Source organism: Fodinibius roseus (assembly GCF_900129315.1).
GTDB classification, from domain to species: Bacteria; Bacteroidota; Rhodothermia; order Balneolales; family Balneolaceae; genus Fodinibius; species Fodinibius roseus.
The window spans coordinates 1-57,671 of sequence record NZ_FQUS01000002.1 but is presented as its reverse complement, the minus strand read 5'-3'; the positions used below and the strand labels follow the sequence as shown (position 1 = coordinate 57,671).

The following is a 57,671-nucleotide window of genomic DNA, read 5'->3' as shown; positions in this document are numbered from 1 at the left end:
CTGGGGGCATCTTTGCTGATCTGGCAGTCGCCGGAACGTCAAAGCCGGATTGATAACTACATCGAACAGGTCGTGCAAATCAAAAGCAATGAGTTTAATGTCGAAGAAGGATACCAGGCCCAGCAGGCTCACATCGCTATCGCCCAGGGGGAACTGTTCGGGGTGGGCATCGGCAAAAGCACCCAGCGCGATTTTCTCCCGGCTCCCTATAATGATTTTATTTTTGCCATTATCGCCGAAGAATACGGGTTGGTAGGGGCAGTCCTGCTCTTACTGCTTTTTACCGTCATCCTGTTCCGCGGTATCGGCAAAATTGCTAAGAACGCGCCGGATACCCTCGGAATGCTGATGGCGGTGGGCTGTACCCTGGCGATCGTCCTCTACGGTTTTGTAAATGCCGGTGTTGCCAGCGGACTGCTTCCGGTCACGGGACTACCGATGCCGTTTGTAAGCTATGGCGGGACCAGTACGCTGTTTTCAGGAATAATGATCGGAATACTCATGAATATCTCCAAATACAGTAACGGTAAGAATAGCGTGTTTTATGCATAAGAATACAGCTGACATAGCAGATTCAACTGCTGCCTCCGGGGGTACGCTGAAGTTTCTTATAGCGGCCGGGGGCACCGGGGGACACGTATACCCGGCCATAGCCATTGCTGATGCGCTCGGGAAAGCGTATGCCGACTCGGAGTTTCTTTTTGTCGGCACCAAAAATCATATGGAATGGGAAGCGGTCCCGCGGGCCGGCTACGACATCACCAGTATCTGGATCAGCGGCTTTCACCGGCGGTTAACCGTCAAGAACCTGCTATTCCCGGTCAAGCTGGGCACCAGCCTGGTTCAAAGCCTGCGCATTGTCCATACCTTCAAGCCGGATGTTGTCATCTCCTGCGGGGGGTATGTTGCGGGACCCGTGGGCTGGGTTGCTGCAAAAAGCGGCTATCCCCTGGTTATACAGGAGCAAAATAGTTTTCCGGGCGTCACGAACCGGCTGCTGGGTAAAAGCGCAGAACTCATTTTTACGGCTTTTAAAGATGCGGAACAGTTTTTCCCGGAGGATCGTGTTGTGCCGGCCGGCAACCCGACGAGAAAATCACTGACCAGTGCCGATACGAAACAAGCCTACGAGCACTTCCGTTTTGATCCGGATAAGTCCACCCTGCTGATTCTCGGCGGAAGCGGCGGCGCCCGGAGTATTAATGAAGCAATGGCAACCCATGTTTCGACGCTGCACGATGATATGCAGCTGCAGATTATCTGGCAGTGCGGCAAACGGTATTACGACCGGCTGCGGGAAGATATAAAGCCGGCCCGTTTTGACAACCTGCTGCTTACGGACTTCCTGCATGAAATGCCGGAAGCCTACGCGGTGGCCGATCTGGTGGTCAGTCGTGCCGGGGCCCTCTCCTGCTCGGAGCTGGCCCTGACCGGCAGGCCAAGCATCCTGGTACCGTCGCCCAACGTGGCCGGCGACCATCAGACCAGAAATGCCGAGTCGATGGTTCAGGAAGGGGCGGCCGAACGGGTTGCGGACGATCAACTGAGTGAAACGCTGACCGGGTTGGTCAGGCAGCTGATAACCGACCGGCAGCGGTTGAAAAGCATGCAAAAAGCAGCGCTGAAACTGGCGAAGCCCGAAGCCGCCGAAACCATTGCCGAAGAAATTATAACACTGGTAAGCAATAAACAGCCGCTATGATATCATTAGGACCCAAAGAACGGCTAAAAAAACAGAGCCCAAAACACCAAAAGAAGCTCTGCGCACCTGTTGCGTCTTTTTGGGCGGCGCTGTCGTACAACCGGATAGTCAACTGATTAAAACAAGCAAGTAATGACGAAGCAAATTCAACCACAACCCATATTCGGACGAACCCGCCATATTCACATGGTCGGGATCGGGGGAATCGGGATGAGCGGCATGGCCGAGATCCTGTTGCAGAAGAACTATATCGTTTCCGGATCGGATGCCAATATGGGCGAAACCATTGAGCGGCTGCGCGAGCTGGGGGCCGAGATCGCAATCGGTCACGATGCGGCAAATATTGAGGGCGCCGACGTGGTGGTATATACCAGCGCCGTAAAAGCGAAAGAAAATATTGAAACCAGGGCGGCCATGGAAAAAGGTCTGCCCGTCATCAAGCGAGCCGAAATGCTCGCAGAACTGATGCGGATGAAGTATGGGGTCGGAATCGCCGGGACGCACGGCAAAACGACCACCACGACCATGACCGGGCATGTGATTCAGGACGGTCATTTTGACCCGACGATCATCGTCGGCGGCAAGGTACACAGTTTTTCCGAGACCAACGCCGTTGTCGGCAAAGGCGATATCATCATTGTTGAAGCCGATGAGTTCGACCGGACGTTCCTCCGGCTGCGTCCCTCTCTGGCGGTCATCACCAATATCGAAGCAGAGCATCTTGATATTTATGACAACCTCGCGGACGTAAAGGAAGCGTTTATAGCCTTTGCCAATAAAGTACCGTTCTATGGCGCTGTGGTGCTGTGTCTCGACGATCCCAATGTGCGGAGTATCATCCCGTCCATTGATCGCCGTACCATAAGCTACGGGCTGACCCCCCAGGCAAAAGTGCGGGCCACCGACATCGAGGCCGACCATTTTAACAGTATTTTCACGGTGGTGAATGATGGAGAAAAAATGGGCAGTATTACACTCCGGGCGCCCGGCGAGCATAACGTACGCAATGCCCTGGCAGCGGTGGCGGTGGGACTTGAACTCGATATTGACTTTAAACAGATAAAATCGGGGCTGGAACGTTTTGAAGGCGTCTTCCGCCGGTTTCAGCTGAAAGCCGACCATAGTGGCGTCATGGTGATCGATGATTATGCCCACCATCCCACGGAAGTCCAGGCAACACTGAACGCGGCCCGGAAGGGTTGGAAAAACCGCCGGCTCATAGCGGTATTCCAGCCGCATCTTTATTCGAGGACGCAAGCACTCTACGAAGAGTTCGGGCTCTCCTTTTTCGATGCGGAGGTCTGCGTGATCACGGACGTCTATCCCGCGCGGGAGGATCCTATTGAAGGCGTCGATGGCAAGCTTATTGCGGATGCGGCCAGGGAGTACGGCCACCGCCAGGTGCATTATGTGGACAATAAAGAAAAGCTGCCGGAACGACTGAAGGAGATTATCGAAACCGGCGATGTGGTCATCACCATGGGAGCCGGCGACATCTATAAATACGGCGAAGCATTTGTTGAAGAATTGGAATCCGGAATACCAGCGCTAAAGCAATGAACAGCATCTTCTGAAACATCATTTTCCCGGCACCGCCGGGTACAGAAAGACAACAGTTAAGACAGTTATGGCAAAAAAAGAATCACATACCGGCACTATCAATCCGCTCCCCTGGGTCGGAGCTGCTCTTTTTGTGCTCGGGTTGGCCGTCGTAGCGGGTTTCTACTGGAGTGCACAGATGAAGGTACAGGAAGTTTATTTTGAAGGCCATCATTTTGTCTCCCGGGAACAGCTTCGCGAAGTCGATATCCCCACGGGTATCCACCCGGATAGCCTGAATTCGCTGGATATCATCAGCCGTTTTGAACAGATGCCTTACGTGAAACGGGCGGCCGTGGATGTGAAACCCAGCGGCAATATTACCATACATATTACCGAACGGCAGCCCGTCGCGATGCTAACCGGCGAAGGCAGTGAAATGTATATCGACCGCGACGGTATCCTGCTGCCGATGGTCCTGGGCAAAACCGTAAATGTACCTCTTTTATACGGCTTTGATGCCCGTTCCCCCGGCGATACGCTGAGCGGACGGCAGGCGGGACCGGTCACCGATTTTTTGGGTCGGCTCCGGGAGAAACCGGTCAGCAACGCAACCATCAGCGAAGTAGCATGGACGGAGAATGGTATTGTTGCTCTGACGAATGACCATGGCGTAAAGCTCATCTTCGGGAAAGAAGATTTTGGCACCCGGCTGCGAAACTGGGAAGCTTTTTACGCAGAAATCATCAAACAAAAAGGAATTGAAACCATGCAATCGATCGATCTGAGATTTCAGGAACAGATCGTAACGCGCGAACAATGAAATGATAATTTTAAAACTGCAGTGTGTATTGCACCGAACTCGCTTCAGCGTCATAGCGCACGATCAGGACGACACATAAGAACATTGAGATTAAATAATCATATAACCGTACGTGGATAACATTATGGAAGAGCAAGAAGACAGAATTGTAGTTGGACTGGATATCGGAACGACTAAGGTGTGTGCCGTCGTTGCTTCAATCGATCCACAGGATCGAATCCACATTTTAGGGGTGGGGAAGGCCTCGAACGAAGGACTCAACCGCGGGGTGGTCGTCAACATCGACAAAACCGTAAATGCCATCAAAACGGCCGTCGAACAGGCCCAGCTGGCATCGGGTATCGAGGTAAACTCCGTAAATGTGGGAATCGCCGGCGATCATATCCGCAGCATGCGCAGCAAGGGGGTCATCACGATCAATAACAAAGACAACGAAATTACGGTGGATGACGTGGAGCGTCTCCTGGAGGACTGCCAGCGCATTATGCTGCCGACCGATCAGCAAATTCTTCATGTTATCCCCCAGGAATTTGTGGTCGACGGACAGGATGGAATCAGTGATCCGGTCGGCATGAGCGGCATGCGGATGGAGGCGGAGGTGCATATTATCACGGGACTCGTCTCGGCCGCCAAAAACATCTACCGATGCGTGGAACGCGCCGGATACCAGGTGGCCGATATCATTCTGGAGCCGCTGGCCTCCTCCTATTCCGTGCTCGACGACGAAGAAAAGGAAGCCGGAGTCGTACTCGTGGATATCGGCGGGGGAACCACCGATGTGGCTATCTTCCAGGATAATACCATCCGCCATACCGCCGTCATTGCCATTGCGGGTAAAAAAGTGACCGATGACATCCGCATGGGTCTCAGCGTGCTGGACGACCAGGCCGAAAAGCTGAAGTGCAACCACGGGGAAGCCTATATCGACCTGATTGAAGAGGATGAAGCGATCACAGTACCGGGCATCGCCGGACGTCCCCCTAAAGAGATCACCAAAAGTATTTTAGGCAAAATCATCCAGGCGCGCATGGAAGAGATCCTGGAGATCGTTGCCATCGAAACAAAACGAAGCGGATATGCCGATGCCCTCAGCGCAGGGGTTGTGCTGAGCGGCGGCGGATCGCTCATCAAGAACATATGTCCCCTCGCCAACGAAGTGCTCGGCATGGACGCCAAAGTCGGGAAACCGATGGGACTCAGCGGGGGCTTAACCGAGGAAGTGAACAATCCCATTTTTGCCACCGGCGTGGGGCTGGTCATGCACGCCATCAAAACAGGAAGCGGTCCACAGAACCAGGCCATCGTACCATCCTCCACCAAGGGATCCAGTGTGGAAAAAGTGATGGAACGGCTGGCGGACCGGATGAAAAGCTGGTTCAAAGAACTTTAAAAATAAATAATAGCATAGCAATCAAGTAAAAAAACAAAAAGCAATCTAAACAAGGAGTCAATTATGAGCAACTTAAATTCTCGTTTTAGTTTTGACATCGACAGTCAGGACAACGCAAAAATAAAAGTCGTGGGCGTTGGCGGCGGCGGAGGCAATGCCGTCAACAACATGATCCATAAAGGTCTCACCAGTGTAGAGTATATCGCACTGAACACCGACGCCCAGGCGCTTAAAAACAGCACAGCCGATATCACCATCCAGGTAGGCGCAAACCTTACCAACGGACTGGGTGCCGGTGCACGTCCCGAAATCGGGCGTGAAGCCGTAGAAGAAAATCGACATGAAATAGAAGAGGCGATCGAAGGAGCCGACATGGTCTTCGTGACCGCCGGAATGGGAGGCGGAACCGGTACCGGGGGCGCTCCCGTGGTGTCCGGTATTGCCAAACGGAAAGGCATCCTCACGGTAGGCATTATTACCACTCCTTTTGAATGCGAGGGACCCAAGCGGATGAAATACGCACGCGAGGGGATTACCGAACTTAAAAAGAACAGCGACACCGTTATCGTTATTCCCAATGAACGGCTCATGAATATCGCGGATGAAGATACCACCCTGCTTGAAGCCTTCGAGCATGCCAACCAGGTGCTTTATAATGCGACCCGTGGTATCTCGGATCTTATCCTGATGCCCGGACTCATTAATCTCGACTTCGCCGATGTGCGCACGACCATGCTCGACGGGGGGGCGGCCATCATGGGTGCCGCCAATGCCACCGGCGAAGACCGTGCGGAAATAGCTGCGCGCGAAGCCATTAACTCGCCCCTGCTCGACGGCGTAAGCATCCGCGGGGCCCGTAATGTGCTGGTCAACATTTCCTCCGGTGCCAACCTGGGTATGAAGGAAACAACCACCGCTACCAGCATCATCCAGCAGGAGGCCGGCGAAGACGCCGAGATCATCCTGGGGACCGTTCTCGATGAGAGTTTTGATGACGAGCTTCGGGTGACGGTCATCGCCACGGGATTTGACCTGGCGGATAACCGCAACGAGGCCCGTGTCGCTCCCAACAAAAAGGAGAGCAGCAGTTCAACCAAGCAGTCGTCATCAGACGATCTGAAGATGCCCACCACCAGTGAGGTGACGGGACAAACCCGCTATTCCAAATCTGCTGACCAGCCTTTTTACAAGGGGGAGAAAAACCTTAAGCATATGGACCAGCCGGCCATTCACCGCCGGGGACTCAAGAACATTCACTCACTGGATAAAAAGGAGGAAAAACAGCAAGATGAGCAATCCAAAAAGCAGCAAAAAGGTGATAAATTACTTAATAACCGACGCGAGCGAATAGATAAATCGGATTCCGACCAGCCGGCTTTCCTCCGCAAAATAATGGATTAGGACGAGCTGATGACGGATATACTTAGATTGCTTTGCTCTGATGAAATAAGCTGATACACATATATCAGTTTACCTTCCCGCTATATGCGGGATTGATTGCTAAACTATAAAGGGAGTCTTTTGAACGGGACTCCCTTTTTTTATTTCAATACCGCTATTATCCTCACCCGCTTTGCCCTTCCCGATGGTCAAAGCCTGCCTCCCCTACCAAAGCGGAAGGGAACTTGAGGATCTCAACCAACCGGCTCTTGGAAATAAGTCAATATCATGGTATAAATGCCGTGGTGGAAACCGTTTTAAAAAACTTCGCTCAGTAACTTAACCGCCATTGCCACCGCTAACACGGCAAAGCCGTATTGCAGGTAGCGGCGCTTAATCTTCAGGTTAAACAGCGCGCCCCCGAAACCGCCCAGCAATCCCCCGGCAGCAAGCGGGAAAGCGGCCCCAAAATCCACGTAACCGGCGGAAAATGAGCTCAGTGTTGCGGTCTCCCCGTTGAAGAAGGCCAGCTGTCCCCACCCTGAGAGCGAAATCAGGACAATCGCCAGGGATGATACGCTCACGGATTTCACAAAATCCTTCTTGTACCAGAGATTCATCAGCGGCACCATCACGCCCCCGCCCCCGATGCCCGCCAGGGCCGCCACAAAGCCTCCCAGTCCGCCGGTAACGGTCGACTCCCGCAGGGAGAGGGGACTGCTGCTACGCAGCATCTCTTTAGGCAGTCGGGCGCCACGGCGATAAAACATATACGCGACATAGATCAGAAGTACGCTGAAAAAAATTACGAACTCCTGCTGGCTGTAATACTCCGAGGTAATAACGAGCTTGCCCGCATAAACGCCCACAGCCCCCAACAGGCCCACTCTGAGGCCTTCCCCCCAATAAAAATTGCGCTGCTGATACTGCCGAACAGAGCTTCCCAGAGCGGCAATGAAAGTACAGAAAAGGGAACTGCCGATCGTCAATACCACGGGTTGGGCAATCCCCGCATCGTTAAAAACCACAAACAGGATAGGCGTAAACAGGATACCGCCGCCCAAACCGAACAGCCCGGCTACGATCCCGGCCAGAATCCCCAGCAAAAAAAGAAGCAGCAGTTCCATCATATTCTGTATGCGCTATATTCTGATCGTTTCTTTCATATTGGTATACGCCTTACCGGCCCGGGTCACCCGGCTGCCCTTTTTCTTACATAACACCGTCCCCCATCGTTTCGATATCTGCCGCCCGGTTCATGCTTGCCCGGTCGCGTACTCCAGTAGGGCGTCAACATGGTATGGGCCGACCCGGTAACGGGATCTTCAGTAATACCGGCTGCAGGAGCAAACAAGAGGGATACGAAATCGGCTTCTTCTCCCTCTTCAGCCGCGATGTTCTGCATCATATCGTATGACAACCGCTCATGGAGCGGGCATACCGCAGCGGGATCGCCTTGGAAAGCCTCGGGTGCAAAGGCATCAACCTGGCAGACCGGTATCTCCATGGTTAGTGAGCTGGATATAAATTCTTGATTTTATTGGAATAGAACTTGCTCAAAGATAGGGAAAGTTGTAAGAAATCCCATTCATCATTCCGCTCAAATAAGCTTATATTTGAGGCAAACAACCCATGATACTGACAGATAGTGTTAAGCAGATAGTTTTTAGGGTGTCATCCCATAGGTCCCTGCTGTTGAACCGAATCATTCATGTCCATGCATCTATTCCCGGAACAACTGAGTAAAAAAATCGGATTCGAAACCGTCAGAACGGCGACCTTGAAAAACACTCGCTCCGTTATGGCTCGTGAGCAACTTGCCAGGATGCAACCCTTCTCGGATCCACAGGTAATCAAGCGGCGGCTCGGCCAAACCCGGGAGATGATGGACCTGCTTCAAAATGACGCGGCCTTTCCCCTGTATAACCTCCACGATATCAGGGAGCAGCTCAAAAAATCACGTACCGAAAACCGGATCCTTCCCCTGCCCGCTTTTATTGACATCCTGGAGGTCTGTATTACGTCCCGGCGCATCAAATCGTACCTGGATGACCGGGAGGAGCGCTACCCTGAGCTCAAAGAGATTGCCATCGGACTCATCCCCCTGCCGCAGCTGGAAGAGACCCTGCAGGATGTGCTTACCGAAAACGGGGAACTTCGCAGTGATGCCAGTCCCCGGCTGCAATCCATCCGGAAACGATTGAACAACAAGCGTCATGACCTGCGCAATACCATCAACCGGGTAATGGGACGCCTTTCCAAGCGGGGCCGTACTTCCGACGAAGGTCCCACGATTCGCAACGGGCGTATGGTCATTCCGGTCCTGGCCGAGTATAAGCGCAAGGTCAGGGGATTTGTACATGACGTTTCATCGTCGGGACAAACGGTCTATCTCGAGCCGGTCGAGGCGTTGAATATCAACAATGAAATCCGTCAGATGGAGTCGGAGGAACAGAGTGAAATCGAGCGGATCCTGCGCGCACTGACCGCCGAAGTCGGTCAGAACCGGGAGGCGATCCGTCAAAACCTCGACGTCCTGACGACCCTCGATGTCATCGCTTCAAAAGCCCGGCTCAGCATTGACCTGGAGGGATTCGTGCCCGTTATTTCCGAAACCTCGCATCTCTACCTCAAGGAGGCCTATAACCCGCTGCTCCTGCTCAAAAACAGGGACATTCCGGAGGCCGGGCGGGAACAGGTTGTTCCGCTGGATATGGAACTCTCCGAAGAGGAACGATGCCTGGTGATTACGGGTCCCAACGCCGGCGGCAAGTCAGTAGCTCTCAAGACCCTGGGGCTTTGCTGCCTGATGATCCAGTCCGGCTACGCCATTCCCGCCCGCGATAGTTCCGAGCTGCCGGTCTACAACAGCATATTTGTCGATATGGGCGACGACCAATCCATTGAAAATGACCTGAGCACCTTCTCCTCGCGTCTTGAATGGATGAAGCACACCATCAGGCATGCCGATAAACACAGCCTGGTACTCATTGACGAGGCGGCCGCCGGGACCGATCCCGAGGAAGGCGGGGCTCTGTTTCAATCCCTGATTGAACTGCTGATGGCGCGGGAAGCCAAGGTACTGGTGACCACACACCACGGATCGCTGAAGGTTTTTGCCCACGAGCACGATTTTGCCGTCAATGGATCCATGGAATTTGACCAGGATACGCTCTCCCCCACCTATCGCTTCAAAAAGGGGGTTCCGGGCAGTAGTTACGCTTTTGAAATTGCCGGGCGAATGCAGCTGCAGCATCAGCTCCTGGACAAAGCGCGCCGGATGCTGGGCGAAGGCAAAAGAGATATGGAGACCTTAATTTCCGAGCTTGAAGCCAAAACCCAGGAAGCCGAACAGCTTAAAAAGAAATATGACGCGTTAAAATCCGGCACGGAAAAAGCACGCCACCGCTATGAGGAGAAACGATCTGCTATTGAGAAAGAAGAAAAGAAGATCCGGGAGAAGGCCCTGGAAGAGGCGAAATCAATTATTGATTCCGCCAACCAAAAGATTGAACAGGCAGTTGAACGCATTGTCCAACAGGGTGAAAAAGATGAGGAAGTCATCAGGCAGGCCCGCCGCGAGGTGGAGGAGTTTCGCGAGCAGGTGGATAGCGGACTCGAAGAAATGGAGGACGAGGAACCCGCTGTTCGGGATACTGCTGACGAGCCGGAAGTGGGCGACCGCGTACGCCTCAGGGATGCCCGGACCACCGGCGAGCTCAAGGAGATCAACGGCCGGAGAGCAGTCGTTATGGCCGGGGGACTTCGCCTCAAAACCAAGTATGACAATCTGATTAAAGTGGAAGATGCTCCCCGGAAAAAGGAGAAACAGCAGATCAACGTAACTATTGAGGGCGGCAACCGGTATAAGATGGTGCAGCCTCAGATCGAAATTCGGGGCATGCGGGGACGCGAGGCGATGAAGGAAGTACAGAACTACCTGGATGACGCCATAGCGGCGGGACGAGAGCAGGTTCATATCATCCACGGCAAGGGGGAGGGAATTCTGAAAGGGTTGGTGCACGAATATCTGGATAAACGCAAAGAGGTGAAGAGTTACGGGATGGCTCCCATACAGCAAGGTGGAGCGGGCTGTACGGTCGTGGAGTTTAAATAAAAATATTACAGGCCGAAGATTTATACGGATTAAAAAATAGTTTGGAATCTCGACCCATACAGCTTGCATTTAATTTTTTTAATTGCCAAATCTAAGCAAAAAAACCATATTAGTGTTATAAAGAGAATTAAATGAACGGGAAAACGCAATGGTTCATCAATCTGCAATCAAAAAGTTTCGAGAAAAATTACACGGATCTTTACTTTTCCCGAGAGATTCGGGATACCATGAAGCCCGTTCAGTCTGGAACGGAAGAATTGACCGCAAGCCGATGGCCATTGCTCGGTGCAAGGACACAAGCGATGTAATAGCCTCCATTAATTTTGCACGAGATCATCAACTGCTCGTTTCCATTCGCGGCGGCGGTCATCACGCGGCAGGCCACGCTGTAAGCGATGGCGGACTAATGATCGACCTTTCCCTGATGAATGAGATCTACGTAGATCCCACTATTAAAATAGCAAAGGCAGGACCCGGCACCAGCGTTCGCGATCTTGATCATGAAACCCAAAAGTTTGGACTGGTTATCACCGGTGCTCCGGTTTCAACCGTCGGAATTGCCGGTTATACACTCGGCGGCGGCCTTGGATGGACCTCCCGCAAACACGGCCTTGCCTGCGATAACCTTATCTCGGTCGATGTTGTTACCGCCGAAGGAGAATTGATTCATGCAAGCGAAGATAAATACCCCAACCTATTCTGGGGCATACGGGGCGGAAGCGGTAACTTTGGTGTTGTGACTTCGTTTGAATTTCAGCTTCACGAGATGGGACCTGACGTACTGGCCGGCCCCATAGTTCACCCAATAGAGGAAGCCCCGAGACTTCTTCGTTTCTGGCGGGACTACATGCTCGATGCCCCTGACGAGCTCCAGTGTATGCCCGTTATGTTTAATACACCAGAAAGTGAAACCGTTTTTTGCCTCTATCCACTTTATGCCGGCAACCCTGCTGAGGGAGAAAGCGTGATTAAACCTTTTAGAGAAATAGGAACCCCCCTCTCGGATGGCATCGAAGCTACCTCCTACGCGGATCTTCTTTCAGAGCTTGACGAGATGTACCGGTCCGGTGATCGCAATTACTATCGATCGGCGTTCTTTGATTCAATACCCGATGAAGCGATTGACACTTTTGTTGAAAAAGCGGCACCTATTCCTTCACCGTTTTCAAGCATCTTTTTGGAGCCGCTGGGTGGAGCTATTGCCCGAAGAGATACGCATGCTACGGCCTTTCCTCACCGGGAACGAAAATTCTGTATCACCGCTGTGCCCAAATGGGACGATGAAAATCGAGATGAAGAAATGATGGCCTGGGCGGATGAACTATTCAACGCTCTAAAACCCTATGCGGCTGACGGCGTGTATGTAAACTATCTGGACGAGGTTGGAGATGAACCGGCACGGGATGCATACGGACAGCACTGGAATCGCCTGACTGAGTTGAAGAAAAAATGGGACCCGGAAAACCTGTTCCGGATGAACCACAACGTTCCGCCGGCCGGCTGATCTGACCGCAGCCTGCGGTCAAGGGCCGCCTCCTACGCCCGCGGCATCCATGAGGCATCACATCCAGTCGCTGCCCGGGTCTCAGACAGATGGCGGCGGGGCTGACCTCGACCCTCGGCGTACGTTCTCGCGCCTCCGCGACCCTCCGGCTCCACCGTAGCAACAGCCCGCTGCTGGTTGCCGTGCTTGAAGTGCGCTTCGAACTCGATAGTGAAGCGGCTCCGGCAGCGTCTCAGACAACGGCACCTTGAAAGCGCACGGGTTGGACGTATTGTGCAGGAAGCGCCGGCCTGCCATTCGACGACCTCCCAGTTGCCGTTAACAAATTCGAGTCTCCGCGTCCGCGGCGTCAAAGCTACGCTCAACCCTCTCCTCGGGAGCGCCTTTGGCGCAGTATTAACCAGTGTTTTTGTCTTATACATAAGTAATTGTTTATTGAAGGTTAAAAATTATTCCACGGTAAACGTTTTGAGCATGCCCTTTTCGGCGGGGTTGGGAACTTCAGCAATCCAGGCATATTCACCCGGTTCAAGATTTACTTTAACGTAAGCGGTACCACCCATAGGCATTTCCTGAGCGCCACCTAAAAACTCTACCGGTGCAATTGTAGTAAGCCCATTTGGCGTACTCCAGTTCATCCATGCGCCCAACTCATCCATGTCGGTATCGTCTTCCAAGCGCGCCAGGTGCACGTCAAAACCGAGGAAATGCTCCTGTGCTTTTTGATCATCATAAATGACGCTTACAATATTTTCGCCTGCTGTCAGATTCCCGTCTACCTCAATGCCGTTGGTGCTGGAAAGTGTCATTTCCACATTGGGATCCGGCGGATCGATATCGGAGATCTCTTCTGTGACCTCTAATCCTTTAATCATTCCCTCCGTTGAATGGAATGTGCCGTCGGGCATCTTCACATAACACTCAATCACATATGTTCCAGGTGATAAACGAATCGTGGTCTCAGCGGTCCCGTTAGGGCCGATCAAACCGGGGCCGCCCACAAACAGCACGTTTGGATACCATTCGGGAAGCTCGAAACCAGCATCCGGGAAGCTTGGATCTTTTCCGTTGATATCATCCATGATGTTCTGGAAAACCGGTACTATCTCTTCTTTGCTGTCTTCGACCGTCTTTTGGTCGCCTTCAAACTCTGGCATCTTTTCGATTACGAAAAAGTGGGTAATATCCGTCTTGTTTTGATAGCGAAACGTCGTCCAACCCGAAGGAATCTGACCAGGCAGATCGAAATTCATGCCGGTGGATGTCACCACTATCGCCTTGGCTGGTTCAGGGTTCCGCTGTTTGGATGTTGTTGAATCCGTACAGGCTATAATGACGATTGACGCTGCCAATATGGAAAAAAATAGTCCATACAGCTTTTGGGGATTTGTTGTGTTTAGATATCTCATAATGCACCTCATTGGGGGATTTATATTTTATCTGTTAAACCGAATCATTGATGGATAGAAATATATTCTGTCCGTAATCTGCTGCAATGTATAAATCAACTCTTTCCCCACTCCGTGTTCTTTCTTAGATTACCATCTAAGAGTAGAACTTGTTTTCAAATCAATCCAAGACGATGGTTGAGTTTCACCTGCTTGGTCCCGCTGAGCTCCGCGATGAGAGCGGGGAATTGGTACAATCTTTCCTTTCCGGCCCCAAGAGGCTGGCCCTGCTTGTATACCTGACGCTGGACCGTCCCCGTGGTTTCAAACGCCGCGATAGTCTGCTGCCGTTATTCTGGCCGAACCTCGGACAGAAAAGTGCCCGCAATGCTCTCAGTAATATGCTTTATCAGATACGTAAGGCGTTAGGCAACGAAATCATCATAAACCGCGGGAAAGAAGAGATCGAAGTCGGCTCAATCTGGTGTGATGTAACGGCCTTTGAAGAAGCACGAAAAAAAGAAGAGTACAAAAGAGCATTGGAATTATACCGGAGCAACCTGCTTGAGGGATTCCACGTACCGGATGCGTCTCCGGAGTTCGGTCAATGGCTCGATCTCGAACGCCGTCGGGTGCAACGCGGCTATCGGGAAGTGCTAGAGAAGCTGGCTCAACAAGCAGAAAAAAGGGGAGATCCTGAAGCCGCTGCAAAATGGTGGTATAAATATATCGCTGAAGATCCTTATGATTCGCGTGCCACACGACGCCTGATGGAGGCGCTGGTCGCCGCAGACAAACGGCCTGAAGCCATCCGCATAGCAGAAAATCATGCCGGGCTTTTAAAGAAGGAGTTCGGGGCCAGTGCGACAGAAAAAACCGAAAAACTAACCGGCGGACTTGAAAAGGCGGCTGCAAAATTCAAGGACAGGCGGGAAACGTCTCAACCAGGCGATCTGAATACCCGCACGATCGCCGTTCTTCCTTTTGAGACCCTGGACAGCAACGGTGAAATCAAACCGCTGGCAACCGGCATCCACAACGATCTGCTTACTAAACTCTCCAACATATCAGCACTGACGGTCATTGCCCGCAATTCCGTACTTCGCTACCGTGGTACAGAGGCATCTGTTGCGAAAGTGGCACGCGAACTGGTCGTCGGAACCATTGTGGAAGGTACGGTGCAGCAAGCCAGAAACCGGGTACGGCTCAACGTACAACTTACCGATACCAGGAACGAACAACTCCTTTGGGCCGAAACCTACGAACGTGAGCTAACGGCAGAAAATCTTTTCCAAATACAGAGTGAGCTGGCAGAAAAAGTTACAGACACGCTTCAGGCACAACTCACCCCAGAAGAGAAAAAAAGGATTCAAGAGAAACCCACTGAAAATCTTGAGGCTTATCATATGTACGTTCAGGGACAAACACATCTCGCTCACCGTACCGAGCGTGGCATCAATCGTGCACTCAAATACTTTCAACGCGCTGTCGAAATAGATTCAAGCTATGCACTGGCATGGGCCGGAATAGCCGAATCTCTCGTGTTGCTCAAATTCTACGAGTACCCTTTGCCGGAAAACACACCTGATGCTATGGAGGCAGTTCGGCATGCTCTGGAACTTGATCCGGAGCTGGGAGAAGCACATGCCTCTCTGGGTATTCTACATGCGAGCCTCCAAGAGGGACCAGAAGCTATTAGGGAATTAGAACAAGCTATCAAATTTCAGCCCGGCTACGCAGAAGCCCACGCCTGGCTGGGCTGGACATATATGATAACAGGAAGACTAAAAGAAGCACTAAAACCTGCAGAACGTGCAGCGGAGCTTGACCCCAGGGCTCCCTATACACGAGTATATTTGGGAAAAACATACCTGGCAGACGGGCAATATGAAAAGGGACTTTACGAGGCAAAAAGTGCCCGGCAGATGCAGCCCGAATTTACTTTAAATCATTATATGGAGGGACTTGCACTTTATCATCTGGACAGATTCTCTGAAGCCCTGTTAGCTATGAAAGAAGCACAATCTTTGGTACGTTCAAAAGGCACCCCTGCTGAAACAGAAATCCTGGCCATTCTTGCGTTAAATTATATTGCTTCTGACAACCCAACCAAAGCAGAGAAACTACTGCCTAAAATAAACAAGATGGAGGATTGGTTTTCTTCCGGCCTGGTGCATGCCGCTCTCGGTGAAGATAAAGATACATTTAAGGCTTTCAACAAAATCAAAAACTGGGGATACTTTTCTACAGCCCTGTTCAGGTATTTTTTTCCTAAGCTGCTGGAACCCATTCGAGACGATGCACGCAGCAGACAAATTATACAACAGATCAACGAAGACTGGGGATTAAATTGCTAAATATCCTGTCTGAAAGCTCATCCCGATTCAGCCATTTCTTCCAAAATAGAATTCCAGTTTCCGGTGGCCTGGCGATCGGTCTCAATATCCTCCCTTTTCAGCTTATCGGTAACGGCCTGATCACCCGAAATAACTTGAACCTTGCCGTAATTCAGGCTTGGAAAGGCTGCCAGCGTACGATTCACGGACCGGCGGGAATGAAAGATCACAATCTCCGGTTCGTGGGCGGACAGATCCTTGCGGTAGGCCTGCAGGTCCTCTTCTTTGGGGCCTTCGAGCGTAAATAACACCAACTCTTCCACCGGCACATCCAGCTCTTTCAGTAACCCGGGAAGGTCTTCGGCTGTTTTATCGCCGCACGGGTACAGGGTCTCCCCGATCCGGCGGATACGCAACATAAACTCCATCAAATCAATGGAATTACCATCCGAATGGGGGTGTACGGCCGGGATACCCTCTCCTTCAAGATAATCGGCCGTATGCTGATCTGCCGCCAGGTTCAGCTGCTCACGGACCTCCTCCAGCTTGTCATACGCTTTGACTTTTTCTACAAAAAACCGGGCGTTTCGCTTGCTCCCGTATACGATATTCTCAAACTCACCCACCAGCTCCAATGTCTCGACAGTATCCTTATCCGCTTCCACGGCTTCGTATCGCTCAAGCGGGTAATGCAAGGGCGTTATTTTTAGCTTTTTAAGCTCCGACCGCACCACTTCCGTGTCCTCAACGGCGGCCGTGAGCAAAACAGATTGACTCATAATTACTGTCCTGATACCAGCGATTCTCATTTTAATGACAGGAGCCTGCCGGACTTGGCAAAGCCTGCTTCGAGTCCCTCGAAATTAACCAAATTCCGAGCTTCTCTTCGTTAAACAGGCCCGCTACTCGCTTCAAAAGCCCCAAAACGGGACTCAAATCATCTGATTCTCCCTGTGCCCCAAGTCCAACCAGCTCCTAACCGGAAGGTACGGAAAATTATCTTCAGGGACTAACAACCGATTCCCATGTGCTTCCGGCAGCGGGACAAACGTCCGTGGTTTCCTTCTGAAATGTCATTCCCCCGCATCGGTGCGATTGATGCTTTCTTTTTTATATTACAGATACCGCGCCTGTCCCTGCGTGGCAGGCGGAGGCACACGTATAAAGAGGCGCATCTTATTTAAAATACGCATCAAAAGAGATAACCGACCCCCACATAAATACGGCTTACCTCTTCTGAAAAGCCGATTTCTCCCCGTAAAATAAAGTCGGGACTGATAACGGACATCGCTCCGCCGATGCCGATTGTCTGCTTGTAGCCCTCAAACAGATCCTGAATATCATCGCCTGGGGTGAATACGCGACCCGTATCCGTAAAAAGCTGCATTCCCAACTTTAACCTGTAAAACTGGGGAAATTCAAACAGCCAGCTCCGTAGTTCGAGGGTATAGGCAACCGATGAATTCCCCTGAAAACGATTTCGCGGATAGCCCCGAAGGGTATTTTCATCCGCCAACGTAGACAGCTCCCAGTACGGTATATCGCCCTCAACGTGACGGGCCTCAAAAAAATTGGCTACCGTAATGCTGTTGAACAACTGAAAATACTGGCGCAGCTCCAGCCGGGCTGTTCCCAACCCATAGCGGCTGACCAGCTCCGGGGCATACCGCAATTCCAGCGCAAATCGATTGCCCCGGCGGGGATCAAATTCCCGATCCCGGTTTTCCCAAATCAGGCCGGTCTTTACAAAATTCAACCATCCCCCCTCCCGGCCCAGAGGTCTTCGCTGTTCAAAAGAAGAAGGAGTTTTCCGGATGTACGGGATCTGGTATTCTGTTTCTATGCCCCCCATCAGATCCAGGTGGCTGTTTTGATTCCGGTAGACCGGCTTGCGCAGGTCATAGCCTACCCCGAACCCGACGGATTCAAAATAGTAGTATTCATTTTCCCATTGCTGCTGGTCAAACGGTACGTCATTCCCGATTCCAAAAAAGTTATTAGTCGTAAATCGATTAAAATAGGCATTCAGCGTCGACCGAATGGGGCGTCCAAAATTCTGTGTCCGCTCATAATCTGCTCTCACCTTTACATAGCCATTGGTTGATACCATGGCAGAGGACTTGAGGTGGCTTGTAAAAGGCTCCACATCGCCGGAATTATCATACCGGCTGTAAATGAGTCCCCCTACCAATCCCTCATTTGAACTATAGCCCAAAGCCGGTACGAAGGCGCTGGTCAGTGAATCAGTATTTGCCTCCCCGCTGTTATCCTGCGCCGAAGCTCCCGTTGAAGATATACAAGCAATACTCAACAATAAAAGTAGCGTTCTTATCATCATCAGTATCTACAATTCTATAAGGCTTTAATGAAAAAGAAAGTCAAGCGAGATACCTCTTCCGTGGCCTTTGCAAAGCGGTCTTTTTCCAATTTATTCGTTATCGGAATGTTCAAACCCTCACACATACTCATTATGCCGGGTTTTTAAAATCGCTGTGGCCCTGACCAAAAGTTCTTGTTTTGCAAAACCTTCTTCTATGATAATACGGTCCTGCCCGGACCAGTAAAATATTTTCCGGCCATAACATTATAGTGGATAACAAGGAATCCGACCGATTACTTTCTATTTTGGCCATCAATTTGGTACATTCAGGTTGCAAAGATCCGTATCAAGATACTATATATTCTCAGGAACTCTAACAAGGAATCCAAAATTGATTCAGGCATTCCGGGATCGTGAACAATAAATCTCAGCCCAAACATAAGCTGGCCGTTATCGGGGACAGCCTTAGCCAGGGGTTTAATAATGGCGGAATTTACCGGACCGACCTCAATTTCCCCGCCCTGTTGGCCGATTGCTGGGAGCCGGCTCCCCCGTTCGACCAGCCGCGCTTCACCGCACAGGCAGGCATCCCCCTGAACCTTGAAGTGCTGCTTCGCGGTTTATCCGACCGGTATGGAGAAAGCATCGAATGGGATGAATACCTGCCCGCCCTTTCGCACCTTTACTCGACCCTTCGGCGGGTAAAACGCTATTGGGAGGGAGGACTGAAACCGCTGGACCAGCCGGACCAAACCACGCCCTATCACAATCAATCGGTCTGGGGTTTTGCGATGAATGACGCCTGGATGGTTACGGACCGCCTGAGTCGCAGGTTTATCAAAACGCAGCCGGAAACATACTCCATCTTTGATATGCTGCCCGATCACGCGATGTATGTGACCGCAAGCCTGGTGCTGAACCCCTCCTTCAACGAACAGTTTGCCCACGCTACCCAGATAGACAACATCCGGCATCTGCAGGAAAAGGGGGGCATCGAAAATCTTATTGTCACGATGGGACATAATAACATTATCGGGGCGGTGTCGGATTTGAAGTTTGTCTTTTCAAGAGAAGAAGACCTGGACGAATTTCCGTCCAGGCGCAAATATACCGTATATCGTCCCGAACATTTCGAGCAGGAATACCGGAAACTCGCCGAAAAGGTAAGCGATATCGGGGCTGAAAGAATCATCACACAAACGATTCCCTATGTTACCATTCCCCCGGTCACCCGGGGAGTAAACGCCGATAAATCACGCGAAGGACATACCGGCTATTTTGATTATTACACGCGATTCTGGGTATGGGACGACGACTTTAACCCCGACAAGCATCCGCACCTTACTAAAGATGAAGCTATTACACTCGATCAGCATGTGGACGAATACAATGTCATTATCCGGGAAATAGCAGATGAGTACGGGTGGCTGGTCGTGCCGCTGAACCGGTACCTGAGTGGTTTTGCGCGGCGCCGTCTGGGCGGAAAATTACGCATCCCGTTTCCCGACGACTTTGTGGCAGCGATGAATAAACACCCGATGACCTCCCACCTGTTTGAAGACCGCAAAAACCCCCGGTTCAGTACGGACTATCTGCGCATCAACCGCGATACCGGCAAAGTATACAAAGGGGGTATTTTCAGCCTCGACGGTATTCATCCCACCAGCATCGGCTATGGTTTGATTGCCCATGTGTACAAGCAGGCGATGGAGAAACACGGTGTCACCTTTGACAAACCCCTTAATTGGAAACGAATCATCGCCAATGATACCCTGGTCACCGATCCGCCGTACCTGCTCGTCGAACTGCGTAATTTATTACGCTTTTTGTCGCTCGGGCGCCAGGAAAAGCTATCGGTCGTCGGAAACGGACTGCTGAATCAGCTGATGAATATCTTCTCCGCCCGCTCCTCCTCCAGCTGAGCTAAACATAGTCTTTAGCTTTGCACATTTTCACACCTTATCCGGGAATGATCTGCCTGCCTTTTACTTTCGGGCCCTGCTCTCACCTCTATCACGAACGGTTTTCTACTGCCTGCTTTCGGCAGGTTGCCCTGATCAGGAAAGGCGTCCGGAAAAACAGTCGACCGGTGAAACATAGTGAAAAAAAAACCATTTCATCGCTTTACCGGGGGAACTAAAAAATACCGCCTATTATTTAGAACTAATCTACATAGTTATTATATTCCCGCCTATTAATTAGATTTAATATAAATAAGAATAAGAACTATGCTCCGAACATCAAGACCTTTTCTATTACCTGCTTTTGCTCTCGTTCTTTCCCTGATGGTTTCTGGCTGTGACATCAGTAACAGCAATGATAAAAACGATGAGAATGCTATTGAGCCGCCCGAAACTTATGAATTCACCCGCAATGGTGAGTCTACCGTCGCCTATCCCGGTCAGACCGATCGTCTGGATATGGTAGAAGCAATGAAAGCATACATTGCAACGGCGCACGACGGTGAAACGATTTCCGAACAGGCACTCCTCGATATGTTCGAAAATACAGACGGAAACGGTGGCGGGCACTTCACCTTTACCTCCGAGCGGCAGCTTAAGAACAAAACCTTTGGTCCGGATCTGGACGAAAATCTATTTGAAGACTTTTTTGCTAAAGCAGCAGCTGCCAGTGAAAACGGCGAAGCAGATGAGGGCGTTCCGGGCCTGATGCGGCGTGGAGATGGCTATATCCTGGTGGATGCCAAAGGCCGGGAATTTACCCAGCTGGTCGAAAAAGGCTTGATGGGCGCTGTCTTCTATAATCAAATTTTTAACGTCTATCTAACCAACGATCGCATCGGTCCGAATGTTGAAAATGAGGCACTCCGGGAAGGAACCAATTACACCGACAAGGAACATCACTTTGATGAAGCCTACGGCTATTTCGACGCCCCCGTGGATTTTGAGTCGGATTGGCCGGATTCACGCACCGGTGAGCTTCGCTTCTGGAGCAAATATTCCAATGGATCAGATCCCCAGCTTGGATTCAACGATACCATTATGGAAGCCTTCATTCAGGGACGTACGGCTATTATCAACGACAACCAGGGCAAACTTGAACAACAAGTTGAGGTGCTGTATGAAAACCTGGAGTTGCTGGCGGCAGCTACCGCCGTTCACTATATAAACAGTACGCTTTCACATTGGAATGAAGGGAATCAGGGGGAAGCATTTCATGCGCTTTCGGAAGCCTGGGCTTTTGTCAATGCACTGAAGTACAATCCCGATAAAACCATTACGCCCGGCCAAATCGACCAAATCCTCAATAGCGATTTCGGCGAAAATGGCAGCTTCTGGAATGTTACTTTAGACGGACTTAATAACGCCAAGTCTACGCTCGTAGATACTTATCCCGATCTTGAGCCCGTTCAAGACCAACTGTAAGATGTATTGAACCACGGACCCGAACTTTGCCGGCATACCTCCGGCACGGTTCGGTTCATTTAAAAACACGCTTCCCATGATGGCACACGCAAGAGTCACTTATTTTTCCGCTATACTGCTACTCGCGATATTGTTTGCGGCATGCAGTAACAGCACATCCTCGGATCAACAAATTAATTTTGATCGATCCGAGATGCTCAGCAACTACGGCAACAATATTATTTTGCCGTCCTTCGAGGAAATGCAAACCGCAGTTGAAGACTTACAAACTGCAGCAGAAAATTTTGAAAATGAATCGACGCCAGAGCAGCTGGAAAATGTACAGACGGCTTTAAAAGACGCTCGATTAGCCTGGCAGGAGGTCAGCCCATTTCAATTTGGCCCGGCAGAGTCTGTTCTGTTGCGATCATCTATAAACACCTATCCGGTAGATACCGATAAAGTGGATGACAATATCTCTTCCGGCGATTACTCTTTTGGTGGTATTGATAACCAAGATATAGCGGGGTTACCTGCCCTGGGTTACTTGCTCCACGGCGTAGCCGACAGCAATGAAGAGATATTGGCCCGGTACACAACCGGTGCTGAAGCCGAAAATCGCATGAAGTACCTCCTCGATAACATCGCGTTTGTAAAAGATAAGATCGACACGGCTGCCGGCGAATGGCAGCCTTCGGGCGGCGACTATATCGGGATGTTTTTGAGTGAAGAAAATGCCGGAACAGATAAGGGAAGCTCGCTGGGTAGGCTTGTCAACCACTATGTACGCCATTACGAGCGATTCCTGCGCGATGGTAAAATAGGCATTCCATCCGGTATTAAAAGTGCCGGTACCCCACGCCCTGTAGCGGTTGAGGCCTATTACGGCGGATATTCGGCAGAACTGGCGATCGCAAACCTGAATCAGATAGAGCACATTTTTACCGGGGCCGGCGGCAAAGGGCTGGACGATAACCTTTTGGCCATTAATAACAGGGTGGATTTTGATACGGAAGAGCTTACTGATGATATCAAGTCGCAGATTGACGAAGCACAGTCAGCGCTTGAACAGCTCAGCGATCCGCTTTCGCAGCAAATCGAAAATAATAATGAAGCGGTGTTAACTTCTTTTGAAGAACTTCACGCCATCGTTTCAATGCTGAAAGCCGATATGACTTCAGCACTGGGTATTACAATTACCTACCAAGACAACGACGGTGATTAACAGACCATGATCCCGGAGGCCGTAAAAAAGCATATTACATCGCAGGTTTCCATTGCTCCCCTGGCGGTTTTCCGTTTCCTCTTCGGATTCATCATGCTGGTGAGCGTCATCCGCTTTGCGCTCAAGGGGTGGATCTATGAGCTGTACGTAGAACCGGACTATTTCTTCACCTACTACGGCTTTGACTGGGTTACTCCGCCGGGTGAAACCGGGATGTACCTGCTTTTTTTGGTAATGGGACTCGCGGCCCTGTCGGTCATGCTGGGCTGCTGTTACCGCATCGGAATCATCCTTTTTTTCCTGTGCTTTACGTATGTGGAGCTCATCGACAAAACCAACTATCTCAACCACTATTATTTTGTAAGCATTATCAGCTTTCTGCTGATATGGGTTCCGGCCAACCGTAGTTTCTCGCTGGATGTGCTTCGCAAGCCCGCTATTCGCAGGGAATACGTGGCGGCCTGGACCATCAACATATTCAAACTACAGCTCGGGCTCGTTTACTTTTTTGCCGGGGCGGCCAAACTAAATCCAGACTGGCTGATCAACGCCATGCCCATGCGGATCTGGCTGCCCGCCAGGGCCGACCTCCCGATTATTGGTCCCCTGCTGGAATATACTTCCACCGCCTACATTTTCAGCTGGGCCGGTGCGGTTTATGATCTCACTATTGCCTTCTTTCTGCTCTGGAAGCCCACCCGCTTTTTTGCCTACATAACGGTTATCATCTTCCACATGATGACCTATTTCCTGTTCCAGATCGGAATGTTTCCCTTTATCATGATTTTATGCACGCTCATTTTTTTTCCTGCCGATTTTCACAAAAAGATTATTACAGCTGTATCCGGCCTGAAAAGGTATCTGCCATTATCATTTTCAGCCTCAATCCCGAGCCAGCAGAAACATTTTCAGTTCAGCAAAAGCAGTAATACCATTATAGCCGGGATTCTCGGCATTCATTTTATACTCCAGCTTTTGCTGCCGCTGCGTTTTGCCTTATATCCCGGCAACCTGTTCTGGACGGAGCAGGGATACCGTTTCTCCTGGCGCGTTATGCTGATGGAAAAAGCGGGACACATTACTTTTCACATTAAAGAACCGGAGAGTGATCGCCGCTGGCAGGTTCAAAACTATGACTACCTGACGCCCAACCAGGAAAAAATGATGTCCACCCAGCCAGATATGATTCTCCAGTTTGCCCATCATCTTGAAGAAAAGTATCGCAAGCAGGGTATTAACGATGTCAAAATAACGGCTGAAACTTATGTAACGCTCAACGGGCGTCGAAGTCAGCTTCTGATTGATCCCAAGGCAGACCTAACCAAACAGGAACGCGGATTTACTCATAAAAACTGGATTCTCCCTTTTAACGAAAATCAACAAAATTGATTCAGAAGTCAGCATTAATAATGAAGTATCGCACATTCTCCTTCCTGGTCATCCTCTTGATCTTTTTTTGTACCGATATCGATATGGCGTTAGCCCAGCAGTATACCTTGTCGGGTACCGTAACAGACCAAAGTGGAACTCCTGTTGAAAATGTCAGCATATATCTTGCGGAGGAGCAGCCGCAAAGCAGCGACCGCACCATACCGCTTAACTATGAATCCAAAACGGTGACGAACCGTAACGGTAGATATTCCATTAAAAATGTATCGGCCGGTCCCTACCAGCTCATAGCCTACTATCCGGGCAAGCGGACGCAGTCCAAACAAATTACGATTGATCACAGGGATGCCGTCCAAAATTTTAAGCTTGAGAAATTTGAAGATATGATGGATGAGGTTGTTATTGGCGGGCAAACGGAGCGTACAAGTGGTATTACCCGGTTGCGATCTGTTGAAGGTGTTACCATCAACGAGAGCAAAAAGAATGAGGTGCTCGTCATCGATGATATGACGGTCAATAAAGCGACAAACAACAGCCGTCAGGTATACGCCAAAGTGCCGGGACTTAATATCTGGCAAACCGATGATGCAGGGGTCCAAACCAGCGTAGGGGGACGTGGCCTGAGTCCCAAGCGCAATTCTAACTTCAACACCCGCCAAAATGGATACGATATTGCCGCCGATGCGCTTGGCTATCCCGAAAGCTATTACACCCCCCCAGTCCAGGCTCTTGAACGAATTGAAATCATACGCGGGGCCGCGTCGCTGCAGTACGGCACGCAGTTTGGAGGTATGCTCAATTTTGAATTTAAAGATGGTCCCGATAACACCCCTTTCCGGTTCAGCAGTAAACAGTCGTATGGCTCCTTCGGATTATTCAACTCCTTTAACAGCGTGGGCGGTACCATTGATGAGATAGGCTACTACGGGTTTTATCAATACAAAACCAGCGACGGCTGGCGGCCGAACGCCGAGCTGGATCAGCACACCGCATATCTCTCGTTCGATCTCGATCTCACACCAGATCTTACCATCACGCCAGAATATACCTACATGTATTACCTGGCGCATCAGCCCGGGGGACTGACCGACGCCCAGTTCCGGGATGATCCCAGTCAGTCGAATCGCGATCGTAATTGGTTCCGCGTTAACTGGAATCTTTTTGCGCTAAAAGCCGATTACGACTTCAGCAGCATGACCAGGCTCAATACCCGTTTTTTCGGGTTGCTCGGGGGACGTGATGCCCTCGGAAACCTCCAGCGCATCGACCGGCTCGATCATGGCGGAAAACGAAACCTGCTTAAAGATGATTTTGAGAACTGGGGCAACGAAACCCGCCTGATTCACCGTTATCACTTTATCGACGGAATTTCGGTCATCTTAGCAGGTACGCGATTCTATAACGGCTATACGCACCGGCGGCAGGGCAGCGGCGGAGATGGCAGCGATCCCACGTTTCGCTACCTGAATCCGGATAACGTAACGGGCTCTGATTTTGACTTGCCGAGTCAAAACCGGTCAGTATTCGTAGAAAATATTTTTAATATTACGCCCAAATTCAGTATTACACCCGGCGCCCGCTTCGAATATATCAGGACCGAAGCTGAAGGGTACTACCGAAATATCGTCCGTGATCTGGCTGGTAACATTTTGGTGGATGAGCGCATTGCAGAGCAGCGGAGCAGGGATCGATCTTTTCTGTTTTTTGGCATAGGATCGAGTTATCGTCCCGGCAGACAGCTCGAAATATATGGCAACTTTTCACAAAACTACCGGGCCATCAACTTCAACGACATCCGCGTTGATATAGGCAGTCTCGAAGTAGATCCCGATATTCAGGATGAGCGCGGTTTCAATGTGGATCTCGGTATTCGCGGACAGGTTGGTAAGCTGTTCAGCTATGATTTGACTGCTTTTCATCTTTCCTATGAAGATCGTATCGGCACCGTGTTGCGCACCGAACCCAACCCCAAATTCAACAATCTGGTCGAACGCACCTTTCGCTATCGAACTAACATAGCGGATGCCGGCATCTACGGGATCGAGTCCTTTGCAGAAGCGGACCTTTTTACCCTTATGGGGTATAACAGCAAAGCGAGACTTTCGCTTTTTACCAACTTGTCACTCATCGAAGCCACCTATACCAATACGGATGAACCGGGTATCGAAGGAAATGACGTAGAACTCGTTCCCCCTTTTAACTTCAAAACCGGTCTCACATTTTCACAAGGAAGCTTTGAGGCTTCTTATCAGTTCAGCTATGTGGCTGAGCATTTTTCCGACGCTACGAATGCCCGGCAAACGCCAACGGCTATTGAGGGAATAATCCCCTCCTACAAGGTGATGGATCTATCCGCAAAATACCGTTTCGATCGGTTTACCCTGGAAGGCGGAATCAATAATCTGACGAATGAAAAATACTTTACACGCCGTGCTACCGGCTATCCCGGACCGGGTATTATTCCCGCCAAAATCCGTAATTTTTATATTACCGCGGGCATTCAAATTTAGAAAGACCTATCCCCCTCGCCTAAAAGAAATCCCGCACTATAAATGCGGGATCTTGGGGGATATACTTGCTCAAATAATTCCTGCTTCACGCAAGAGATTAAGCGTCCCCTCCAGCTGCTGCAGCTGCTCGTAGTCATAATCGGGACTTAACCGTATAGCTTTTTCAGCATCCAGCATATAATCCGGAAGCGTTACATTGTCCATAACCGGATATTCATTGACGGATGTGGCCGCATACTCCTGGGCCTTTTTTGAAAGCAGGAAGTCCAGGAACCGGTGGCCTAACTCCGGATGATCAGCCGTCTGCAGCACCGAAGCCCCGGTTACCAGCGCCAAATTACCGATATCTCCCTCGGCAAAATGATAGGTCTCAATATTGGCGTCGGGATCCGGGCCTTCTTCCCCGTAGTGTTCGTGATCTTCAAAATAACCTTCTTTCCCCCCGTATTTTGTCTGAATTACATAATAATGATTTGTCAGTCCCACGTCTATTTCTCCGCCCAGGATAGCCTGTATCATTGGTGTATTTGAACTATAAGCCTTGGGATTCAGCTCCTGCATCTCATTGAGCCACTCACGTGCGTCATCTTCTCCTTCATTCAGGCGCATGGTCGTCATAAAATCATAAAAGCTGGAATAGGTGGGCGTCCATCCTATGCGTCCATCAAGCTCATTCATTTCGGGGAGGTCGAGCACCGAATCAGGCAAATCATCAGCATCTACTGCTGAAGGATTATACGCCAGCACACGAAATCGGACCGTAACCGGCACCCATTCTCCCGAGGCCGCAGTATAGGAATCAGGTTTATTGGCCAGGGTGTCGGGTAGCGTCGCCAATCTTCCCTGCTGGGAGGCATTGGCGAGGGCTCCCGTTGTATTGGCCCAGTACACATCAGCGGGACTTTGATCCCCCTCTTCACTGAGCACGGCCAGCAGCTCCGCATCATTTCCATACCGGACTTCAATGTCAACGCCGGTCTCCGCTTTAAAATCGGCCACCAGCTGCTCAACAAGCGCCTGGCTCCTCCCTGAATAGACCACCAGCTGGTCGCTGCTGGTTTCCCCGCAAGAACTCATCAGTAGAATGACGAACAGACCGGTCACTAATTTTGATAGCTCTTTTACTATGTTCATACTTGAGTCTTCATTTGACATTTATATTATATCTGTATTATGGCTTGGCTGGACATTCCACTTATAATGCTTACTTAGACCAATTCTAAGTAAGTAGGACGAAAGTATTGAATTTATTCCACAATGACCAATAAAAAAACATTTGCCGGTATATTAGGTGCCGGCATCTCCGGATTGACGACCGCCTATGCCCTGCAGAAGGAAGGGATCTCCGTTACGGTCTATGAACAAAGCGATCAAGTGGGCGGGGCGATCAAGTCGGTCCGGCAAGATGGATGGCTGGTGGAAGAAGGACCCAATACTCTGATGGTGAAATCGCAGCAGGTCTGGGATTTGCTCCGGGAGCTCAGCCTCACAGATGATACAATCCGGGCCAACCGTGAAGCCCGGCGACGCTTTATCGCCCAAAACAACACCCCGGTAGCCCTCCCCTCTTCCATCGGTACGTTTCTCAAGTCACCGTTGATTTCGGCCGGTGCCAAGCTGCGCCTGTTAAAAGAACCCTTTATTGCTCCCTCTGATGCGGATGACGAGTCCATCGCCTCTTTCATACAGCGCCGGCTGGGCCAGGAACCCCTGGATTATGGCATAAATCCCTTTGTTTCAGGCGTCTATGCCGGAGATCCCAAAAAGCTGTCCGTCAAGCATACGTTTGCTGACCTGTGGGAGATGGAACAGCGCCATGGTTCACTGCTGAAAGGACTCATCAAAAAAAAGAAAGAAAAAGAGAAATCAGCATCCCCGGCCGACAAGTCCCTGGTCTCTTTCACGGAAGGCAACCAGATGCTTCCCCGGGCGCTGGCCCGGGCACTGGACCAGCCGGTGCGGACCTCCTGCGAGGTTCAGGCCGCTACCCGTTCCAGTGCTCACTGGACGATCAGCGGAAAGCAGGAGGGGCATGCTTTCCAGGCAAAACACGAGGTCCTTATTTCAACCGTGCCGTCTCACAAGCTATCCCCAATATTTGAGTCCGACCTCTTCGACCTGCTGACCGACATACCTTATGTACCCTTAAGCGTGATCGCCCTGGGATTTACCCATGAGCAGGTGCGGCATTCCCTGAACGGATTCGGCATGCTGATACCGGAAGTTGAACACCATCATGCGCTGGGAATGCTCTTTTCCTCTACCCTCTTTCCCGGCCGCGCCCCCGACCGGCACCACCTGCTCACCTGCTTTGTAGGCGGAGCACGCCAGCCCGGCCTGGCCGGGAAATCCAGGGCCGAGCTTACGGAACTGCTGCTTCCGGAACTCAATACCCTTTTGGGGGTGGAAGGAGATCCTGTTTTCACCCATCACCGGTTTTGGAAGCACGCAATTCCCCAGTATGAAGTGGGATACCACCGGTATTTGTCCGCCATGAGCATGCTCGAAGAGCAGTACCCGGGGCTGCTGCTGTCCGGGAATTTTCGCCACGGCGTGTCTGTGCCCGACTGTATCAGGTCGGGCTTTACCGTCGCCCGGAGAGCGACCCAATGGAGAACATAACAGCCGTCCGAAGGATGGGCAGGGGGCTCTAAATTCCCCAAAAAAATTAGTACCTTTAAGAGTACCCCTGAATCTCATACACCCGAAGAACCGGGGTCAGTAGCAACTGCCCCTGCGGCTGTCGCTACCGGGGAGGGCCGACCTTTATGAAAACCGGCTCTGTGTCATCTTTGGCGCCGCGGCGTTCTTATCCCGGATTTCAGATCCGGGATGCCGGGCGATCGAAAAGCTTCCAGGTAGCACGCAGAACAACCCGGCAGCTCTGCGCTGCAGCAACAGGGATTCGGTGGAAACAGTCAGAGAAGTCTTTGAAAACCGGGAATGTTGTTCAAGGTCAAGACGAAAGGGAGGTTGCTCTCGCAGCATATCGCCCATATATGAAAATTTCAACTGACCGATAAGGCCGACATTGGCCAAAAGAACGATTTTGGAAAGACGTCTCTGTAGGATGTAAGCAACTGATACAGAATAGATATTGATATAGAAAGAACAACAGATACGATAATTGATAACAAACCGACCCAAGTATTATGGCTAACGCATTTTTTAAGATCCGCGAACCCGAGAACGAGTCCTACAATTCTTATGCTCCCGGTACGCCCGAGCGCAAGGCATTGCGTGAGGAGATTGACCACCTGAAAAACCAGGAAATTGAGATCCCCGCCATCATAGGGGGGCAGGAGGTAAAAACCGGAAATCTCCAGGATGTCGTGATGCCTCACAATCACCGGCACAAGCTGGCCGATGTCCACCTCTGCGGCGAGGAAGAAGTACAGAGGGCTATAGCGGCCTCCCAGGAAGCCCGCCGGGAGTGGGCGACCCTGCCGTGGGAGGAACGGGCTTCCATTTTTTTGAAGGCCGCTGATCTCATTACGGGTCCCTATCGCTATACAATGAATGCGTCCACGATGCTCGGACAGTCCAAAACCCCGCACCAGTCGGAAATTGAGGCAGTCGGCGAGCTGGCCGACTTCCTGCGGTTTAACGCCTACTACCTGCAGGAGCTGTATGAGAAACAACCCTACTCGCCCGGCGGCATGTGGAATCGCATGGAATACCGTCCCCTCGAAGGCTTTATCTTTGCGGTAACCCCGTTTAATTTTACCGCCATTGCCGGCAACCTGCCCCTGGCTCCTGCCCTGTGCGGGAATGTCTCGCTGTGGAAGCCGGCCACTTCCTCGATCTATTCAAGCTACTATATTATGAAGGTGCTCAAAGAAGCAGGCATGCCGGACGGCGTCATCAACTTTCTGCCGGGCAGCGGTGCGGATGTGGGAGATCCCGTTATTGAAAGCGAGCTCCTCGCCGGCCTGCACTTTACCGGCTCTACAAACACCTTCCAGTACCTGTGGAAAAGCATTGCCGAAAATATTGAACAATATAAAACATATCCCCGGATCGTCGGAGAAACGGGCGGGAAAGATTTTATTTTTGCCCATAATTCTGCGGATGTGGATGCCCTGGTGGTCGCTGCAATCCGGGCTGCTTATGAGTACCAGGGACAAAAATGCTCGGCGGCCTCGCGTATGTATATCCCGGAATCCATCTGGCCGGATTTCAGGGATGATTTCCTGAAAGAAGTTCAGGATGTTAAATATGGCGATGTAGAGGACTTTAGTAATTTTATGGGGGCGGTCATTGATCGGAAGGCCTTCGACAACATCACCTCGTACATCGACTACGTCAGGGACTCCGATGACGGGGAGGTTCTCTTCGGCGGACATTATGACGATTCCGAAGGGTATTTCGTCGAGCCTACTCTGGTGCTCGCCCATGATCCGAAATTCAAGACCATGGAAGAAGAGATCTTTGGTCCGGTACTCACGGTCTACGTCTATGAAGATGATCAGCTTGACGAGACTCTTGAGCTTTGCGATACCACCTCTCCCTATGCGCTCACCGGGGCTATTTTTGCCCGGGACCGGCATGTCCTGAAGAAGATGTCGGATTACCTGCGACAGGCGGCCGGCAATTTCTATATCAATGACAAGCCGACGGCGGCCATTGTCAACCAACAGCCGTTCGGGGGCGCTCGCAAATCGGGGACCAACGACAAAGCCGGCAGTGCCGCCAACCTGATGCGCTGGATGTCGGTCCGCTCTATCAAAGAAACGACCGTGCCGGCGAAGGATTGGACGTATCCCTATATGGAGGAAGAATAAAACAAGGCGGCATAATTATAAAATATCTGAAAGCGCTTCGGTAAGGTAGTTATACTGAAATTCGAATCCGTGCTGCTGTAGTTTTTTGGGCTGCATCCGCAAGCTTTCGGTGATAAGGGTAGCCGCTTCCCCGATGGCGATCTGAAGGGCAAATTCGGGGACCCTGAACAGAGAAGGACGATTTAGCTGGTCCCCCAGCTCATCCGCAAAGGTCCGCATCGTTACAGGGTTGGGGGCATTCAAATTAAAGGGTCCCTCCATGCTTTTTTCCCGGATGGCAAAAAGCAGCCCCCGGCACAGGTCGTGCATATGAATCCAAGGAAAGTACTGGTCCCCGCTGCCAATAGGTCCCCCTACAAACAGTTTGAACGGCGTCAGCATCTGGTCGAGAGCTCCCCCATCCTCCTGCAGTACCACGCCGATGCGTGAGATGGTCAGGCGCACACCGGCTTCGGTAACCTTCCGGGCTTCCTTTTCCCAGTCCACACACACCCGGGCGAGAAAATTTTCGCCGGCCTCAGCAGACTCATCCAGCACCTGATCTCCTTTGGCCTCGTAGTAATTAGCCCCGGAAGCCGATACCATCACTTCCGGAGGACTTTCCGCCGCCCTGATTGCCTGTACCAGCTGCCGGGTACTCTCAATGCGGCTGGAGTAGATCCGCTCTTTTACCTCTTTATTCCACCGCTGCCCAAAAATAGAAGACCCGGCCAGGTTAATCACCGCATCGGCCTGCTCCATCTCCGCAGCCAGGTCATCCTCCCAGGAGACAAACTGCTGGTTCCGGGCCGTTTCGCTTTCATACGCTTCAGGACGGCGCGTGACCACCGTCAGCAGATGTCCCTCTTGCAACAACATGATGCGCAGGTAACTGCCGATGAAACCCGTTCCGCCGGATATAAAAATTTTCATAAAATTGTTTTCTATATTGTGCTGTTCAACCATTACATTAAAAAGCAGATATTCATTCCATAGAAGGCTTTGCTAAAGAAGGTTTTTGCTCAAAATCAAGCCGGAGGGATTTTAAAACCGCAGCATATTGAGCATATGCAAGGATTTGAACCTCCCGAAACGGAAGAACTTGGGAAAAGGCCGTTTTGCAAAGCCTTCCCATAAGGTAACACTATATAATAATGAAGCCCAAACACAAGCGCATCCTGTTAACCACCCTCCGTATTTTATTGGGACTTGTTTTTCTGGCGTCGGGCATCGGCAAGCTGATCAGCGGATCCGAGGCACAGTACCTGGTGGAGCTGCTGGCAACGGAATTTTACTGGCTGATCGAGTACAGCAGTCTTATCGTTACCCTTACCTCCGTCCTCGAGCTGGCCATCGCCCTCTTTCTGCTCTGGGGACGATATCTCAAATGGGCGCTCGGTGGTGCCCTGCTTATGCTGGGGGGATTTTCTTCGGTGCTTTCCTATTTCTACTTACAGGGAATGAACGTGGAAAACTGCGGGTGCTTTGGCGCCCTGGGCTTTGCATCGGGACTCGAGTTCACGCTTCTGCGGAACGGGGTGCTGATTCTTCTGGTCATTGGCGCCTATATATTATCGAGGGGCAGCCGCCGGGAAGAAGTGGTTTAACTCACTCCCGCACAGGCGATATCCCCCGGTTGATGAGCTGATCTGCCCAACTTCAGTTGGACTCAATTTTTACCCCGTCCTCAATCTCGGAACCCGGATGCACAATCACTTCGTCCCCTTCCGAAAGCCCTTCGAGCACCTGGGCGGACAGCCCGGTCTGGCGTCCCACTTTTACCGTCCGGCGGACGGCCTCGCCATCCTGAACGGCAAACACCCCCCAGCCCTCTCCGGTCCTGAACAGTGCACTCGTAGGCACCTGTAGTACGTTCTCACCCTCCCAGACGATGAACCTGGCCAGCACGCGGTAGCCGGACCCCAGCCTGTTCCATTTTTCCGGAGGAGATTCCAGTTCGGCAATTACCTCCACGCGTTGCTCCTCCACCCCGAGGGCTGAGACCTCTACCTCACCCTGGTGCTCAACGCGGGTTACCGAAGCCTCAAGAGGGGTTTCGCCGCCCCACTGAGCAAGAACAACCCGCATGCCCGGGGCAATACGCACGGCATCCTCCGAGAGCAGATCCACACGCACTTCGAGGCTGTCGATATTCCCGATCTCGATAAGCGGTTCCCCTGCATTGACAGGCCCTTCACTCTTGCGGTGAATGGTGAGTACGCTCCCCGTTACCGGTGCCCTCAGCACATAGGATTCAGGCTGAGAACCGGACCCGTCATCAGTGGAATGGAGAGCAGCGCGGGCGGCCGCCAGCTCAGCACGGGCAGCATTGAGCGCAGCCGTAGCCCGGGTAGCCTCTGTGCGCGCATTTTCAAGCTGACGCTGCGTAGCCGATCCACCCCCGGCAAGCCGCGCTACCCGATCGCGCTCCCTCGCGGCCTGCTCAGCCCGGGTCTCGGCTTCTTCAAGCGAAGCCTCGGCGGCTTCCACCCGAGCCCTGGCTTCCGCCTGGCTGCGCGGGTCCAGCATCGTTGACCGGGGCGGCTCCAGCTGTACCACAGGGTCGCCCGCTTCTACTGTCACTCCCTCTTCAAGGTCAATGCGGCGGAGATAAGCCGTTACGGGTGAGGAGAGCCTGTAATGCTCTTTAACCTGCGTCCTCCCCTCCTCCTCGACAGTCACCTGCAGCGAATCCGGTTGAACCGTCGCCGTCTCCACCGTCACCGCTCCCGGGAAAAACCCGTACGCGACGACTGCAACGATGAGTATGCCTGCGATAATAAGAATGATTTGTTTGCGAGTTGGTGTATTCATTGTGTTATGCTCTATTCTCTGGTTTTTAAAACGGCTGTCAGATCCAGTTTGTTTAACCGGCGACGCATAAGCAGCGCCGATATGATGGCTGCTATGAGTACGATGGCCGCCGCCAGGGAAAAGGTATCGCTCCCCAGAATGACCGGGATCCGGTACATCTCGGTCTGCAGCGACTGGGCCGACCACCTGCTTAGCAGGGCCCCTATTCCCAATCCGATCGGGATGGAGAGCAGCACCAGCAGGGCCATTTCTCCCAGCAGGATATAGGCGATCTCCCCCCGTGTAAAGCCCAACACACGCATGCTGGCCAGTTCACGGTCCCGCTCCGAAAGGGAAATACGAACGCTGTTGTATACCACGCCCAAGGCAATGACCCCGGCAAAAAGACTCAGGACGAACGTCATGGTGAGCATGCTTTCGGCGGAGGTTTCCATAAACGATTCAATGGCGCGGTCCTGTGATACGATGCTGGCTACCCGCGGCCGGTCCTGGAGCGCTTGGGTCAGCTCATCTTCATACTGTTCATCGATCATGAGAAAGACGCCCGAAATGGCACTTCCTCCCCCGACCAGCCGATTGGCCGACCGCAGGTTCATATAGGCCCCCAGTCCCAGGTACTGCTCTGCGAGACTGACGACGGGAACCTCCCGCTCGTACCGCCTTCCCTCTTTTACCTCCACCGTAATCTTGTCGCCGGGACGAACCTGCAGGATTCCGGCAAGATTTTGGGTTAGCACAATACCCTCCCGGGGAATCGTAATAGGCTGAAGCTCCGTATTGATAATGCGCCGCAGGTACGGCTCCGGCGGAATACCTTCAATACCCGTATCGTAGCTGCGATGTCCGCTTTTCAGGCGAACCGGAACGGACCGGAACGGCTCCGCATGCTGTACGCCCGGCAGACTGCTGATCTCATACACGGCGGAGGCGGAGGTCGGCTCGTTAAACGTAACGGTGATATCCTCCCGCTGGGCAATGCCGTATTGCACCTGGATGATATAATCAAAGGCATCCCCCCAAAAGAGCCCCATGATCAGGATAGCACAGGAACTGGCGATCCCGATCACCGTTAACGCCGATTTCACCCACTGCCTTTCCAGGTTCCTAAGAATGATGCGGGTGGGTTGATCCAGCAGCTTTTGAAGACCGAGACGTTCAACGAGGGTCATGCGGTATGAGGGGGGCGGTTCGGGCCTCATCGCTTCGGCGGGAGGAAGCCGCAAGGCGCGGCGGATAGACATCAACGCCCCCCCGAGCGAGGCCCCGACCGTCAACAGGAAGGCTGTCAGCACCACCGGCCACTGCAGGGTGTAGTTGAGAAAGGGAAATTTGTAATATTGCAGGTACATCTCTGCCATCGCTCCGCCCATCCAGATGCCCAGTCCCGTACCGACAACGACTCCGGCCAGGGCGACGATAACCACGAGCTTTGTATAGTGCATGGCCACTGCCCAGTCACTGTAGCCGAAGGCTTTCAAGATGGCTATCTGCTCGCGCTGGAGGGCAATCAGACGGCTGACGACAATATTCAACAGGAAGGCGGCTACCCCGAGGAAGATCATGGGGAGCAAAAAAGCCATCGCCGCAAGCTGATTGAGTTCTTCACTAATTAAGTTGTGAGACGCCTGGTCCTCCCGCGGGTAGGAACCCGACCCGCCGTATGGATCCAGCAGGAGATCCATGCGGTCTGTGACATTATCGATACTGGCCCCGGGGGCGAGGGTAAAGGACAGATCGTTGAACGCCCCTTCCATGTCATAGGCTGCAGACAAAGCCCTTTGTCCCATCCACATGACCCCGTATCGCTGCGGGTCCGGGAAAAGGCTCCCCGGCTGTAACTGAAAGAGGAATTCCGGCGAAAGAGCAATGCCCACCACCGTCAGCGACCGCCGGTGCCCGTTGATAATAGCCGTCAATTCATCGCCGGGCGTCAGGCTGTGCGCTTCTGCAAATACTTCATTCAGGATAACTTCATCCCCACGACCAGACTCCACCAGTCGTCCCTCACGGATAAACAGCCGGTTCAGGCGGGGCTGGTCTCCTTCCGGGACCGACACAATCTGTCCCGTCACCGGCTCGTCAAAGCCGGGGATTTCCAGATTGACCGAGGCAGCTACCCGGGTTTCTACCTGATTGACCCCCTCAACCCTGCGGAGCCGGTCCCCCAGGCTTTCGGGGGCGCGGCGGACCGATGCAAAGCCGTCGGCAAATGTGTACTCTTCGTAATAGGTTTTCAGCGTTCCCTGCAGTGTATCCGCCACGCTCGACATGCTTACATACACAGAGACCCCGGCAATGATTACGAAACCAATGGCAATGACCTGCCCGCGCATATTCCACAGGTCGCGTATCATTTTGAGGTCAATAATTTTCATGAGTTACAGATTTCTAATAAGTTGTACCGTTAATAGATTTCCTGCAAAGAAGATTTCTTATCATCCGGCTTACCATTTCAATTCACGGGGTGCTTTCTTGTCTTCATTCCGCCGGATATCCGTTATCTGTCCATCTTTAAGCCGGATAATGCGCTCGGCCATATCGCCCTGTACGACATTATGCGTAATGATGACGGTGGTAGTCCCCAGCTCACGGTTCACCCGGTCCAGCGCCTCCAGCACGATGACCCCGGTTTCCGAGTCCAGCGCGCCGGTGGGTTCGTCGCACAGCAGCACGGCGGGACGCTTGGCAATGGCGCGGGCGATAGCCACGCGCTGCTGCTCTCCCCCGGAAAGCTGCGAAGGAAAGTGATCCGCCCGGTCCCCCATTTTTACGAGTTCGAGCGCCTCCTTCGGGTCCATCGGGTCACTTGCAATCTCCGTGACAATCTCCACATTTTCCAGCGCGGTAAGACTCGGAATCAGGTTATAAAACTGGAAGATGAAACCCACATAATGGCGGCGGTAGTCGGTCAGCTCCCGCTCGGAAGCCTTCGTAAGATCACGGTCGCGGTAAAAAACCTCTCCATCCGTCGCCGTATCGAGTCCCCCGAGAATATTGACCAGCGTCGATTTGCCGCTGCCGGAAGCGCCCAGAAGCACCACCAGTTCGCTCCTGTAGAGCTCCAGGTCAATGCCGCGCAGGGCGTGCACCTGCACTTCGCCCATATCGTATACCTTTGCCAGGCCCCGGGTCTCAAATACTACCTCAGCATCAGTTCCCTCCATCACTCCCCCATATTTGTCCCCTTGCGCTCAGTACCGCAGCCCGGGCAATCTCATAGTCAGCGACGGCTTCGGCCTGGCGGGCCTGTGCCTTCCGGTAGGCGTGTTCGGCATCCAGTACCTGCTCTGATAGCGCTACGCCCTCTTCATACTCCCGTCGGGCCGACTGAAAAGCCTCTCTCGCAGCATCTACGCTGCTGGCAGCGACCTCAATTGCTTCCGCGGCTCGTTCCAGTTCCAGGTACTGCCGCGAAATCTCCACGCGGGCCTGCGATCTCCTGTCAGCCAGCTGCGCTTCCGCCTTGCGCAGTTGCGCCCGGGCCCGGCTGGCCTCCGCGGAGCGTTGTCCCCCGGACCATATATTCCACTGCAGCCTCACGCCCGCCTCCCAGGTCCCCCTGAACTGGTCCTGCTCGGCAAAGAAATACTGGTTGGGCCGCGCATAGACATACCGTCCCACAAGACTGACCTGCGGAAACCACTCGCCCTGGACGGCATCAATCTCTGCCTCCCGAGCCTCGACCCGCTCCGAGAGCGCCTGCAGGTCCGGACGCTGGGCGGGAGCGCGTTCTTTCATCTCCCTCCTCCCGAAAGGCGACGCGCCGGGTTCATCCGGAGCGGCAGGCACAGTTTGTGCATCCCCCGGCAGGCCCAGCAGCCGGTTCAGTTCGAGCCGCGCCACTTTTACCCGGCTCCGGCTTTCCACCTGATCCAGCCGTACCTCGGATCGGCGGGTTTTCGCATTCAGCAGCTCCGTCTGCAGGGCCGCTCCCTCCTCCACCCTGTTTCGCACATTCCGAAGGTGGGTATACACCCGCTCCTGCGCTGACTTGAGAACCTCGTGGGCACCCTGCGCGCGGTATAGATTCCAGTAGGCCTCCCGGACCTGAAACGCCACTTCCACCCGCTCCTGCTTTTCCATCAGTCCCGCAGCCTCGGCCTGGTGGTCGGCGGCCTCGATCCGCTTGTTCAGACGTCCCCCGGCAAAAAGCAGCTGTTCGACGCTCAACTCCGTATAAAACCGGTCCAGTTCGACCGGGAGAAGGGTATACGTCGTATCCATTCCCGGAAGCTCATAATCCACTTCCGGGATATTGTCGCTCAGCCGCATGTAGCTGGCCTGACCCCGGATTGCGGGCAGGCGACCGGAACGGCTTTGCCGATATGCGGCCTCCGCTCCCTCCACCTCCGCCCCGGCGGCCCGCAGCCGGTAGCTGTGCTCCAATCCCATTTTTACGCTCTCTGCGACGGTTAGTCGGTTGCCGGTTTGTGCCTGTGCCGGCAGAGCAAACAGCCCGGCTCCGAACCATATAATAACAGGATAAAGGTATAAATGGCGCATAATCTTCAACTCCAATGAATGATAATTCCATTAACAGAAACGGGTATTAGTCCTGATATCCCTTTGTTTGCAGGAGGCTTTGAAAAGCGGAATGTCATCCTGACTGTGGTTAAGGGATTACTTTCAAGAGCAATAACGATATTCATAAATTTCTTCGACAGACGCAAAATCACAGCTTTACACCGTTTTTCAAAGCTTATCTTGTAAATCTATAATCCGTAAGTCGTTATGCAAAATCAACATGTTATCCGAAGGCTTTGTAAAACCATTTTTTGGCCAATCCCTGCATTTTCGTGCCTTCAAAATCCTCATTTATCTCTTATACGGGATGGTTTTGAATGCGCCCAGGGGTTGATATTGACTAAAATTCCTGGTTTTTCAAAACCTCCTATCCGTTTATTTGTAACTTTCAGGCTTAACCTAAGAAATATAGCGAGACAAAGCCTTGCGCAAACAGTATGGGATTCCTCCCTTAGGATATTATGTGCTATTTTGCCCCTCCCTATTTGGTCGAAATTGGTACATAGAGAGGCGAAATTAACAGAGATGGACTCTCCTTCGGATCACATGAAAAATAACATAGTCATTACCTGCCGTCATCCTCCGTACAAACCCTCTTCTTGAATATTATCTATCCGATACATACTATAAATATCAAGATGGATAAAATTGAGCTATATCACCTATTTAATCATTAACACAACCCGGCTACTGTGCCAGCCTTAAATAGTACACACTCAGAAAATTTTAGGAATGGAGAGCAATTGTCTTCTATTATAGCCGTAGGCTTGTTAAACCTATTGCATGCAGCCCGGCTCCAATTTATTTAACGATGGGGTATAAGCTAAAACTTCCCAATGAATTGCTGAAACTAAAATAGTAATGGTATCATCTAAGTTTTTATAATCTAAAAGTTGCAGTTTATACAAACGCTAAATTTGATAATTAAAACCCAACCATTATGTCAGCAAATAAGGGAACGCTCAGAACGTGCGCAAAAGGCCATGAGTATTACAAGAGCAGTGATTGTCCGGTATGTCCCATATGTGAACAGGAAAACAAACCTGCAGATGGCTTTTTCAGCAAAATTGGGGCGCCTGCAAGACGCGCTCTCGAACATAAGGGCATAATAACACTGCAACAACTTTCTGAATTAACGGAAGAGGAAGTCCTCGAGCTGCACGGTATGGGTCCAAGCACCCTGCCCAAATTGAACGAGGCATTAGCGTCAGAGGGATTGACTTTTAAATCATAGAGGCCTTTACATAACCATTGTTTTGTCCAAGGACTGCATTTTCGCGATTTAATATCCTCAGCTGGAGGCTTATTATATACACTACGGTCTTGAAATTGCTCAAAGATTGGTTTTAAAAAGATCCTGGTTTTCTAAGCCCTCTCATACAGGTACCAGTCTCCTGTAATCTACAGATTAAAAAAACTGAACTATACTTTTAAAAAAAATAGTATGCCGAAAAGAATTGCGGTAATCTCCGATATTCACCGCAACAACCTGGCCCTGCAAGCCGCAAAACAGGCAGAAAATAACGGGCGGTCAGACTGGGCTTATTGGATAAGAAAAGGGAAATGTTCTATGCTTACAATTTAATCTGTAGCATAATTACCATATGCTTACTGCTTTTGCGCAGTGTGGATGTACAACTTTAAAAACACTACAAATGCACAAAGACAAATCCCGGCGATACAAAGAATTCAAACAAGACGGAGAAGATGCTACTCCGGAACGTCCTGACTGGCTACTTGATGAAATGGATAGTGCCGGTCGGGAAAATCTTGATGCCGATCATGTAACAAAGTATGACAGGAAAGAGGACGCGGAGGCCACCCACGAGGTGAACCTCCTCAAAAAAAGGGGGCTGACCCAGCAGTCGCTGGTTGTGGACATGGGGGCCGGGACCGGGCAATTCACGCTGGCCGCTGCTTCCGAGTGCGACCGGGTAGTTGCAGTGGATATCTCGCCGGTGATGCTGGATGCGCTGCGGGCTAAAATGGACAATTCTGATCTGTCCAATATTGATATCGTCCGCTCCGGATTCCTCACCTACCGGCACCGGGGACGAAGGGCCGATTTCGTCTATTCCCGTTATGCCCTCCATCACCTTCCCGACTTTTGGAAGGCTGTGGCTCTCCGGCAAATCAGGAATATTTTGCAACCGGGTGGGGTGTTCCGGTTATGGGATGCGGTCTATCACTTCGAGCCCACTGAAGCAGAAGACCGCCTCGAAAGCTGGTGTTCTTCCGTCGACAGTGACGGGGAGGATGAATGGAACCGGGCCGACATCGAAGAACACATTCGTGAGGAACACTCGACATTCACCTGGCTTTTAGAGCCCATGATCGAACGGTGTAATTTCAGTATTGAGGAAGCAGCGTATTCACCGGACGGTTTCTTTGCAAAGTATATTGCCCGCGCAACCTGAATAACGTTATATCCTGATATACTTATACGGTTAAAGGACCGTTAAAAGGACTAACATCAATAGAACACGCTTTTTTTCTCTCTCCCTTTCCATTTTTGGAAGCTTCAAAAAATGCTTGACGTCTCCCACAGTGCCATGCTTTTATCCCGGTATCGCCCCTCTCCTTCCGTACACTCCTCGCTGATTATGAGGGTGGGTTCCGGCAGATCAAAGGGTTCGGCCTCCAGGTTCAGCGGACGCCAGTCGCCGGTCGTGATATCCTCATTTGTTTTACAGAGAGGAAAAGTAGTGGTAAACAGATAGGGAATCTCGTGGGACCGGATATTGGCCAAAGCCTGGCGGATATCGGCAAACGAAAGATGGACCAGGCAATCGCGGCAGAACAAGAGGTCCACTTCAGGCAGGGGGTCCGAGGTAATATCCAGCGTGGTAAACCGGCGCTGGCCACCGGCATATTTCTTCTTATTGTCAGCAATAAGCTCCGCCACGATATCCGCCCCTATATAGGATGTTTCGGGTGGTAAATCCAGATGCTTCATCCAGCTGAAGTCGCCACACGGCAGATCGAGCATCGAGTCAATATTGAATTCCCGAAGAATTTTGGGTAACCTCTTAATAAGAATGTCTGTTTGATCGCGACTCGACCCACCGCCGGACAGGGATTCCTCCCCTTTCCAATGATTCTTGTGATGTATTTCGCTGAAGGTATCCTGCATGGACAACCTTTTCCCCTCCTCTTTCTGCTTCTCAAAATAGTAGGGATCAAAGGGAACATGTCGGCGGCGCTTGCTCATAACGGCTGTGCGGTTATTCTGAATATCTCTGCTACCAATATATAAAATTGTAACAGCTGATTTATAATCCGGGGTGAATGGATGGATTTAATGGCAGTGCTGGTGCGTCACTGACCAGTTTGAACCAGGCGGGCAATCGGGTGTATCCTCACCGCCGAACAGCGTCATTCCCAGAATCAAAAGACCGATAATAACCGCGACTGCAAGTCCCGCTATCTGCAGATTTGATTTTAGCGGGGAATCGTTTTTGTCAAGGCAGCAGTTCTTATATTTTTTCCCGCTCCCGCAGTGGCAGGGGTCATTTCTGTCAGGTTGATCAGCCATAAGCTTAAATAGATTTCTATGTTAAATGAGCAATAATCCTTTCCGCTCCTCCTTTACCAAAGAAGATATAGCAAAAGACTTTTCAGATGATTCGGACCGCGATTCAAGAGTCATTCGAAGATCTGTTGGTTTTTGAATGTTTTTATGATACAAGCGCTCCAATAGCATTATTATTGAAGCCCGTCCATAATTCCATATATATTCTTCTTTGCTACAAACATGCCAAATTAAATCTCAACTGTTTCCAAAGTTGTTTTTTAACAAAACTTTTTTAGGCGAAAGTGGTAGTTGATAACGCTATTTTAATTTACCAATTTGAAGGGAGAACGCAAGCCCGGCAAAGGATCTTTCTCCGTTAAGGTTTGCAAAACCAGACAGGCCAAGACCAATGAATCTTGAAGGAAGCCAGAATAGTTGTCCCCCAATTGGAAAACCAACTTGACGAGAAACCTCTTCACGAGGGGTATCTGAAAACAATCCGCCACTGGATCGGCTTCCCCCCATGACAGCCAATCCAGCTGAAATGGAGGCATGGTAATCTTGTGCTGTCGTTGCCCTTCCATAAAGCAGGCCAATATCCCATAATTCATCACCAAAAAGTTCTCCCGTTATGGCTCCGCGTAATGACAATAAATTTGAACCCAAAAACTGGTAGGATGCACTGGCAATGCCGGCAATACCAGGCGTCCCTACCCCTATACCGGCATTGATCCAAAAACTGTTTTTATTGTTCGGGTCATTGGTATTATATGCATTCGAACTCTCGAAATTTAAATCCCTCTCATTATTTTCGATATCCATAGTAAGGGGTAAAGGATGTTGTGCCATCACAACCATGGGTAGTGTAAAGATAAATAGCAGAAACAATATTCTATCTAATTGTACCATAAATGCATTATTTAGCTGTATAAGGGTCGAGAGCTTTAAGCGATTTAACTACCGGTGAACCTCATTGTGAAGCTGGTAAAAGGGCAGGTTTTTATGTTTTTTAACCGCGGTGGTAGCGTTGATTGAGCGGTGTAGGCATTTACTTCGATAATGCTCTACTTAGAGAAAACTGCCTCGATGTCTTTGCGGCTTGCGGCCGGCGGCGGTAGTCCTCTCCGGCCGAGTGCCCAAACGATTTCAAGCCATATTACCTGGTATAACCGGCCCAAATACTTTCACAAATGTCTTCAGGTTATATTGGTAACGGATCCCATTCGCACACGTCTTACGAGTATATCTTTTTACCAATATGCAATAATTGTAGAAAAAAGAAAATAGCTGGAGCAACTTACACTGAAATAAGAAGCAGCGACTATAGCTACAAAACAAAAAAAGCTCAAACCTGCTTTACAGCGTCTTGAAGCCTTTTTACGTGGTCGGGACGACAGGATTTAAACCCCGAAGCACGGCTTCGGAACATCAGCGCTCGGGTTTATAGCTTTTTCAACACTCCATAAAGCTACCCGAATAAACTTAAAACAAGTTTCCAACAGGCCCTTAATGTTGAATTAGTTGAAAGTGATAGGTTAACTAATTAATGAAAAGTAGGCAAGGAGATAGCGAGTCCTGTCGGTTTAAAGGTAGGCTCGGTTGCTGGACTTTTGGAAGTGTAAGTAGGAATTTTTAAGTGCCTGAGATTCCATACGGCCTTTTCAATAAAGGCCCTATATATACTTAATAGTAAGTATATATAGGATAATATAGCAGCAAAATGGTATATTTATAATAGATAAAAAATCAGTCAATAATTAAAATTGAATATTTGATACTATGATTAAGCAAAACATAGAAGAAGAAATAAACAATCAGATTCAAGAAGAATTTCAGTCCGCGTACGCTTACTTGGCAATATCGGCGTGGTTTGAAGAGAAAAACCTTGGTGGCTTTGCAAGCTGGCTGAAAGCCCAGTGGCAAGAGGAAATAGAACATGGCATGAAATTCTATAATCACTTGATTCAAAGAAACGGTCGACCAATATTGCAAGATATTGAAAAACCAAAAGTGCAGTTTGATTCTCCGCGAAAAGCGTTCGAATTGGCTCTTAAACAGGAGCAGCATATCACGAAACGTATTCACAAGATGTATAATCTTGCCAGGGAGGAAGGCGATTATCCGCTCGAAAGTTTGTTACTTTGGTTTATTGATGAACAGGTAGAGGAAGAAGAGATGGTGCAAGATATTATTGACAAACTAAAATTAGTTGGAGAAGACGGCTCTGGACTGTACCTTCTGGATCGCGAGATGGGTGAAAGACAAAGCCAAGGTGGAAAAGAAACAGAATAAAGAGAAGACCAACTAATAACAAGAATATTATTAGTTGGTTATAAATGAAATCCCAGCGCCGTATCACATGATTCGTGCTTCCAGTATACAGACTATCGTCTTGCAGCGTATCATGTAGACAAGCCACGTATCCATTTAAGAGCTTATTATTAGATCTATTACGGAAACTGTGCCGGCCAGAAAATAACCAGCTTTTCCAAGGACTCATAGTTAAAAAAATTTGCCTATAAGGGAAGTAGAAATATCCCAAAAAATAAAAATTGCGATAGCTATTCAGTGATTCCCTTTCCCAATGGAGTACCCCTATTTTGTAGCTATACCCACAACAGCAGGTTTGGATAAGGTGTCGATAATTGGATATTTCCCCATACTTGGCCAGTTAGCTTTGGCCTAACAATTGAGATACCGCTTGATATACCTCTCATTGGATTATGGAATGAAGGAGAAATTAGCCGAAGCATGGCTTCGGAACATCAGCAATCAGATCAGCCTGCCCTGCCTCAAAATATCTTAAAAATAATAAAGCCCTGTAACGGCTTATACTGCCATTACAGGGCTTTTTCGTGGTCGGGACGACAGGATTTGAACCTGCGACCCCACGACCCCCAGTCGTGTGCGCTACCGGACTGCGCCACGTCCCGAAATACATCAATCACAAGCACTAAATCGCAACTCTGCGAAATTCCCCGTCGCTAAAGTTCGGAGACCTCGCCCCCCTGGTCTGATAGAGTTCCGAATTAGTGAGACCAAAGATATCATCATTCGCCACAAAACTCAACTTCAAACTACCGATTGTTATTTTTGTCTGCTTATCTGATATTGTTGCTTAACATGCAGGGCGGCCTGCGCCATTACCGGGCCGTCCGATTGATAGTCAGGTGACCTAATTCCCCGACCCATGAAATTTCCTTCGCTGGAACATATTGTAAAACAGTCTTTTTCCACGCTTAGCCGCTTTCCGTTTGCTATCGCTTCGGCCATCTCAGCGGCTCTTCTTGCGGTGTATCTAATCGCCTTGCCTCACCAGCAGCTCGAGGGAGTGAGTTTTTTGTATAACGTCCTCTTTGTTCTGGTGCTGGGTATCCCGTTGTTTACCGCCCTTCCGCTGGTCGGAGAACAGCACAGGTGGGGCGGGACAACAGTAATGATAGCCAGCACTGCGGGGGCGGCCGTGCTTCTTATCTATTACTTCCTGCTCCCCGCTGCCCTCGATGGGGCTCCATCCGAACCCCTGCTCCGGTATATCCTCTATTTTATAGCTCTGCATCTGGTGGTCGCTATTGCTCCTTTTTGGGGTAAAGGAAATATGAATGGTTTCTGGCAGTATAATAAAACGCTGTTCCTGCGGATTTTAACCGCCGTTCTCTTTTCGGGCGTGCTCTTTGTCGGACTTGCCGTCGCCCTCGGCTCCATCGATGTGCTTTTCGGGGTGGATATAGAAGGAGATCTGTACCTGCAGCTGTTCGTGCTCATTGGCGGTATTTTCAATACCTGGTTCTTTTTGGCCGGAATCCCTTCATCGCTGCAGCAGCTCGATGCCATGCATGCATATCCCAAAGGACTGAAAGTTTTTACGCAGCACATACTTTTACCGCTCGTTATCGTATACCTGGTCATCCTCTACCTCTATACGGGTAAAATCATTCTCCAATGGTCCTGGCCGGAAGGCTGGGTGGCCTACCTTGTGCTAAGCTTTTCGGTAGCGGGCATATTGGCACTCTTGTTGTTGCATCCGATCCGGGAGCAGGTGGAGAACCGGTGGATCAAACGGTTTTCACGCAGCTATTTCCGTGCCCTGATACCGCTGGTGATCCTGCTGCTGCTCGCCATCTGGGTGCGCATTAACGAATACGGCATTACGGTCAACCGGTATTTTGTTCTGGTATTGGGATTATGGCTCGCCGGCGTTGTCGGCTACTTTATCCTCAGCAAAACAGAAAACATTAAGGTTGTCCCCGCATCGCTGGCTGTGGTGGCCTTTCTCATTTCTTTCGGCCCGTGGGGTGCCTTTTCGGTAGCGGAACGGAGCCAGGTAAATCGCCTGCAGCACTTTGCCCGGGAGCATAACCTCCTGAAGGAGGGTACGATCCATCAAACTTCGGAAGCTGTCCCTTTTGAAGATCGGAGAGAGATCAGCAGTATCCTTCACTATCTTAACAGTACCCACGGACTGGAGCGTATTCAGCCGTGGTTTGAACAGGATCTGAGTTCGTTAACAACTTCGGTCGGGGAAAACGACTCCACCCGGGTGCTGGCCCGGCATGAGCGTCCCCAAAAGATAGCTGAACTGATGGGGATAGAATATACGCTCAGTCCCCGCCCGGGGGAGGGAGTGACCCCCGCCAGGTATTTTTCAGCAACGCCGAACCGCTCCCTTGCAGTCGATGAGTTTGACTGGCTGTTGCGGGATATTCACCTGCGGCCGGACACTCCCTCGGATACCCTCCAGGCAGGCAATTACAGGGTGGTGGTCCGCATAGCCCCAGATTCGCTGAATATTCTGCTTTCGCTGGAGGGACAACAAGAGAGGGCCCTCAACCTTGGAGTGGATACCCTGGCCATAAGGCTATTTCAGAATGCTCAAACGACCGATTTGCCGACTGAGCGGATGATCACAGAGACTTCAAACGATCGTTGGTCCGCCAGGGCATACTTCCACAATATTAGCCTAAAAGAAGAAGGCAGTACGGATCGGCTGATATCTGCTCAGTTCGATCTGTTACTAAAACTTACGAGATAACTCCTACGCTGACTGTCAGGAAATCTTCAGGGAATACTCGCCGCATCCGACCCCGCTTCCTTTTCCCCTTTTGGCCTCTACCTCAATCAAGCGACTCACACAGCTCCACCAGCACGCCGTGATTGTCTTTGGGATGCACGAAAGCGACCAGTTTATTATCGGCCCCGCGGCTGGGTTCTTCGGAGAGCACGCTAAAGCCTTCCCCGCGCAGCCGCTCCATCTCGCCGCGGATATCCTCCACTTCAAAAGCCACATGGTGCATGCCTTCGCCTTTTTTGGCAATATATCCGGCAATAACCGAATCGGAGCCGGTGGCTCCCAGAAGCTCTACCTTGGACTCTCCGGCACGGAAAAAGGCGGTCTCTACCTGCTGCTGATCGACCGTCTCGCGCTTGTAGCATTCCGCCCCAAGCAGCTTTTCATAGGTCTCGATCGCCTCCTCGAGGTCCGCCACCGCTATGCCGATATGATCGAGATATTTCATATCCATATCATAATATACCTTGGAGTGGCCGGGCGTCTGTAGTCATATGGAAAGCTATTATTCTTAATATAATGCCACACATCCCCGGATCCCGGATTCTGAATTCCGGATTTTTCCTTTATTTTCCGTTCGTCAGGCTGATGTACTTCAATGCGTTAACGCCGTCAATGCCGATGATCGGCTCGAGCTCTTCCTCATCCAGCGGCTTATCCACCGAAATCGCCGTAATGGCATTAGAGCCTTTACCGGTTCTTCCAAGGCTCAGGGAACCGATGTTGATGCCCTGCTCGGCCATGGTGCTGCTGACACCGGCCAGCATTCCCGGCTTATCCACATTCTGGTACATTACGATATCCCCTTCCAGGCGAAGCTCAATACCGTAGCCGTCAATTTCTACGATGCGATAGTCATTCTCCCCGAAGACAGTGGCCGAAATGTTCTGGTACTCAGCTCCTTCGCCCAGCCGGATGGTGATCAGGTCGTTAAACGTTTTGGTCTCGCCGGCCTTGGTTTCCTTGATCTTCATGCCCCGCTCATCGGCATAGTGACGGGCATTAATCAGGTTCACGGCTTCGCTTACGTGATGCGAGAGGATCCCTTTCAGGATCGAATCGGTCAGCACGTCGGAGAACCTGGAACAGGCTCCGCTGTATTCGAACGAAAACTCGTTGGCGTGCTCGGGAGCCAGCTGGATAGCCACGCTTCCCAGTCTTTGCGCCAGCTCCAGGTAGGGCTGTACTTCTTTGTTGGTTGTCAGTGAAATGGACTTGCCGTTCAGGCTTCCCTTAAAACTTTTTTGCTCCAGGGCGTCGGACATCTGATACGCAATCTGCTCGGCTACTTTTTCCTGGGCCTCTTCGGTGGAAGCTCCCAAATGCGGGGTACAGATAATGTTGGGGTGCTCCAGTATTTCATACAGCCCGGCGTTGGGCGGCTCCGTGGAATAGGCATCTACGGCGACACCGGCTACGTATCCTTCATCAATCAGCCGGGGCAAATCTTCCTCTTTATAAATACCGCCGCGGGCGCAGTTTATCAAAAATACCCCTTTCTTCAGCTTGTCAGCATTATCCATAGAGACCAGCCCTTTGGTCTTTTCGGTAAGCGGGGTATGCACGGTCAGAAAATCGGCAACGCCCAGCAGCTCATCCAGCTCCAGCAATTCTACATTGAGGCTGTCCGCTTTTTCCACGGAGGCGAACGGATCGTATGCTTTTATATTCATGCCGAACTTCTTCATCCGTTTGGCCACTTCGCCCCCTATTTTTCCCAACCCAATAATGCCGAGGGTCTTATTATGAACTTCCGTACCCATATACTTTTTTCGATCCCATCCGCCGCTTTTCACTTTCTGCACCGACTGGGGAATATTCCGGGCGATAGCTAAAATCATCCCACAGGTATGCTCCGCGGTAGAGACCGTATTGCCGTCGGGGGTATTCATCACCAGTACGCCGCGGGCGGTGGCAGCCTCGATATCAATATTGTCGACGCCTACGCCGGCCCGTCCCACTACTTTCAGCTTCTCAGCCGATTGGAGGATTTCAGGACTGACGGTCGTTGAACTGCGAACGACGATACCGTCGTATTTTTTTATTTCGCGATGCAGCTCTTCTCCGCTCAGGTTGTGATTACGTGTTACTTTAATACCGCGCTCTTCAAAAACTTTTTCGGCGAGCGGGTCAACATTATCCAGGATAAGAATGCTAAATGACATGGAGATCGATTATACGTTTAACGTTAGGTTTTATATTTATATCACGATACAAATTCAGATATCAAGTCTTTTACTTCGCTGGTACCTATATCCTCTTTTACGGAACTTATAACAATAGGTACTTCTATATTCATTTCATCTAAAATGCGCTTGACCCGTGCTTTGGACTGCTGGCGCTTATTGCGGGAAATTTTATCGCCTTTGCTCAATACGACGATGAACGGGAGACGATTGGCACCGAGCCAGTAAAAAAATTCTTCATCCAGCTTGCTGGGCTTGTGGCGGATATCCACCAGGTGGACCACCAGTCGCAGGGTAGTCCGCTCCAACAGGTATTCACGGATATCCCGGCCCCATCGCTCCCGCTCCTTTTTGGATACTTTGGCATACCCAAAGCCGGGCAGGTCCACCAGGTAGGCCTTGTCATCTACCAGGTAGTAGTTCATCTGCTGCGTCTTTCCCGGCGTGTTACTGGTCCGGGCCAGCCCCTTGTGATTGACCAGCGCGTTTATAAGCGACGATTTTCCCACATTCGAGCGTCCGGCCAAACAGATTTCAGGATAGTAGGCATCCGGGCATACGTCCAGGGAAGGAGCACCGGTTACGAAATGGGCTTTTTTAAACTCCATCAAACAATCTCATTTTCTTCTTTCCCAATTCCGAAATTGACCGGCACCGGGTAATCTTCCGTAAAGCAGGCGGTACAGTAACCGCCGGAGGAAGGATTCGATTCCCTGACCGCCTCAACCAATCCCTTCGCGGATAAATAACGAAGACTGTCAACTCCGATCTCTCTTGCCATTGCATCGATATCGCGACCGTATCGATTGGCGATCAGCTCTTTGGGATCGGGAAAATCCAGCCCGTAAAAACAGGGACCGATAACCGGCGGCGAACTCACCAGAAAGTGTACTTCGGCGGGATTCGCCTGGCGGATCATGTTCACCAGGTACCGCGAGGTCGTCCCCCGGACAATGGAATCATCGACAATAATGACCGAACGACCCTCAATAACGCCTTTGACCGTGTTAAACTTCGTCCGCACTTTCTGCTCCCGGGATTTTTGTCCGGGCGAAATAAATGTTCTGCCTACATAGTGATTGCGAATCAAGCCGATCTCAAATTTACATTCGTAGCCCAGTTTTTGGTTTTCATGCACATACCCCAATGCCGCCGTATTGCTGGAATCGGGTACCGAAATAACAATCGGCTTGGTGTCGCCGGTATCCCTGCGGACGACTTCACTGATCGGATGCTCTTTGGCCAGGTGTTTCCCGAGATTTCGGCGTACTTTATCCACATTCTCGCCAAAAATCTTGCTGTCGGGACGAGAAAAATAGACGTATTCAAAAATACACTGGCTGGTATCGGTCCCGTATTCCGGTTCGAGATGATAGGAATCCGGCTCCGAGTCGCTGCCGGCTTCCTGGTCGATCACCAGCACCTCGCCCGGGTCAATATCGCGAATATACTCGGCATCGATGATGTCAAAAGCACAGGTTTCGCTGGCTATGCAGTAACTGCCGTCTACCTTGCCGAGGGCCAGGGGACGAAATCCATTGGGATCACGAACCGCAATCAGCTTGTCATCGGTAAGCATCACCAGGCTGTACGCTCCCTCAATCTGCTCGAGCGCATCCAGTACCTGCTCAATCTGTGTGGCCTTCTGGCTGTGGGATATCAGGTGCAGAATCAGTTCGGTATCAGAGGTACTCTGAAAGAGCACGCCTTCTTGCCGAAAGCGATTGCGAAGCTGTTGGGCGTTGGCGAGGTTTCCGTTATGTCCGATGGCAATATTGCCTTTGTGATAATGCACGCGAAAGGGTTGTATGTTGGCAGGATTCCGGGCGGCTCCGGTGGTGGAATACCGGTTATGGCCGATGGCAGCGCGTCCCTTCAGCTCGTTTTTGAACATTTTCTGGTCGTCAAAGACTTTCAACACCAAGCCAAAGTCGCGATGGGCGGGCATCACCCATCGTTTTTTTTCTTCGTCAAAATAAGATGTTACTATACCAGCCGATTCCTGTCCCCTGTGCTGCAGGGCGTGTAGCCCGTAATAAGAAAGGAGGGCTGCATCAGGATGATTTTGAATCCCAAAAATACCGCAATAATCTCGTGGCTTATCGATCATTAATTTATTTGCGTGGTCATATATTTTCGATGGACATAAAGTTAATAAAATCGACGGCGAATTAGTAACAAAAATAAATGGGTAGTACACCAATTCGATATTGCGGGACACCGGGATGCCAGACATCGTGAGCCGCTCGACGGGAGCGTCCTGTGAATGCCTTTTATCATATTGATGCACTGCTTCCGACTGCCGGGTTTTCCCATGACATGGCAGGGGAGCAAAATGGATTGGTCCAAATAAACCCTATGAAACAATACCTGCCTTCTATGTAAACGCAATTATATTATACGTTGTGAGATCCCTGTGGTCTTCTTACTTTCACCAACAAAAAGCCCTCTATGTCAAAAGTTATTATTGTTACCGGAGCCAGCCGCGGAATCGGCTATGAAGTCTGTCAACAGCTCGCAAACCGGAGTCACCAGGTGGTGGCTGTGGCGCGGTCCGCGGGACCACTGAAAAGGCTACGCCAACAATACCCCGCCTTTATTTCCGATATTCCCGCGGATTTGACCGACCAGGATGCCGTGGATCAGCTTGTTCGCACTGTTTCATCAACTTTCGAGGGCGTGGATATCCTCATCAATAATGCGGGCACACTTATAAACAAGCCGTTTGAGGACCTATCATTGAAAGATTGGCGTGCTCAGATCGAAGGCAATCTGATTAGCGCCGTAAATATTACGAAACAATTGCTGCCTCACTTTAATACAAATGCACATATCATTAACATCAGCAGCATGGGCGGGTTCCAGGGAAGTGCTAAATTTCCCGGGCTTTCGGCCTACAGCGTGTCCAAAGGAGCCCTGAGTATTTTAACGGAATGTCTTTCGAGGGAGCTTGGGGGACAAGGAATCAGTGTTAATGCATTGTGCCTCGGCGCTGTACAGACCGAGATGCTGGAGCAGGCATTCCCCGGCATTAAGGCGCCCGTCTCCCCCGAAGAAATGGGGGAGTATATAGCAGACTTTTCCCTCAACGGGTCTGCTTTTTATAATGGGAAGATCTTACCGGTTGCCCTGGAAGATCCCGAATAATTTTGGAATTATACTGCATCTGCCTAAAATACGGCTAACATTAAAACCATTACCTTTCAAGACATGAAAAGATATCTACAGCTACTGTTTATTTTCGCACTATTTGTTTCCGTTCTTCCTCAACAATCAAAGGCACAGTCTATCAAGCTGGTAGGCCAAAATACCCTGAACGGAGCTATTAACGGCGTGCTGCTTGGTGGGGCCACAATGGCGCTCCAGGACAACGACAAATTCGGCCCGATACGCGTGGGGCTCGGGAGCGGGACGCTCTACGGTATTGGTGTGGGTATTCATGATGTTTCCCTGATCGACAAGGGCCAGCAGTTTTATCTTTCCGGGACCTTCAACGACGCTACCAACTCTTCTGTCATTCCACTGTTGGATACTATTTACGGAGCAGCAGGCGGGGCATTGATAGCCTCTTCCGTAGCGCTGATCATCAAAGAACCGCTGACGGATGCCCTTCAATACGGCTCCGGTATCGGGGCGTGGGCCGGATTCGGTTTTGGACTGGTTGACGCCTTTTTCCTGGCAGAGGGACCTGATTTTAGCCAGGCCTCTACGCCCAGCCCTTCGAATGTGGATGGATTCATCACCTACGAAAATGCTTCAAGGTCCGTAGAAATCGGGATGATCAGTCCCTCCATGGTTAAACAGACCACGGTTTCTGCCAATGCACTTTCAACTTCCTGGACTCCTTCTTTGACGGTGATGAATGTAAGTGTGAACCTTTAAATCCATACTATTCGCCGTGAATGCGACATAACCTTTATGTATGTCATATTATTATTAAGCTTACCTTTGAGAGAAAGACAGAAAAATACTGCGACATGTACTTGTGGGCGACGTTGTTGTCTTTTCGAAAGGCAATCGACGTATATGGTCTATATTTCTATTCCCTGGTTCAACTTCGCCTTGCACACAATCAAATTGTTTAGAGAATGATCCCGGGCTAAGCTTCTCCACCTTTGTAGTCATCGGGCGTTTCAAAACTGCTCCCCTCTTCCGGATCCCTGGCTAACGCTAAAAAGCGGATAAGTTCTTTAACGGTATTGACGTGACCCGAAAGCGAGGGATGCAGCCCGTCACTCAGGTAGTTCCAGGCCGCCGGAAGATCACTTTCGTCCCCCGCTTCCTGCTCCTGATCTCCTTCTTCTTCGTGCATGCGTTCACCAAGCGGATCGACGATATAGCCTTTTTTGCCGGAAAGAATTTCCCGGATACGGCTCAGATCTTCTTCAAAAAGGTCAAAATTAAAAAGCCTGATCTGTTGCAGCATTTCAGGAATTACGGGGGGAGGGCTCATCCAGATAAGCGGATTATCCGTTACCTCCGATACCGCAGACTCGATGGTATTCAGGTTTTCCCAGTAGTCGGCAAGCGAAACCAGCGGCCGGTCGGGCGCCACATGCAACCGCTGGGCGTCAAAGGTACCCAGGGCTACGATTACCCAGTCGGGTTGATGGTCCAACACATCGCGATTCAGCCGCTTTAAGGCATCGGTTGAAGTATCATAGGAAACGCCGCTGTTAATGAAGGTAAAGTCCGGCTGGTCCAATCCGATTTCCAGTACATGCTGAAAAATATGGAACCAGCCTTGCAGGTCATCGGTAATGGAATCGCCCAGAGCCACGATGGTGTCTCCTTCCTCAAACGGAAGATCTTCGATCCACTCAGCAACCTCCGGGTCCTCCAGCATCTCAACAGCAGCCTGCCTGGCATTTGCGGAGAACCGGCCTCTCAGCTTCAACAGTTCATCTTTTTCAATACCCATCAGGCCGGCAATGGCTTCCTCGTTTTCGATGCCCGGCAGTAAGGGATATCGCTTCTCAAGGTTTAAAAATTGCAGCAGGTACTTTTCTAACACTTCCTGCTCTTCTTCACTTGCTTTATAATCTTCAGACATGAACTTTTTAGTCTATTAAAATGATTGCAGATACCACTAAACTACTTTACCTGTCTAATAATTCGCTCGCCAAGGGAGGCGTCCCTTTTTCAGCGGTTTTCCGGATATGCTTCCACCCGGAATAATCGACCAATTCGGGGTTGGCGGGATCAATAATGTATTTCGGTATTCCGGGCCGGGCCAGGTCTGTCAGTCCCGCCGCCGGATATACCACCAGGGAGGTACCGATGACCATCAAAATATCAGCTTCGGGTACGATTGCAGATGCTTTTTGCATCCGGGGCACCGGTTCGCCAAACCAGACCACATGGGGCCTTAACTGGGCGCCGTCTTCAGCCGTATCTCCCACTTCAACAGCCTCTCCCCCGATATCATAGATTAGCGACGGATCTTCTTCGCTTCGAACTTTGGACAGCTCACCATGCAGGTGAACGACATCCGTAGACCCCGCCCGTTCATGAAGGGAATCCACATTTTGGGTAATAATGGTAACCTCGTACTTCTCTTCAAGCTCTGCAAGCGCCTGATGTCCCCGGTGGGGATCGGCTTCACAGGCCTGTTTGCGGCGTTGGTTATAAAAATCAAGCACCAGTTCTCTATCTCTTTCCCAGGCCTGGGGGGTTGCTACCTGACTTATCTCATGTCCTTCCCAGAGGCCATCGGAATCACGAAATGTTTTGAGTCCGCTATCGGCACTCATTCCGGCACCCGTCAGTACAACTATTTTCTCCATATTAAGTTAATGGAATTGAATTTCTATAAGAAGTCTTTGCAAAACGCGTGTACTCCTTTTCGAATCCCCGGGAAGGGATCTGCAAATCCGGATAACAATAAGAGTTACAGCATCTAACACCCCGTTGTAACTGATGCTGAACACGAAGCGCCTCGAACTGCCGTCATGATTCAGCATGATACCGCAGGAGTGGGCAAAAGGCCTCTATGACTAAACATTATGATGAATGTGCGTATTTGGGGGCAATCGACTCAAGCCAGGAGCTGGATTCTTCATAATTTTCCACCACATCGGGCGCATTTTCATTGATAAAGGTCGTAACCATCCGCTCCACATCTCCCCGGAGCGTTTGGATCGTATTTTCAATCAGCTGCTGGTTGAAACCTTTATCGCTCAGCCGCAGCGTAAACTCCAGTGAGATCACTCTGCTGAGTATTCTTCCCAATTCAACGAGTCGATCCTGTGCGAGTTTGTTATCGATCTTAAAATCAAGTAACTCACTAAAATAGTCTGAAGCACGCTCAGTGAGCTTAAAGTCACTCAAAAACTGATACAAGTTATCCAGTTTCATCCTTCTCATCCGCTTCAGCACGGATTCCGAAATTTGCTGATACAGAATATCGTTGGATCCCTCAAAAATTTGAAAGGGTCGGCTGTCGATCAGGGCGCGTCCCGCTATATGATCAAGACGATAACCTTTAGCTCCCGTCAGCTGCAACAACGACTGGGCTGCCTGCTGCATCAAATCTGTCGTATAAGTTTTGATCGTATTTGCAGCGATATCCATGCCGGATACATCCTTGTCTATCGGCACATTTTTGCTGGTATACGCACACATAGCCGAACAAACAGTAAAAGAGGACTGTAAACGGTTGAGTCGCTTTTTAACCTGGTCGTAGTTAAATAAACTTTGTCCCCCCACCGAACGATCTTTGCAATGCGTAACTCCTTCAACCATCATACGTTTGAGAAATCCAATACCCATTCCCGGAAACTGAAGACGGCTTCTGTGGAGGGTATCCAACATCATTTTTATGCCTGTTGATTTGGGCTGTAGCCGGTAGGCTTCAGGCACTGTAATGTTGATTTTATTTCTGCCGTAAGGAAGCATATATAGTCCCAGATTCTTGTAATACTCCTCTACTTCTATGCCCCCCCGCTTACTGTCATGGATAAAAAAGCCGATATCACGGCCTAACTTCCCGGAATTACTTTTTCTCCGGGCAGTAATAAGCCAGAAATCAGCGGCACCTGTTAACCCGGCCCAATGCTTCGTTCCCTTGACGTTATACACAATATCGTCTCCATTTTGAACCTTGTCAAAAGAAGTTTCCATACGAAGGGCATCCGATCCGAAATCGGGCTCCGTAATCATCAGTCCCCCCATATTTTGTTCATTGAGAAACCGATCAAATATAGGCTTCTTGATTTCTTCGGACCCATAGTTTGCAACGGGCTGTAAAAAAAGGGCGCCGTTTATTCCCATCATCAGGGAGAGCGGAAGCGATTCATATGAGCTTGCTTCCAACAGGGCCAGCGCCTCATGGGTGAGAGCGCCACGTCCCCCGTATTCTTTCGGGATAAACACGCTGAGCGGCTTGCATTCCATCACCTGCTGGAAGATATCCTCAGGCAGTCCCCGGCTTAAACTGAGCTCATTAATATCTTCTTCCTTATTAAACAGCTCATTCAGTTTCGTCTTATATCGACTAATAAACTTAGAAAATTCCATATATAATGCCCATAATTGAAAATAAAAGCTTTTTCATTAAAGCCTTCCTGTTCTTTTAAAAGCCTAAATAAGCTTTGGCTTTAGTATAATATACTGATTTTGAACTTATTGGTACAAACCTTTGTATGACTTCAAAGGTTTGTGGTGTATTGCTGCAACAAAAAAGGCCCTTCATGGGGAATCCATGAAGGGCCGTGGAGAAAAAAAAGGGAGCAGGAGGGGACCTACGCTTCCGCCCTGAGGGCAGTACCATCGGCGCTGAGCAGGGTCACGGCCGTGTTCGGGATGGGAACGGG

General features: G+C 50.7%; 45 protein-coding genes, 1 tRNA gene and 1 rRNA gene (1 of these 47 running past the window's edge). 23 read left to right on the top strand and 24 right to left on the bottom strand.

From position 1 onward, the window contains the following. The 6 genes from BUB16_RS02195 to ftsZ all read left to right on the top strand — a co-directional run. Positions 1 to 552, top strand: the final stretch of a protein-coding gene (locus BUB16_RS02195) for an FtsW/RodA/SpoVE family cell cycle protein (protein WP_139240162.1). Its footprint begins 600 nt before the window's first position; 552 of the gene's 1,152 nt are visible here — the last part of the coding sequence; the start codon falls outside the window, past its left edge; its stop codon occupies positions 550 to 552. Further along, positions 545 to 1,702, top strand: coding sequence for an undecaprenyldiphospho-muramoylpentapeptide beta-N-acetylglucosaminyltransferase (murG, locus tag BUB16_RS02190; RefSeq protein ID WP_073059196.1), 1,158 nt, complete (start codon positions 545 to 547; stop codon positions 1,700 to 1,702). Before BUB16_RS02195 ends, murG begins: the two co-directional genes overlap by 8 nt. Before the next feature lie 159 nt (positions 1,703 to 1,861). Next, complete coding sequence (murC, locus tag BUB16_RS02185; protein ID WP_073059363.1) at positions 1,862 to 3,262, top strand: UDP-N-acetylmuramate--L-alanine ligase; 1,401 nt, start codon at positions 1,862 to 1,864, stop codon at positions 3,260 to 3,262. A 67-nt stretch (positions 3,263 to 3,329) separates the two neighbouring features. Beyond that, positions 3,330 to 4,064 carry a cell division protein FtsQ/DivIB gene (locus BUB16_RS02180; protein WP_073059195.1) on the top strand — a complete coding sequence of 245 codons (735 nt, stop codon included), beginning with the start codon at positions 3,330 to 3,332 and terminating at the stop codon, positions 4,062 to 4,064. A gap of 124 nt (positions 4,065 to 4,188) precedes the next feature. Continuing rightward, on the top strand, positions 4,189 to 5,454 hold the full coding sequence (gene ftsA, locus BUB16_RS02175) for a cell division protein FtsA (protein ID WP_073059362.1): 1,266 nt from the start codon (positions 4,189 to 4,191) through the stop codon (positions 5,452 to 5,454). 63 nt (positions 5,455 to 5,517) lie between these two features. Next, positions 5,518 to 6,855: a cell division protein FtsZ gene (gene ftsZ / locus BUB16_RS02170; RefSeq protein WP_073059194.1), complete on the top strand. Its 1,338-nt coding sequence runs from the start codon at positions 5,518 to 5,520 to the stop codon at positions 6,853 to 6,855. A gap of 296 nt (positions 6,856 to 7,151) precedes the next feature. On the opposite strand, the gene BUB16_RS02165 is transcribed toward ftsZ, so the two are convergent. Together BUB16_RS02165 and BUB16_RS02160 are read right to left on the bottom strand one after the other, a co-directional pair. Continuing rightward, a complete protein-coding gene (locus BUB16_RS02165) occupies positions 7,152 to 7,964 on the bottom strand; it encodes a sulfite exporter TauE/SafE family protein (protein ID WP_073059193.1) in 813 nt (270 codons plus the stop codon). 62 nt (positions 7,965 to 8,026) lie between these two features. Then, positions 8,027 to 8,341 (bottom strand): PhzF family phenazine biosynthesis protein, encoded by a 315-nt coding sequence (locus tag BUB16_RS02160; protein WP_073059192.1) that lies wholly within the window; start codon positions 8,339 to 8,341, stop codon positions 8,027 to 8,029. Between the two features lie 204 nt (positions 8,342 to 8,545). Here BUB16_RS02160 and BUB16_RS02155 point away from each other — a divergent pair, with 204 nt between their 5' ends. Next, the gene (locus tag BUB16_RS02155; protein ID WP_244545623.1) at positions 8,546 to 10,951 is read left to right on the top strand and encodes an endonuclease MutS2; all 2,406 of its coding nucleotides are present in this window, start codon (positions 8,546 to 8,548) and stop codon (positions 10,949 to 10,951) included. Between the two features lie 148 nt (positions 10,952 to 11,099). Continuing rightward, a complete protein-coding gene (locus BUB16_RS02150) occupies positions 11,100 to 12,455 on the top strand; it encodes an FAD-binding oxidoreductase (protein WP_073059191.1) in 1,356 nt (451 codons plus the stop codon). 449 nt (positions 12,456 to 12,904) lie between these two features. Here BUB16_RS02150 and BUB16_RS02145 read toward each other — a convergent pair whose 3' ends face one another. Further along, positions 12,905 to 13,864: a hypothetical protein gene (locus BUB16_RS02145; protein ID WP_073059190.1), complete on the bottom strand. Its 960-nt coding sequence runs from the start codon at positions 13,862 to 13,864 to the stop codon at positions 12,905 to 12,907. 173 nt (positions 13,865 to 14,037) lie between these two features. Here BUB16_RS02145 and BUB16_RS02140 point away from each other — a divergent pair, with 173 nt between their 5' ends. After that, positions 14,038 to 16,200, top strand: a complete 2,163-nt coding sequence (locus BUB16_RS02140) for a BTAD domain-containing putative transcriptional regulator (protein WP_073059189.1) — start codon at positions 14,038 to 14,040, stop codon at positions 16,198 to 16,200. A gap of 17 nt (positions 16,201 to 16,217) precedes the next feature. On the opposite strand, the gene BUB16_RS02135 is transcribed toward BUB16_RS02140, so the two are convergent. Both BUB16_RS02135 and BUB16_RS02130 read right to left on the bottom strand, forming a co-directional pair. Continuing rightward, positions 16,218 to 16,958: a uroporphyrinogen-III synthase gene (locus BUB16_RS02135; RefSeq protein ID WP_073059188.1), complete on the bottom strand. Its 741-nt coding sequence runs from the start codon at positions 16,956 to 16,958 to the stop codon at positions 16,218 to 16,220. Positions 16,959 to 17,371: 413 nt separating this feature from the next. Further along, complete coding sequence (locus tag BUB16_RS02130) at positions 17,372 to 18,490, bottom strand: BamA/TamA family outer membrane protein (protein ID WP_073059187.1); 1,119 nt, start codon at positions 18,488 to 18,490, stop codon at positions 17,372 to 17,374. Between the two features lie 422 nt (positions 18,491 to 18,912). On the opposite strand from BUB16_RS02130, the gene BUB16_RS02125 reads away from it, so the two are divergent. From BUB16_RS02125 to BUB16_RS02105, 5 genes are all read left to right on the top strand, one after another. Continuing rightward, on the top strand, positions 18,913 to 20,421 hold the full coding sequence (locus BUB16_RS02125) for an SAM domain-containing protein (RefSeq protein ID WP_073059186.1): 1,509 nt from the start codon (positions 18,913 to 18,915) through the stop codon (positions 20,419 to 20,421). A 306-nt stretch (positions 20,422 to 20,727) separates the two neighbouring features. Further along, the gene (locus BUB16_RS02120; RefSeq protein ID WP_084087964.1) at positions 20,728 to 21,885 is read left to right on the top strand and encodes a DUF4856 domain-containing protein; all 1,158 of its coding nucleotides are present in this window, start codon (positions 20,728 to 20,730) and stop codon (positions 21,883 to 21,885) included. A 76-nt stretch (positions 21,886 to 21,961) separates the two neighbouring features. Then, positions 21,962 to 23,089, top strand: coding sequence for an imelysin family protein (locus BUB16_RS02115; RefSeq protein ID WP_084087963.1), 1,128 nt, complete (start codon positions 21,962 to 21,964; stop codon positions 23,087 to 23,089). Positions 23,090 to 23,095: 6 nt separating this feature from the next. Beyond that, positions 23,096 to 24,478 (top strand): HTTM domain-containing protein, encoded by a 1,383-nt coding sequence (locus BUB16_RS02110; protein WP_073059183.1) that lies wholly within the window; start codon positions 23,096 to 23,098, stop codon positions 24,476 to 24,478. Between the two features lie 20 nt (positions 24,479 to 24,498). Continuing rightward, positions 24,499 to 26,988, top strand: a complete 2,490-nt coding sequence (locus BUB16_RS02105; RefSeq protein ID WP_073059182.1) for a TonB-dependent receptor — start codon at positions 24,499 to 24,501, stop codon at positions 26,986 to 26,988. A gap of 69 nt (positions 26,989 to 27,057) precedes the next feature. Here the strand turns inward: BUB16_RS02105 and BUB16_RS02100 are convergent, their stop codons facing one another. After that, positions 27,058 to 28,122, bottom strand: a complete 1,065-nt coding sequence (locus BUB16_RS02100) for an extracellular solute-binding protein (RefSeq protein ID WP_073059360.1) — start codon at positions 28,120 to 28,122, stop codon at positions 27,058 to 27,060. A gap of 123 nt (positions 28,123 to 28,245) precedes the next feature. Here BUB16_RS02100 and hemG point away from each other — a divergent pair, with 123 nt between their 5' ends. Then, on the top strand, positions 28,246 to 29,610 hold the full coding sequence (gene hemG, locus BUB16_RS02095) for a protoporphyrinogen oxidase (protein WP_073059181.1): 1,365 nt from the start codon (positions 28,246 to 28,248) through the stop codon (positions 29,608 to 29,610). 144 nt (positions 29,611 to 29,754) lie between these two features. On the opposite strand, the gene BUB16_RS02090 is transcribed toward hemG, so the two are convergent. Next, on the bottom strand, positions 29,755 to 30,000 hold the full coding sequence (locus BUB16_RS02090; RefSeq protein WP_211483061.1) for a hypothetical protein: 246 nt from the start codon (positions 29,998 to 30,000) through the stop codon (positions 29,755 to 29,757). 140 nt (positions 30,001 to 30,140) lie between these two features. On the opposite strand from BUB16_RS02090, the gene pruA reads away from it, so the two are divergent. Then, on the top strand, positions 30,141 to 31,772 hold the full coding sequence (pruA, locus tag BUB16_RS02085) for an L-glutamate gamma-semialdehyde dehydrogenase (RefSeq protein ID WP_073059179.1): 1,632 nt from the start codon (positions 30,141 to 30,143) through the stop codon (positions 31,770 to 31,772). A gap of 15 nt (positions 31,773 to 31,787) precedes the next feature. On the opposite strand, the gene BUB16_RS02080 is transcribed toward pruA, so the two are convergent. Beyond that, positions 31,788 to 32,684: a TIGR01777 family oxidoreductase gene (locus tag BUB16_RS02080; protein ID WP_073059359.1), complete on the bottom strand. Its 897-nt coding sequence runs from the start codon at positions 32,682 to 32,684 to the stop codon at positions 31,788 to 31,790. 221 nt (positions 32,685 to 32,905) lie between these two features. Here BUB16_RS02080 and BUB16_RS02075 point away from each other — a divergent pair, with 221 nt between their 5' ends. Next, on the top strand, positions 32,906 to 33,358 hold the full coding sequence (locus BUB16_RS02075) for a MauE/DoxX family redox-associated membrane protein (RefSeq protein WP_073059178.1): 453 nt from the start codon (positions 32,906 to 32,908) through the stop codon (positions 33,356 to 33,358). Between the two features lie 52 nt (positions 33,359 to 33,410). On the opposite strand, the gene BUB16_RS02070 is transcribed toward BUB16_RS02075, so the two are convergent. The 4 genes from BUB16_RS02070 to BUB16_RS02055 all read right to left on the bottom strand — a co-directional run bounded on the left by BUB16_RS02070 (position 33,411) and on the right by BUB16_RS02055 (position 39,068). Next, entirely contained in the window at positions 33,411 to 34,565 is a 1,155-nt protein-coding gene (locus BUB16_RS02070) for an efflux RND transporter periplasmic adaptor subunit (protein WP_073059177.1), read from the bottom strand. Positions 34,566 to 34,576: 11 nt separating this feature from the next. Further along, complete coding sequence (locus BUB16_RS02065; RefSeq protein ID WP_073059176.1) at positions 34,577 to 36,940, bottom strand: ABC transporter permease; 2,364 nt, start codon at positions 36,938 to 36,940, stop codon at positions 34,577 to 34,579. A 69-nt stretch (positions 36,941 to 37,009) separates the two neighbouring features. Next, complete coding sequence (locus tag BUB16_RS02060; RefSeq protein WP_073059175.1) at positions 37,010 to 37,729, bottom strand: ABC transporter ATP-binding protein; 720 nt, start codon at positions 37,727 to 37,729, stop codon at positions 37,010 to 37,012. Next, on the bottom strand, positions 37,716 to 39,068 hold the full coding sequence (locus BUB16_RS02055) for a TolC family protein (RefSeq protein WP_073059174.1): 1,353 nt from the start codon (positions 39,066 to 39,068) through the stop codon (positions 37,716 to 37,718). Before BUB16_RS02055 ends, BUB16_RS02060 begins: the two co-directional genes overlap by 14 nt. A 961-nt stretch (positions 39,069 to 40,029) precedes the next feature. Here BUB16_RS02055 and BUB16_RS02050 point away from each other — a divergent pair. Beyond that, positions 40,030 to 40,323, top strand: coding sequence for a helix-hairpin-helix domain-containing protein (locus BUB16_RS02050; protein WP_073059173.1), 294 nt, complete (start codon positions 40,030 to 40,032; stop codon positions 40,321 to 40,323). A 421-nt stretch (positions 40,324 to 40,744) separates the two neighbouring features. Continuing rightward, positions 40,745 to 41,506, top strand: a complete 762-nt coding sequence (locus BUB16_RS02045; RefSeq protein WP_170864248.1) for a class I SAM-dependent methyltransferase — start codon at positions 40,745 to 40,747, stop codon at positions 41,504 to 41,506. 104 nt (positions 41,507 to 41,610) lie between these two features. Here the strand turns inward: BUB16_RS02045 and BUB16_RS02040 are convergent, their stop codons facing one another. The 3 genes from BUB16_RS02040 to BUB16_RS02030 all read right to left on the bottom strand — a co-directional run bounded on the left by BUB16_RS02040 (position 41,611) and on the right by BUB16_RS02030 (position 43,425). Beyond that, positions 41,611 to 42,300 carry a class I SAM-dependent methyltransferase gene (locus tag BUB16_RS02040; RefSeq protein WP_073059172.1) on the bottom strand — a complete coding sequence of 230 codons (690 nt, stop codon included), beginning with the start codon at positions 42,298 to 42,300 and terminating at the stop codon, positions 41,611 to 41,613. A gap of 87 nt (positions 42,301 to 42,387) precedes the next feature. Next, positions 42,388 to 42,624, bottom strand: a complete 237-nt coding sequence (locus tag BUB16_RS02035; protein ID WP_073059171.1) for an SEC-C metal-binding domain-containing protein — start codon at positions 42,622 to 42,624, stop codon at positions 42,388 to 42,390. Positions 42,625 to 42,921: 297 nt separating this feature from the next. Further along, positions 42,922 to 43,425, bottom strand: a complete 504-nt coding sequence (locus BUB16_RS02030; protein WP_211483060.1) for a hypothetical protein — start codon at positions 43,423 to 43,425, stop codon at positions 42,922 to 42,924. Between the two features lie 957 nt (positions 43,426 to 44,382). On the opposite strand from BUB16_RS02030, the gene BUB16_RS02025 reads away from it, so the two are divergent. Next, on the top strand, positions 44,383 to 44,895 hold the full coding sequence (locus BUB16_RS02025) for a ferritin (RefSeq protein WP_073059169.1): 513 nt from the start codon (positions 44,383 to 44,385) through the stop codon (positions 44,893 to 44,895). Positions 44,896 to 45,459: 564 nt separating this feature from the next. On the opposite strand, the gene BUB16_RS02020 is transcribed toward BUB16_RS02025, so the two are convergent. Further along, positions 45,460 to 45,536 (bottom strand) — tRNA-Pro (locus BUB16_RS02020). A gap of 257 nt (positions 45,537 to 45,793) precedes the next feature. Between BUB16_RS02020 and BUB16_RS02015 the strand changes: the two genes are divergently transcribed. After that, positions 45,794 to 47,635, top strand: coding sequence for a DUF4153 domain-containing protein (locus BUB16_RS02015; RefSeq protein ID WP_073059168.1), 1,842 nt, complete (start codon positions 45,794 to 45,796; stop codon positions 47,633 to 47,635). A gap of 82 nt (positions 47,636 to 47,717) precedes the next feature. Here BUB16_RS02015 and mce read toward each other — a convergent pair whose 3' ends face one another. The 4 genes from mce to purF all read right to left on the bottom strand — a co-directional run bounded on the left by mce (position 47,718) and on the right by purF (position 51,967). Further along, positions 47,718 to 48,119 (bottom strand): methylmalonyl-CoA epimerase, encoded by a 402-nt coding sequence (gene mce / locus BUB16_RS02010; protein ID WP_073059357.1) that lies wholly within the window; start codon positions 48,117 to 48,119, stop codon positions 47,718 to 47,720. A gap of 118 nt (positions 48,120 to 48,237) precedes the next feature. Continuing rightward, on the bottom strand, positions 48,238 to 49,836 hold the full coding sequence (gene serA / locus BUB16_RS02005) for a phosphoglycerate dehydrogenase (RefSeq protein ID WP_073059167.1): 1,599 nt from the start codon (positions 49,834 to 49,836) through the stop codon (positions 48,238 to 48,240). Between the two features lie 41 nt (positions 49,837 to 49,877). Further along, entirely contained in the window at positions 49,878 to 50,465 is a 588-nt protein-coding gene (yihA, locus tag BUB16_RS02000) for a ribosome biogenesis GTP-binding protein YihA/YsxC (RefSeq protein ID WP_073059166.1), read from the bottom strand. Continuing rightward, on the bottom strand, positions 50,465 to 51,967 hold the full coding sequence (purF, locus tag BUB16_RS01995) for an amidophosphoribosyltransferase (RefSeq protein WP_073059165.1): 1,503 nt from the start codon (positions 51,965 to 51,967) through the stop codon (positions 50,465 to 50,467). Before purF ends, yihA begins: the two co-directional genes overlap by 1 nt. Before the next feature lie 341 nt (positions 51,968 to 52,308). Here purF and BUB16_RS01990 point away from each other — a divergent pair, with 341 nt between their 5' ends. Together BUB16_RS01990 and BUB16_RS01985 are read left to right on the top strand one after the other, a co-directional pair. Next, positions 52,309 to 53,004 (top strand): SDR family NAD(P)-dependent oxidoreductase, encoded by a 696-nt coding sequence (locus BUB16_RS01990; protein WP_073059164.1) that lies wholly within the window; start codon positions 52,309 to 52,311, stop codon positions 53,002 to 53,004. Between the two features lie 63 nt (positions 53,005 to 53,067). Then, positions 53,068 to 53,739 carry a hypothetical protein gene (locus BUB16_RS01985; RefSeq protein WP_073059163.1) on the top strand — a complete coding sequence of 224 codons (672 nt, stop codon included), beginning with the start codon at positions 53,068 to 53,070 and terminating at the stop codon, positions 53,737 to 53,739. A 217-nt stretch (positions 53,740 to 53,956) separates the two neighbouring features. Here the strand turns inward: BUB16_RS01985 and BUB16_RS01980 are convergent, their stop codons facing one another. The 4 genes from BUB16_RS01980 to rrf form a co-directional block, all read right to left on the bottom strand. Further along, a complete protein-coding gene (locus BUB16_RS01980; protein ID WP_073059162.1) occupies positions 53,957 to 54,910 on the bottom strand; it encodes an SGNH/GDSL hydrolase family protein in 954 nt (317 codons plus the stop codon). Between the two features lie 46 nt (positions 54,911 to 54,956). After that, a complete protein-coding gene (locus BUB16_RS01975; protein ID WP_073059161.1) occupies positions 54,957 to 55,643 on the bottom strand; it encodes a Sir2 family NAD-dependent protein deacetylase in 687 nt (228 codons plus the stop codon). Between the two features lie 217 nt (positions 55,644 to 55,860). Beyond that, positions 55,861 to 57,375 (bottom strand): acyl-CoA dehydrogenase family protein, encoded by a 1,515-nt coding sequence (locus BUB16_RS01970; protein ID WP_073059160.1) that lies wholly within the window; start codon positions 57,373 to 57,375, stop codon positions 55,861 to 55,863. A gap of 211 nt (positions 57,376 to 57,586) precedes the next feature. Beyond that, a 5S ribosomal RNA gene (gene rrf / locus BUB16_RS22345) occupies positions 57,587 to 57,671 on the bottom strand; the annotation flags it as partial.

Coding starts and splice junctions, on each gene's coding strand:
- BUB16_RS02110 (WP_073059183.1), top strand. CDS start 23,096: ATGATCCCGGAGGCCGTAAAAAAGCATATTACATCGCAGGTTTCCATT.
- BUB16_RS02075 (WP_073059178.1), top strand. CDS start 32,906: ATGAAGCCCAAACACAAGCGCATCCTGTTAACCACCCTCCGTATTTTA.
- BUB16_RS02115 (WP_084087963.1), top strand. CDS start 21,962: ATGATGGCACACGCAAGAGTCACTTATTTTTCCGCTATACTGCTACTC.
- BUB16_RS02070 (WP_073059177.1), bottom strand. CDS start 34,565: ATGAATACACCAACTCGCAAACAAATCATTCTTATTATCGCAGGCATA.
- BUB16_RS02045 (WP_170864248.1), top strand. CDS start 40,745: ATGCACAAAGACAAATCCCGGCGATACAAAGAATTCAAACAAGACGGA.
- BUB16_RS02050 (WP_073059173.1), top strand. CDS start 40,030: ATGTCAGCAAATAAGGGAACGCTCAGAACGTGCGCAAAAGGCCATGAG.
- murG (WP_073059196.1), top strand. CDS start 545: ATGCATAAGAATACAGCTGACATAGCAGATTCAACTGCTGCCTCCGGG.
- BUB16_RS02040 (WP_073059172.1), bottom strand. CDS start 42,300: ATGAGCAAGCGCCGCCGACATGTTCCCTTTGATCCCTACTATTTTGAG.
- BUB16_RS02030 (WP_211483060.1), bottom strand. CDS start 43,425: ATGGATATCGAAAATAATGAGAGGGATTTAAATTTCGAGAGTTCGAAT.
- ftsA (WP_073059362.1), top strand. CDS start 4,189: ATGGAAGAGCAAGAAGACAGAATTGTAGTTGGACTGGATATCGGAACG.
- BUB16_RS01975 (WP_073059161.1), bottom strand. CDS start 55,643: ATGGAGAAAATAGTTGTACTGACGGGTGCCGGAATGAGTGCCGATAGC.
- BUB16_RS02015 (WP_073059168.1), top strand. CDS start 45,794: ATGAAATTTCCTTCGCTGGAACATATTGTAAAACAGTCTTTTTCCACG.
- yihA (WP_073059166.1), bottom strand. CDS start 50,465: ATGGAGTTTAAAAAAGCCCATTTCGTAACCGGTGCTCCTTCCCTGGAC.
- BUB16_RS02025 (WP_073059169.1), top strand. CDS start 44,383: ATGATTAAGCAAAACATAGAAGAAGAAATAAACAATCAGATTCAAGAA.
- BUB16_RS02060 (WP_073059175.1), bottom strand. CDS start 37,729: ATGGAGGGAACTGATGCTGAGGTAGTATTTGAGACCCGGGGCCTGGCA.
- BUB16_RS01985 (WP_073059163.1), top strand. CDS start 53,068: ATGAAAAGATATCTACAGCTACTGTTTATTTTCGCACTATTTGTTTCC.
- purF (WP_073059165.1), bottom strand. CDS start 51,967: ATGATCGATAAGCCACGAGATTATTGCGGTATTTTTGGGATTCAAAAT.
- BUB16_RS02160 (WP_073059192.1), bottom strand. CDS start 8,341: ATGGAGATACCGGTCTGCCAGGTTGATGCCTTTGCACCCGAGGCTTTC.
- pruA (WP_073059179.1), top strand. CDS start 30,141: ATGGCTAACGCATTTTTTAAGATCCGCGAACCCGAGAACGAGTCCTAC.
- BUB16_RS02055 (WP_073059174.1), bottom strand. CDS start 39,068: ATGCGCCATTTATACCTTTATCCTGTTATTATATGGTTCGGAGCCGGG.
- BUB16_RS02180 (WP_073059195.1), top strand. CDS start 3,330: ATGGCAAAAAAAGAATCACATACCGGCACTATCAATCCGCTCCCCTGG.
- BUB16_RS02120 (WP_084087964.1), top strand. CDS start 20,728: ATGCTCCGAACATCAAGACCTTTTCTATTACCTGCTTTTGCTCTCGTT.
- serA (WP_073059167.1), bottom strand. CDS start 49,836: ATGTCATTTAGCATTCTTATCCTGGATAATGTTGACCCGCTCGCCGAA.
- BUB16_RS02165 (WP_073059193.1), bottom strand. CDS start 7,964: ATGATGGAACTGCTGCTTCTTTTTTTGCTGGGGATTCTGGCCGGGATC.
- BUB16_RS02105 (WP_073059182.1), top strand. CDS start 24,499: ATGAAGTATCGCACATTCTCCTTCCTGGTCATCCTCTTGATCTTTTTT.
- ftsZ (WP_073059194.1), top strand. CDS start 5,518: ATGAGCAACTTAAATTCTCGTTTTAGTTTTGACATCGACAGTCAGGAC.
- BUB16_RS01970 (WP_073059160.1), bottom strand. CDS start 57,375: ATGGAATTTTCTAAGTTTATTAGTCGATATAAGACGAAACTGAATGAG.
- BUB16_RS02080 (WP_073059359.1), bottom strand. CDS start 32,684: ATGAAAATTTTTATATCCGGCGGAACGGGTTTCATCGGCAGTTACCTG.
- BUB16_RS02035 (WP_073059171.1), bottom strand. CDS start 42,624: ATGGCTGATCAACCTGACAGAAATGACCCCTGCCACTGCGGGAGCGGG.
- BUB16_RS02145 (WP_073059190.1), bottom strand. CDS start 13,864: ATGAGATATCTAAACACAACAAATCCCCAAAAGCTGTATGGACTATTT.
- BUB16_RS02150 (WP_073059191.1), top strand. CDS start 11,100: ATGGTTCATCAATCTGCAATCAAAAAGTTTCGAGAAAAATTACACGGA.
- BUB16_RS02065 (WP_073059176.1), bottom strand. CDS start 36,940: ATGAAAATTATTGACCTCAAAATGATACGCGACCTGTGGAATATGCGC.
- BUB16_RS02100 (WP_073059360.1), bottom strand. CDS start 28,122: ATGAACATAGTAAAAGAGCTATCAAAATTAGTGACCGGTCTGTTCGTC.
- BUB16_RS02140 (WP_073059189.1), top strand. CDS start 14,038: ATGGTTGAGTTTCACCTGCTTGGTCCCGCTGAGCTCCGCGATGAGAGC.
- BUB16_RS01980 (WP_073059162.1), bottom strand. CDS start 54,910: ATGTCTGAAGATTATAAAGCAAGTGAAGAAGAGCAGGAAGTGTTAGAA.
- BUB16_RS02155 (WP_244545623.1), top strand. CDS start 8,546: ATGTCCATGCATCTATTCCCGGAACAACTGAGTAAAAAAATCGGATTC.
- hemG (WP_073059181.1), top strand. CDS start 28,246: ATGACCAATAAAAAAACATTTGCCGGTATATTAGGTGCCGGCATCTCC.
- mce (WP_073059357.1), bottom strand. CDS start 48,119: ATGAAATATCTCGATCATATCGGCATAGCGGTGGCGGACCTCGAGGAG.
- BUB16_RS01990 (WP_073059164.1), top strand. CDS start 52,309: ATGTCAAAAGTTATTATTGTTACCGGAGCCAGCCGCGGAATCGGCTAT.
- BUB16_RS02135 (WP_073059188.1), bottom strand. CDS start 16,958: ATGAGTCAATCTGTTTTGCTCACGGCCGCCGTTGAGGACACGGAAGTG.